At 39.5% G+C, this 57,671-nt stretch carries 39 protein-coding genes (2 of these 39 running past the window's edge); 11 read left to right on the top strand and 28 right to left on the bottom strand.

The window, feature by feature from the left end; translation table 11 throughout:
- Nucleotides 1–1,671, bottom strand: partial view of a beta-ketoacyl synthase gene (locus AAEY68_RS03160; protein ID WP_350585446.1) — the 5' portion only. The gene continues 237 nt to the left of window position 1, outside the view; 1,671 of the gene's 1,908 nt are visible here — the first part of the coding sequence; the start codon lies at nt 1,669–1,671; its stop codon lies off the left edge, out of view.
- Between the two features lie 125 nt (nt 1,672–1,796).
- Between AAEY68_RS03160 and AAEY68_RS03165 the strand changes: the two genes are divergently transcribed.
- Nucleotides 1,797–2,807, top strand: a complete 1,011-nt coding sequence (locus AAEY68_RS03165; RefSeq protein WP_350585447.1) for a GlxA family transcriptional regulator — start codon at nt 1,797–1,799, stop codon at nt 2,805–2,807.
- Nucleotides 2,808–2,895: 88 nt separating this feature from the next.
- A complete protein-coding gene (locus AAEY68_RS03170; protein WP_350585448.1) occupies nt 2,896–4,122 on the top strand; it encodes a sensor domain-containing phosphodiesterase in 1,227 nt (408 codons plus the stop codon).
- Nucleotides 4,123–4,138: 16 nt separating this feature from the next.
- On the opposite strand, the gene AAEY68_RS03175 is transcribed toward AAEY68_RS03170, so the two are convergent.
- From AAEY68_RS03175 to AAEY68_RS03185, 3 genes are read right to left on the bottom strand one after another with little or no spacing between them, the layout of a single operon-like run.
- Nucleotides 4,139–4,651 (bottom strand): MgtC/SapB family protein, encoded by a 513-nt coding sequence (locus AAEY68_RS03175; RefSeq protein WP_007582656.1) that lies wholly within the window; start codon nt 4,649–4,651, stop codon nt 4,139–4,141.
- Nucleotides 4,652–4,659: 8 nt separating this feature from the next.
- On the bottom strand, nt 4,660–5,772 hold the full coding sequence (locus AAEY68_RS03180) for a peptidase C39 family protein (RefSeq protein ID WP_350585449.1): 1,113 nt from the start codon (nt 5,770–5,772) through the stop codon (nt 4,660–4,662).
- A gap of 4 nt (nt 5,773–5,776) precedes the next feature.
- Nucleotides 5,777–7,171, bottom strand: a complete 1,395-nt coding sequence (locus AAEY68_RS03185; protein WP_350585450.1) for a RimK family ATP-grasp domain-containing protein — start codon at nt 7,169–7,171, stop codon at nt 5,777–5,779.
- 293 nt (nt 7,172–7,464) lie between these two features.
- Between AAEY68_RS03185 and AAEY68_RS03190 the strand changes: the two genes are divergently transcribed.
- Nucleotides 7,465–7,803 (top strand): zinc ribbon domain-containing protein YjdM, encoded by a 339-nt coding sequence (locus AAEY68_RS03190; protein WP_350585451.1) that lies wholly within the window; start codon nt 7,465–7,467, stop codon nt 7,801–7,803.
- Between the two features lie 273 nt (nt 7,804–8,076).
- Here AAEY68_RS03190 and AAEY68_RS03195 read toward each other — a convergent pair whose 3' ends face one another.
- From AAEY68_RS03195 to AAEY68_RS03225, 7 genes are all read right to left on the bottom strand, one after another.
- Entirely contained in the window at nt 8,077–8,286 is a 210-nt protein-coding gene (locus AAEY68_RS03195; protein WP_007582647.1) for a zinc ribbon domain-containing protein, read from the bottom strand.
- Between the two features lie 198 nt (nt 8,287–8,484).
- Nucleotides 8,485–8,802, bottom strand: coding sequence for a type II toxin-antitoxin system RelE/ParE family toxin (locus AAEY68_RS03200; protein WP_024592928.1), 318 nt, complete (start codon nt 8,800–8,802; stop codon nt 8,485–8,487).
- A complete protein-coding gene (locus tag AAEY68_RS03205) occupies nt 8,790–9,047 on the bottom strand; it encodes a type II toxin-antitoxin system Phd/YefM family antitoxin (protein ID WP_010555056.1) in 258 nt (85 codons plus the stop codon). The genes AAEY68_RS03200 and AAEY68_RS03205 overlap by 13 nt, the downstream gene beginning before the upstream one ends.
- A 323-nt stretch (nt 9,048–9,370) precedes the next feature.
- Nucleotides 9,371–9,847 (bottom strand): GreA/GreB family elongation factor, encoded by a 477-nt coding sequence (locus tag AAEY68_RS03210; RefSeq protein WP_024592927.1) that lies wholly within the window; start codon nt 9,845–9,847, stop codon nt 9,371–9,373.
- Between the two features lie 184 nt (nt 9,848–10,031).
- Entirely contained in the window at nt 10,032–10,976 is a 945-nt protein-coding gene (gene secF / locus AAEY68_RS03215) for a protein translocase subunit SecF (RefSeq protein ID WP_024592926.1), read from the bottom strand.
- Nucleotides 10,969–12,807 (bottom strand): protein translocase subunit SecD, encoded by a 1,839-nt coding sequence (secD, locus tag AAEY68_RS03220; RefSeq protein ID WP_350585452.1) that lies wholly within the window; start codon nt 12,805–12,807, stop codon nt 10,969–10,971. Before secD ends, secF begins: the two co-directional genes overlap by 8 nt.
- 108 nt (nt 12,808–12,915) lie before the next feature.
- Complete coding sequence (locus AAEY68_RS03225) at nt 12,916–13,377, bottom strand: hypothetical protein (protein WP_024592925.1); 462 nt, start codon at nt 13,375–13,377, stop codon at nt 12,916–12,918.
- Between the two features lie 108 nt (nt 13,378–13,485).
- Here AAEY68_RS03225 and AAEY68_RS03230 point away from each other — a divergent pair, with 108 nt between their 5' ends.
- The 4 genes from AAEY68_RS03230 to AAEY68_RS03245 all read left to right on the top strand — a co-directional run bounded on the left by AAEY68_RS03230 (nt 13,486) and on the right by AAEY68_RS03245 (nt 20,363).
- Nucleotides 13,486–15,264, top strand: a complete 1,779-nt coding sequence (locus tag AAEY68_RS03230) for an ABCB family ABC transporter ATP-binding protein/permease (protein WP_350585453.1) — start codon at nt 13,486–13,488, stop codon at nt 15,262–15,264.
- 671 nt (nt 15,265–15,935) lie between these two features.
- Nucleotides 15,936–18,014 carry a M13 family metallopeptidase gene (locus AAEY68_RS03235; RefSeq protein WP_350585454.1) on the top strand — a complete coding sequence of 693 codons (2,079 nt, stop codon included), beginning with the start codon at nt 15,936–15,938 and terminating at the stop codon, nt 18,012–18,014.
- Between the two features lie 266 nt (nt 18,015–18,280).
- The gene (locus AAEY68_RS03240) at nt 18,281–18,994 is read left to right on the top strand and encodes a YebC/PmpR family DNA-binding transcriptional regulator (RefSeq protein ID WP_024592923.1); all 714 of its coding nucleotides are present in this window, start codon (nt 18,281–18,283) and stop codon (nt 18,992–18,994) included.
- A gap of 79 nt (nt 18,995–19,073) precedes the next feature.
- A complete protein-coding gene (locus AAEY68_RS03245) occupies nt 19,074–20,363 on the top strand; it encodes a leucine-rich repeat-containing protein kinase family protein (RefSeq protein WP_350585455.1) in 1,290 nt (429 codons plus the stop codon).
- Nucleotides 20,364–20,441: 78 nt separating this feature from the next.
- Here the strand turns inward: AAEY68_RS03245 and AAEY68_RS03250 are convergent, their stop codons facing one another.
- The 6 genes from AAEY68_RS03250 to glk all read right to left on the bottom strand — a co-directional run bounded on the left by AAEY68_RS03250 (nt 20,442) and on the right by glk (nt 27,676).
- A complete protein-coding gene (locus AAEY68_RS03250) occupies nt 20,442–21,566 on the bottom strand; it encodes a sterol desaturase family protein (protein WP_024592921.1) in 1,125 nt (374 codons plus the stop codon).
- A 212-nt stretch (nt 21,567–21,778) separates the two neighbouring features.
- Nucleotides 21,779–22,783 (bottom strand): type I glyceraldehyde-3-phosphate dehydrogenase, encoded by a 1,005-nt coding sequence (gene gap, locus AAEY68_RS03255; RefSeq protein ID WP_007582622.1) that lies wholly within the window; start codon nt 22,781–22,783, stop codon nt 21,779–21,781.
- A gap of 9 nt (nt 22,784–22,792) precedes the next feature.
- Nucleotides 22,793–23,413, bottom strand: a complete 621-nt coding sequence (gene eda, locus AAEY68_RS03260; protein ID WP_002959756.1) for a bifunctional 4-hydroxy-2-oxoglutarate aldolase/2-dehydro-3-deoxy-phosphogluconate aldolase — start codon at nt 23,411–23,413, stop codon at nt 22,793–22,795.
- Between the two features lie 33 nt (nt 23,414–23,446).
- On the bottom strand, nt 23,447–25,297 hold the full coding sequence (edd, locus tag AAEY68_RS03265) for a phosphogluconate dehydratase (protein WP_007582619.1): 1,851 nt from the start codon (nt 25,295–25,297) through the stop codon (nt 23,447–23,449).
- Nucleotides 25,298–25,633: 336 nt separating this feature from the next.
- The gene (locus tag AAEY68_RS03270) at nt 25,634–26,647 is read right to left on the bottom strand and encodes a LacI family DNA-binding transcriptional regulator (protein WP_350585456.1); all 1,014 of its coding nucleotides are present in this window, start codon (nt 26,645–26,647) and stop codon (nt 25,634–25,636) included.
- A gap of 36 nt (nt 26,648–26,683) precedes the next feature.
- Nucleotides 26,684–27,676 carry a glucokinase gene (gene glk / locus AAEY68_RS03275; RefSeq protein WP_350585457.1) on the bottom strand — a complete coding sequence of 331 codons (993 nt, stop codon included), beginning with the start codon at nt 27,674–27,676 and terminating at the stop codon, nt 26,684–26,686.
- Nucleotides 27,677–27,967: 291 nt separating this feature from the next.
- Here glk and AAEY68_RS03280 point away from each other — a divergent pair, with 291 nt between their 5' ends.
- Nucleotides 27,968–28,987, top strand: a complete 1,020-nt coding sequence (locus AAEY68_RS03280; RefSeq protein WP_165735095.1) for a LacI family DNA-binding transcriptional regulator — start codon at nt 27,968–27,970, stop codon at nt 28,985–28,987.
- A 91-nt stretch (nt 28,988–29,078) separates the two neighbouring features.
- Here the strand turns inward: AAEY68_RS03280 and AAEY68_RS03285 are convergent, their stop codons facing one another.
- The 6 genes from AAEY68_RS03285 to AAEY68_RS03310 all read right to left on the bottom strand — a co-directional run bounded on the left by AAEY68_RS03285 (nt 29,079) and on the right by AAEY68_RS03310 (nt 41,205).
- Complete coding sequence (locus AAEY68_RS03285) at nt 29,079–31,487, bottom strand: glucan 1,4-alpha-glucosidase (RefSeq protein ID WP_350585458.1); 2,409 nt, start codon at nt 31,485–31,487, stop codon at nt 29,079–29,081.
- 10 nt (nt 31,488–31,497) lie between these two features.
- Nucleotides 31,498–33,003, bottom strand: coding sequence for an MFS transporter (locus tag AAEY68_RS03290; RefSeq protein WP_010555040.1), 1,506 nt, complete (start codon nt 33,001–33,003; stop codon nt 31,498–31,500).
- Nucleotides 32,996–34,855 (bottom strand): alpha-amylase family glycosyl hydrolase, encoded by a 1,860-nt coding sequence (locus AAEY68_RS03295; RefSeq protein ID WP_350585459.1) that lies wholly within the window; start codon nt 34,853–34,855, stop codon nt 32,996–32,998. The genes AAEY68_RS03290 and AAEY68_RS03295 overlap by 8 nt, the downstream gene beginning before the upstream one ends.
- Before the next feature lie 90 nt (nt 34,856–34,945).
- On the bottom strand, nt 34,946–36,796 hold the full coding sequence (locus AAEY68_RS03300; RefSeq protein WP_350585460.1) for a glycoside hydrolase family 13 protein: 1,851 nt from the start codon (nt 36,794–36,796) through the stop codon (nt 34,946–34,948).
- Nucleotides 36,797–36,798: 2 nt separating this feature from the next.
- Nucleotides 36,799–38,289 carry a tryptophan halogenase family protein gene (locus AAEY68_RS03305; protein WP_350585461.1) on the bottom strand — a complete coding sequence of 497 codons (1,491 nt, stop codon included), beginning with the start codon at nt 38,287–38,289 and terminating at the stop codon, nt 36,799–36,801.
- A 132-nt stretch (nt 38,290–38,421) separates the two neighbouring features.
- Nucleotides 38,422–41,205, bottom strand: a complete 2,784-nt coding sequence (locus AAEY68_RS03310) for a TonB-dependent receptor (protein WP_350585462.1) — start codon at nt 41,203–41,205, stop codon at nt 38,422–38,424.
- A 662-nt stretch (nt 41,206–41,867) separates the two neighbouring features.
- Here AAEY68_RS03310 and AAEY68_RS03315 point away from each other — a divergent pair.
- Nucleotides 41,868–43,490 (top strand): alpha-glucosidase family protein, encoded by a 1,623-nt coding sequence (locus AAEY68_RS03315; RefSeq protein WP_350585463.1) that lies wholly within the window; start codon nt 41,868–41,870, stop codon nt 43,488–43,490.
- Nucleotides 43,491–43,582: 92 nt separating this feature from the next.
- Here the strand turns inward: AAEY68_RS03315 and AAEY68_RS03320 are convergent, their stop codons facing one another.
- Nucleotides 43,583–44,128: a TIGR00645 family protein gene (locus AAEY68_RS03320; RefSeq protein WP_007582598.1), complete on the bottom strand. Its 546-nt coding sequence runs from the start codon at nt 44,126–44,128 to the stop codon at nt 43,583–43,585.
- A 240-nt stretch (nt 44,129–44,368) separates the two neighbouring features.
- Between AAEY68_RS03320 and AAEY68_RS03325 the strand changes: the two genes are divergently transcribed.
- On the top strand, nt 44,369–44,611 hold the full coding sequence (locus AAEY68_RS03325) for a hypothetical protein (RefSeq protein WP_007582596.1): 243 nt from the start codon (nt 44,369–44,371) through the stop codon (nt 44,609–44,611).
- A gap of 316 nt (nt 44,612–44,927) precedes the next feature.
- On the opposite strand, the gene topA is transcribed toward AAEY68_RS03325, so the two are convergent.
- Nucleotides 44,928–47,636 (bottom strand): type I DNA topoisomerase, encoded by a 2,709-nt coding sequence (gene topA / locus AAEY68_RS03330; protein WP_350585464.1) that lies wholly within the window; start codon nt 47,634–47,636, stop codon nt 44,928–44,930.
- 249 nt (nt 47,637–47,885) lie between these two features.
- Nucleotides 47,886–52,532, bottom strand: a complete 4,647-nt coding sequence (locus tag AAEY68_RS03335) for a beta strand repeat-containing protein (protein ID WP_350585465.1) — start codon at nt 52,530–52,532, stop codon at nt 47,886–47,888.
- Between the two features lie 193 nt (nt 52,533–52,725).
- Here AAEY68_RS03335 and AAEY68_RS03340 point away from each other — a divergent pair, with 193 nt between their 5' ends.
- Entirely contained in the window at nt 52,726–54,060 is a 1,335-nt protein-coding gene (locus AAEY68_RS03340) for a dicarboxylate/amino acid:cation symporter (RefSeq protein WP_007582590.1), read from the top strand.
- 96 nt (nt 54,061–54,156) lie between these two features.
- On the opposite strand, the gene sohB is transcribed toward AAEY68_RS03340, so the two are convergent.
- Both sohB and AAEY68_RS03350 read right to left on the bottom strand, forming a co-directional pair.
- The gene (gene sohB, locus AAEY68_RS03345; protein WP_121955497.1) at nt 54,157–55,173 is read right to left on the bottom strand and encodes a protease SohB; all 1,017 of its coding nucleotides are present in this window, start codon (nt 55,171–55,173) and stop codon (nt 54,157–54,159) included.
- Nucleotides 55,174–55,273: 100 nt separating this feature from the next.
- Nucleotides 55,274–57,671, bottom strand: the 3' portion of a protein-coding gene (locus AAEY68_RS03350) for a VolA/Pla-1 family phospholipase (RefSeq protein ID WP_350585466.1). Its footprint extends 59 nt past the window's final position; 2,398 of the gene's 2,457 nt are visible here — the last part of the coding sequence; its start codon lies beyond the right edge, outside the window — the gene reads right to left on this strand; its stop codon occupies nt 55,274–55,276.

Below are 57,671 nucleotides of genomic sequence, written 5' to 3' on the forward strand. Positions count from 1 at the left end.
AGCGAGCATTTGCATTGTTACTTTTGGTGAAAGTACGGTAGCTGTTGCATTATTACCGCCAAAGCCTTTTGAATTTATAAAAGCAATATCCATATCGGCGCATTCGTAATGGCTATTACGAATATCAAGATGATCGGTGTAAACATCATCAGCCACTTTATCAATTGTGGTAATACCCGGCATAATATTATGGCTAAATACACCTAAAGCTATCGCTAATTGGTCGCCACTTGCAGGAGCTATAGTATGACCAACATAGGCTTTTGGCGCTGTCACTTTCCAATTATCAATAGCGAACGTTTGTGCCACTTTGTGATATATCAGCGACTCTGTTACGCGGTTTAGTGGTGTACTTGAGCCATGCGCTAAAATAAAGCTACGTTCTTGCAAAGCTTCTTTGCCTAAAAGGCTCGTTGCTAAAGCAGCCGATTTAGCCATGGTAATATAGTTACCAGGACCAGGTGACGTGATTGATTTTTTTATGCCATCTGCATTTACAAATACATCCGGTACGCAGCCCATAATGTCAGCGCCTAGTTCAAGGGCTAAGGCATCGTCCATTAAAATAGCAACTTGTGCGCCTTCACCTAATGTAAAGCCGCAGTTGTCGCCAAATGGGCGGCTACTTTTGCGATAATCTGGTTCTTCATCACTTGATAAGTTATCTAAACGGCGCAAACCTTCAACATTTGCAAGTGCGCTCATGTTACCAAAGCCTTCAATCACTTCTGGTGTAATAGCACATTCAACACTTGCGACAACCGCAACACGTGTACGCCCTGCCTGTATGTCGTTAACCGCTGCACGTAAGTTGTATAAAAACGTAGCACAGGCGCCCGAAGTCGAAAACGTAGTCCCTACATTGCCCGTAACATACGCGTTAATAAAGTCGGTCGACATTGTATTTAAACCCAGTGCTAACTGCTTAGTGCTAACACGGTCGCCTTGTTGGCGCGCCTTTACTAAACCGCCTAAGCCTTTGTCGTCCATTTGGCCAATTACTGATGCTGAATAGGTACCAATTTTATCTGGCTCTACGCTATTCATAATATGCTGCCAATCAAGCCCTGTTGATTTAATAGCATCGGTAGCTGCAAAAATAGTAGCTTGCAAACCACGAGGCTGATAGCGGCTGTTATACATAACAGATGGATCAAACCCAGTCGGGAATTGCCCTGCAGATTTAATTGGATTATCACGTGTTGAGTCATGCTTAACATCTAAGTCGGCTGCAATAGTTACTTTTACTTTTTTGCCTTCAAGTTCTTCAACTTGCCAGCTAGCTGGAACAGGTGTAGGTAAGTCGCGAGCACGCGTTTCAAACACAATTGCGTTATCGCTTGATGCGTTTAGTGTCATTTTTTGCTGCCACGGTGTGGCATCTGCATCAAAGTGTTCTTTTTCAATTTTACGAATAAGCGTACCAGCAATAATTTGCTCACCAAAGCGTGCTTCTATGTCGCTTTGCTCAACATTATTACCTTGTGTATCTTGTAATTGGCCGTTTACAAAGCTTACTAGATTCATCAGTGTGGCGAGGCCTAAGAATGTTTCACTGCGATCTTGAGCATTTAAACTATCTAACACGATACGGCGATAACCTTGATGAAAAGAAGTACGGCCAGCGGCGTTAATGCCACCCATGCCTACTATAACGGGTAATGCTGTCATAATTTACCTTTAAAAACGTGTTATTAGAAGAACAGGCAGTTTAAATGGATTATGCACTATGCATTGTGCTTTAATAGCCAAATATTCAGCACAAAAGGCCAAAATATACTGGTCGGAGCATTTATATGACTGAAAAAAACACTAATCCACCACTAAACATTGCTATAGCGGTATATCCGCATTTATTAGTTACCAGTTTAACGCTGCCTATTGAGATGTTAAGAGCCGGCGAGGCCTTTGCTAAAGGCCATCTTGATAAGCAAAGCTTTAGACCGCTTGCTATAAATTTAGTGGCTAAAAATGCTGAATTTATACCCACTCGCGCAGGCCTTGCGATAATTCCTGATTGCATAACAACTAACGCCCCCTACAGTGATTTAATTATAGTGCCCGGAATTTGGCGAAACCCGCGCCCTGTAGTGCGTACAAATCAAGGCGTAGTTGATTGGCTAAGCGAGAGCTTTAGCGCAGGCAGCCATATAATTGGTGTAGGCACTGGCAACTGCTTAGTAGCTGAGGCTGGCTTACTTGATGGGCACCCTGCTACAACCCATTGGCACTACGCCAATCAATTTAGCCACGACTACCCGTTAGTGCGTTTAAAACCCGACTTTTTTATAACCCAGTCAGAACGCATGTACACCGTAGCAAGCCTTAATGCCCTTGCAGATGTGATCGTACATATTATTAGTCAGTACTATGGAAAAGCCGCCGCTCAACATGTAGAGCGAAACTTTTCGCACGAAATACGTAAACCCTACGAAGATCAACGCTACTTAGAAGGTGCAGTTGACCGTCATCCCGACGAGCTAATTGCGCAAATTCAGTTTTGGCTAAAAACAAATTTAGCCACCGAGTTAAACCTGCAAGAAGTCGCTTCTCAATTTAGCTTGAGCTACCGTACTTTTACCCGCCGTTTTAGAGCCGCCACTAATCAAAGCCCTATTGAGTATTGGCAACAATTACGCGTAGAGGATGCGAAGGAGTTATTAGCATCATCAAATTTATCAATTCAAGAAGTGGCTTTAGAAGTGGGATATAACGACCAAGGTCATTTAACACGCGTGTTTAAAAAAGTATTAAGCCAAACGCCTAGTGGTTATAGAAAAGTAGTTAGACGAAAGTTATTTGGATAACCAGGGACGACACTCTAAATTGGCATTTTTTTATACATAAATTATACTCTTATCAATAATATAATTTACGCTATACCAAGGTAACTGCATGAGAGATAAACTTAGTAAGCACCTTTTTGATCCACAAAGCGATGCTTCTATTGAATCAAAGTTATTAAAGTTACTTTCACTTGTACGAAAACATTTGAGTATGGAAGTCGCGTTTATTTCAGAATTCACCAATACTGATCGCGTTTTTAAAGTGGTAGATAACCAAACTACAAACACCTGCGTATCAGAAGGTAATTCAGATCCAATTTGCGAAACTTACTGTAAAAAAATATCCGATAACGAGCTAGAACAAATAATCCCTAATACTCTTGAGCATCCAATAACCCGCAACATGCCAGTCACAGAAAAGCTAAATATTGGCTCTTATATTGGTGTACCCATTATCTTATCCACCGGGAAAATTTATGGAACTTTTTGCTGTTATAAAACCGTATTAGACAATACCTTGAACGACAGAGATTTGTCATTTCTTAGGCTGATTTCTGAAATAGCTACTGAGTTAATCGAAAAAAAGGTTCAATCTGACATTTTAAATAATGAGTCAAAGTCGCTTATTGAAAATATTATAAAAACAAACGATATTACGATTTATTTTCAGCCCATATTTAATTTATCAACCAATCAACTTTCGGGTTATGAGTCTCTGTCACGCTTTTTTATTGAACCCTATAAAACACCTGATATTTGGTTTAAAGATGCTGAAAAACTGGGTTTAGGAGAAGCATTAGAAATACTTGCTATACAAAATACATTACGTTACTTAGATCAATTTGATGAAAAAGCTTATATCACTATAAATACTTCACCTCAGCATATTTTATCAGGCTCAATAGACAAAGTATTACAAAGCATCGATTGTAATAGAATAATTTTAGAAGTGACTGAACATTCACCTATTTTAGACTACCAAGCTATGAGAACCGCACTTCGACCATTAAGAAACCGGGGTGTAAAGCTAGCTATCGATGATGTAGGTGATGGATTTTCATCTTTTCAGCATATTTTAGAATTAGAGGCAGATATCATTAAGTTAGACATAAGCCTCACTCAAAATATAAACACAGACCGTAGAAAGTTTTTATTAGCTAAAGCACTATGCGGATTTGTTAAAGCTATTAATTGCTCAATTGTAGCTGAGGGTATAGAAAATCAAGATGAATTAAACACACTCAGAAAACTAGGCGTTGATAACGTACAAGGCTATTTTATTGGGCGCCCAGCTCCTATTGAAGATGCCATCCAATATCAAACAATTACGCTCTAATTAAAAAACGCCACTTTTAGTGGCGTTCTGTGTCGTTAAATTCTTTTCGATAATAGCGTTTTTGATAGTTTTTTACTTTAGTGTGTACGCCTTTGCTTAAGCTTTTAAATTTAGCCTCAAGTACGTCAACACCGTATAAAATACCGACCACCAGCACCGAGAGTTTTATTGCAGCGCCAAGGTTTTCGGTCGCTATCATAACGCCTATTGATGCAAGCACCCAAATAGTCGCGGCTGATGTAACGCCAACTACCGCACCATCTTTTGCGAGCATAACGCCAGCCCCTAAAAAGCCGATACCTGTAATTATTTGACCAACTACACGAGAGTGATCTATTACATCCCCTTGTAAATTAAACGCAGTGGATAAAAACAAATACGTACCCAAGGTTATTAACGCAGAGGTACGAATGCCTACAGGTTTGCCGCGCAACTGGCGCTCTATACCAATAATGGCACCGCAAAAAGCCGCAGTACCAATAGCTGCCCACGAATACGGGGCTACATCAATTAAATCTAAAAAAGTCACTGTTAACCTTATATTTTATTAGCTATAGCCACCGCCGTTCTTAAACGTTGACTACCAAACGCTGACATTTTACTAAAATCACTTCGTGCAATAGGTACATACTGGCAATCTATTGCGAGCTGTTTATCGTTACCGGGCCCACAAAACGGATCGTGAACATACACGCAGTGCTCATCAAGGTGCGTTACACACACCCAATGTGGCGATTTTTTACCATCAAAACTATATGTGCTAATTAATAACAGCACACTAAAGCCTTTACTTAACCACTGCTCAATATGCTCAAGCTCTACATCTTTATGTGTAAGCGGTATATTTGCTTGTGCAATACCATCTACAAATTGTTGATGCACTGTGGCAAGTACCACTTTTTTATTTTCGTTGCGTACGCCATCTAAAAACAAAGGCTCGGTGGTATTAACCATTACCTCGCTTTTAAAACCACGCTTATTAGCGGCAAGTGCCAAACCAAACGGGTGGCAACCACCATGACCCGATGTCATAAAAATGGTGGTACCTTCACGCCAAAGTGCCAGCTCATGTGATTGGCTAAGCTCAGTAGTAGGCTCAAGTGCGCCCATTGCCATTAATAGTGCAGCAGGTCCGCACGTAAACTCGGTTGTTTGCTGATACCACGGCGTTAAACGCGCCACTTTTAACTCACTCGTTTGTCGAATGTTTTTTTGCATTCGTAGTGCGTCACTGTGGTCGTCGTAATAATCGCTATATTGACCAAATACTCTGTAGCCTAAGCTTTTATAAAGCCCAATCGCACCTTCGTTATTTACAGCCACTTCTAAACGAAGGTAAATACGAGCCCGCTCACACGTTTCTTTTTCTAGGCTAGTAAGCAGTGCTTTTGCAATCCCTTTACCTTGCATTGTGGGTTTTACAGCAAGCGAATACAAACGAGCTAAACGCGTGCCTTTATGGCACCACACTAACCCATAGCCGCATATTTTCTCGCCATTTTCTGCAACGAGCAAAATACCATGTTTTGCACTAAGCCAGCGCTTTAAACTACGCGGGCTTAATTTATCGTTATTAAAGCAAGCGTTTTCAACGTCAATCAATGTGTTTAAATCGCTGCCAAGCGCCTTTCGAATAACAAGGTTGCTCATGTTATTACCCACGACCTCGTGCTTCTAGGCGTTGTTTAAACTCATCCATAATGATCATGTATAGCTCGTCGCCTAAATAGCCGTCTTCTACCTTGTGATCAATACTTGGGTTATCGTTTACTTCAAGCACGTATGCTTTGCCTTGATGCTCTTTAACATCAACGCCATATAAACCCCTACCTACCGTTTTACACGCTTTTAATGCTGCATCTAACACGGCTTTTGGTAACTCAAAGGTTGGCAATGTTTCAAAGCCACCAGAGAAAAACCGTTTAGCGTCGTGGTTATAAATTTGCCAATGGTTACGCGCCATTAAATAACGACATGCATAAATTGCACGGCCATTTAACACACCCACTCGCCAATCGTATTCGGTATACATGTACTCTTGTGCAAGCACTAATGCGCTAAATTCAAACAGCTCTGTAAGCTTAGCTTCAAGCTCATCACGGTTTGATACTTTATAAACACCTTTTGAGAAAGACCCTTCAGGCATTTTTAAAACAAGCGGATACGTAAACGCTTCTTCTAATTGCGCAAGTGTTTCACTTGACAGATCAGCCACTACAACCGTTTTTAAACTTGGCACTTTTTGATAATTAAATGCATCGTGTAAATACACTTTATTACAACAACGTAAAATAGACTCAGCATCGTCAATAACCACTAAACCAAGGCTTTGCGCCTTGCTCGCAAGGCGATATGTTGGATGGTCAATCGCTGTAGTTTGGCGAATAAATAACGCATCAAACTGGGCAATGTTATCAATTTCGTCAAAGCTTAATGCTTGTGCATTAATACCATGTTTAGCCGCTGCTTTAATAAAACGTGCAATGGCGTCTTTATCACTCGGTGGTACTTTTTCGTTATGATCAACAAGTATTGCCATGTCCCATCTAAAACGACGTTGTACCGAACTAATACGCCACTGCGTTTTAGTAAAGTTATCTAGCTTGGCTACAAATTCGCTGTACTGTTGCTCGCTTAAAGACGACATCGAGCCTTGTTGTAATAAGCCTTGCTCATCAACAAATAAAATAGGCGCTGGGTATTGTTTAAATACCGACTTTGCTGCTTTTGATTGTAAATCATTTTGGGCATTGCCAAAGTAAAGTGTGCCATCTATTTGGCCCACATTTAACATAGGTGCTTGGCCACTACGAAGAGCATTAATGGTTTTTACACTGGGTAAAACTTGGTGCTTGCGCGCCTCTGCAAGTAACGAGCAATAGTAACCTTTGCTCAAGTATTGGCTTGAGTCGCACAGATTAATAATGCGTGTTTTTGGTTCGTTATGTTTTGGGTAATCACGTAAGTAGGTATTAAACGTAATTACATTTTCGAACGATTGAGCAAGCGTTTGCTCGTTGTTATCAACCACAATTAAGGTTTTAAACACGACTTTTCCTAGTTAAGTCAAAATATAAAAAGCATGCTTAGTAAAATACTAAGCATTATAAATAGAAACACCCATCGTACTAAGTGGGCATTGCGCGAATCACTTAATATGATGGGTGCTTTAACAGGTACCTACTGTACGAGTTAGCGCTTAAATTGCTTAAGCGACATGTGCTTTATATGCCCTTTTTTAAAAACGCACAAACGAGATATTTTTAGCGTGAAGATAAAAAATATTGATTAACTAATAACGCAGATTAAAATACGCAAAACAATACCTTATGAGAGTTAAAAATGTCGCTGCCTGCTTGCCCAAAATGCCAATGTGAATATGTTTACGAGGACCAACAACTGCTTGTTTGCCCCGAGTGCGCCCATGAGTGGAACCCTAATAATACAAACGATGAAGACGCAATTTTAGTTAAAGATGCCAATGGCACTTTGCTAAATGATGGTGACAAAGTGACAGTAGCCAAAGATTTAAAAATTAAAGGCAGCTCGCAAGTAATTAAAATTGGCACCAAAGCGGTAGTTAGAAGAGTACTTGATAAAAAAGATCACGAACTTGATTGTAAAGTAGAAGGCATTGGCGAAATGATGGTAACAGCAAAGTTTGTGAAAAAAGCTACCTAAAATTGGATATTTAAAATATAAGGATGTTAGATGAAAAATCATAAAAATAAATTCATCCAAGCCTTATGGTCTGTTATTGAAGCTTATTATTAGTGCGTGTAATAGATTTTGTTTGACTGCTATTAGTTGGTGTATATCTAAAGGTCCACCTACATTTAATAAGGTGAATTATCGCTTAGGTGTGTTTAAGCATTTAACCTCCTCACCTTAATGAGGAGGTATCTCTTGAACTGATCAGTTTACATTTCAGTTAAAGTGCTTTTTAAGCTTCGATTACCCAGTAAAGAAATCAAATACGTTACCAAGTGTTGATGATGAACCTTTATAAAATTCAGTAAAACTACATCGACTGCATGTCACAGCGGTGTACTTTTTATTTTGAACATCAAAAATTCTTGACCAAAAGCCACCCGAAACTCTTATTTCACCGGTATCAAATTCGTTATTATTACACTTAGAGCAAGACCAATTGTTATGTCTCATATTTCAACCTCCATATTATTTATGTACGGTATATTAAACACTTAAGGAACGTGTGTAGCAATTTTTTTAATAAACAAACCATAATTTAGTTTTTATATTGGTTAAGTTGGAATTTTGATAGATGTTTGGATGGCTTTTTAATAATTGCTTTTTATAATAATTAGTATGGGGGTCATACTAATTTCACTCAGGGATTACCTACTTGTTAGCTGTATATTGCGTTAACAACAAAAATTTTCGTAAGTCTCGCTCTTGTCTCATTACGTGCAAAATATATACTTTATCGTTATCTTTTTTGTAAAATATACGACAAGGATTCACGACCAGTTCAAGATAATTTAGGTTAGCTAACTCAATTGGTTTTTTACCTGATTCAGGAAAGAGTTCGAGACGTTCAACTTTTTCAAATATTTTGGAAACCAATTTTTTCGCTGACTGCAAATTGCTTAATGCGATATATTCAGCGATATCGTTAAGATCATCCAAAGCTGGATTAGTCCAAATTATTTCAGCCATTTATTCATTTTATCTTTAGCTTCAACATTCGACATGGTTTCACCACGACTTATTGCCTGCTCTCCTTTTGCAAGAGACTCAAGAATTTGCATACGCTTTTGCATAAATTCATAATCATCAACATCTACTAAGTATGCAGATGGTTGTCCATGTTCAGTTATCAACACAGGTTCTTTAGAGGAATGAAGTTCAGATAATATCTTCGTTGCTTGACGCTTCAATGTTGTTACTAGTTCTACTCTCATAATAATCCCCAAACAAATGTATCACTATAGTAGCACCGAGTAGCCAACTTGGGAAATACAACTAACGAGGCTGTATAACCACTAAAATCAATTAAAAAGGGAGCACCTAACGTCAACCCTGCTCATTTTTAAACTATTAGGTACTTCTCATAATATGCCTTTGTAGAAATTGAAATAAACACCACATTACGCTATAAAAACATAGCTGTAGGTTGGATAAATGGCGGAGCCATGCCATCCGACAATTAATTTATGAATATAAATAAGCGATTATTACGTTGGCATGGCTTTGTCAGATGGTGTTCTCTTAAAAAACCAAAACCTTATAAGATCTCTACCACCACGTATTCGTGGGCTTTACCTGCAATTGTTAACGTAATTTCATCATCAATCTGTTTATTTAATAACTGCTTACCCATTGGTGCGCCGGGTGTTACAACAGCAATGGAATGTTGCTTAACATTTACGGTTAAACCACCAGCGGCTGGGCCTAAATAAAACCATTTTTGGGCTGCGTTATCATCTTCTAAACATACCAGCGAACCGATAGCTATTTTGTCGGTTGGTTTTTCGTTAAAGGCAGGCTCAAACAATTCTATGCTTTTATAGCAATCGTTTACGCGCTGGGCTTGGCCTTGTGCTAAATAAGCGGCTTCGAGCCCGAGGGTATCGTATTTATTTTCGGCTATGTTTTCTTCATGTGTGGCGGTGTCGTGCGCGGTTTTTGCCGCTACTTTTGCTGTTGTAAGCTGCGCTTCTAGTGCAAAACGAAGATGTTCGATTACGTGGGCTTTATTCATGGGGATTAATACAATACAGGCTGTAAAAAATAAGGCAGTTAGTTTAACATTTTTGCGGGGCTTAAAACCATTGTTTTAACCCCGCAAGGTTGGTTGGAATACTCGCGGGGTTTAAACAAGCATTAAACAAGCAAAGAGCCATTAATTGGTTGGTACGGCTCTTTGCTTGTGTTTTATTTAAACCTTATGGCATATCTAATAATGTTTGCGTGTGGGCATCTACTTTAACTTCGTAGTTTTTAGCGCTTAAACCCATTAGCTCCGGTAAAGTCGCTGCAATACAAATAGACGAGAACGTACCCACTACAATGCCGGTAAATAATGCAATAGCAAAGCCTTGCAGTGGTGCGCCTGCAAGTAACCAAACACTTGCAACCGTTGCAAGTGTAGTACCCGACGTTATTAAGGTACGTGTTAGTGTACTTTTAATCGCATTATTAATAATAGTCGCTGGGCTAAGTACATTATTTGATTGAACACGTAAAAGCTCGCGTACTCTATCTCCCACTATTATTGAGTCGTTAAGTGAGTAACCAATAATAGCCAGTAAACTTGCCAGTACGGTTAGGTTAAACTCAATTTGTAATAGTGAAAATAACCCAAGTACAAGTATTAAGTCGTGCACTAGCGCAACCACAGAGCCAACAGCTAAGCGCCATTCAAAGCGAACTGCAAGGTAAAGCATTACCGCAATCATTGCAGTAAACATGGCTAAACAGCCTTGATCAAATAACTCATCGCCTACTTGTGATCCAATATAAGCTGACGATAATACCTGTGCGTTTATATCATCGTTTTGTGTAACAGCGCTTTGCCAATCAAGGCTATTAGCTGTTGTTGATGTAGTTGATGCACTTGGCGCTTCTCTTAATTGAAAATGGCTATTACCTTGCGCGGTTAGCTCAAACTCACCGTTGTGATTTTGAGCAATAAATGATTGAAGCTCTTTTAGTTCAACACTTTGGCTGGTTGTAAACTCAGTTAAATAACCGCCGGTAAAATCTAGGCCGAAATTTAAACCTTTTTGCGCAAGCGTAAATACTGATAGCAGCACTAAAATGGCACTTAAAAGCATGCCCATAAAACGTAAACGTGTGCCCTTTTCACCTTTCAAAAAAGTGTTAAGCATGTGCTTTTACTCCTGCTTTTTTACTCATTTTTAAATACAACGTTTGGCTTAATATTTTTGATACATACACACCTGTAAATACAGACGTTAAAAGCCCCAGTGCGAGTGTAATGGCAAAACCTTTAACGGGCCCATAACCTATGCCGTATAAAATAAGTGCGGTGATCATGGTGGTTATATTGGCATCAAATATTGTATTTGCGGCTTGTTTATACCCCTCTTGAATAGCCTGATACGGTGCACGGCCTTGGCGACGCTCTTCTTTAATGCGTTCAAATATTATTACGTTAGTGTCTACCGCCATACCTATAGTTAGCACTAGGCCTGCAATACCCGGAAGCGTTAACACAACCCCTGGTAATAATGACATTAAACCCACAAGCGACGTTAAATTTAATATAAGTGCCACGTTTGCAATAAGGCCTAAACGGCGATACCAAAGCGCCATAAATGCAAGGGTAATACCCATACCTAACATAAGCGCAGCTAAGCCATTACTAATGTTTTCGCTGCCGAGGCTTGGCCCTATTGTTTGTTCATGCACAATAGTAACGGGTGCTGTAAGCGAGCCTGCACGTAGTAACAATGCAAGATCGGCTGCTGCTTGTTGGCTTTTCATATTGGTAATACTAAAACGCGAACTTAAATGCTGAGCAATATTGGCAACATTAATAACTTCGCTTTTTTTAACTACTTCGCCTTTAGCGTTTTGAGAATACTCAGAGTAAACCGTCGCCATTGGCTTACCAATATTGGCTTTTGAAAACGCCGACATTGCATCGCCGCCTTGGCCGTCTAGGCTAAGTTGAACAAGTGGTTTACCCCAATCGTCGCGGCCTATGTTTGCATTATTAATATGGTCCCCTGTAAAAATTGGCACAGGGTCAAGCTCAATCGTACCGCCCGATTGCATATTAAATGTTTGCCCGCCAATTTCTTTTAATTGATAAAAACCAAGCGATGCAGTTGCACCAATAATACGTTTTGCTTCGGTTGGATCTTGCACACCTGGTAGCTCTATACGAATGCGATGTTTGCCTTGTTGCTGTGTTACCGCTTCGGTAATACCTAACTCTTCAATACGTGAACGAAGAGTTGTAAGGGTTTGCCCCATTACTTCTTTATCAAATGCACTGCGGCCTTGCTCTGAATAACTAAATTTGGCAGTTTTAACGCTGCCGTTATTGCTTGTTACAACGGCTAAATTAGCAAAGCGGCTTTGTAGCTCTTCAATAACAGGGGTTAACTTGTCGGTTGCATTAGGCAATGCGTTTATTTCAAACCCGTGCTGAGTTTGCTGCGCTTTTACACCATGTGCTTTTTGCTTAATAATAATTGATTTAGCTTGTTGATACGCACTAACTAATTGCTCATCAACGGCTTTATCTAAATCTACGTCAAGCACAAATAGCACACCGCCATTTAAATCAAGGCCCAGCTTTATTGGTGATAAACCAAAATCTTGTAACCATGTAGGGCTGGTTGCATGCTCAACAATTTTAACTTGCGTGTTTGGGTATTGCGCTTTTATAGCCGCTTGCGCCTGAGCGCTTTTAGTTGGCTCGTTTAAAAGTACATTAATAGTTGATTGCTTATCTAAGCCCTGCTCAACCTCAAGCCCTTGGTTATTTAAAAAGGTAACTAGGGTTTTAGTGCTAGGTAAAGATTGTGTTTCGCTGTGCGGAGCAGTACTGATGTGCAACCACGATTTATTTGGATATAGGTTTGGTAATGCGCTAATAGCTAATAATACCAATACTATTAGCATGGCTATATAGCTTAATTTGAACTTAGCCGTAGACGGCTTTTTATCTTTTTTAAAACTTAACATGTTGAATCCTTATTGCCAGCAGAGCTAGCAACGTACTTTTTAAAAGCACAATTAATCTGCAGGCTAAAACTTTAAAAGTTAAAACCTAATAAAATTAAATAAGGAAAATTAAGCGTGGTAGGTAGTGACAGCAGTGTAGAGTAAGTTAACGTCTTTCCAGCCACTTAAACGCGACTTTTTACTATTAGTAACAAGCGTATACCAAGGTTGTATAGGGTTAACAGCGCGTGGTTTTAAAAATATATGCCTAACAAGGTTTTGAGCAAAAAATTCAAAAACCACATCGTATTCAGACTCACTTTGAACAGTGTGCAAAAACAATGATGAATTATTGGCAGTTAACCTTGGTTGGTGCGCGTCAAAATCGGTTTGATGCGTTTTTTTATGCTGCGTAGTATCTACAGACTTAGTAATAGGCTGTATTTTAGTTAAATCGCCAATATCAGTAAGCGAAACCTGCGTACTAACAGTAATATTTAAATTTTTTGAGGCGCCCATAGCATTGCTCTGCACACTAAAAAGTGCAGCAAGTAGCAAAAAGGCAGTTAAAAACACTCTAAATTTAAACATTCACGTTTTAAAACTAAAATAAAGGATGCGTAGTATATAAGGGCTAGTATTTGAAATACAATAGCCTTTAATTATTTACAATCTATTTTAATTTTACTGAGACTTTTAATGCGCCCCAGACAAAGCAGTGAAAAACGACCAGACGCCATGAATTTACGCCAAAGTGTAAAAACACTGTGGCCCTACCTTACAAAATTTAAAGGCCGTGTTTTTATTGCACTTATGGCACTTATAGGCGCAAAAGGTGCCACGCTTTTAATGCCTTGGGCACTTAAAGAAATTATAGACTCGGTTGATAAGTCAATTAACCCACTGTTAGTTATTCCTGCTTTATTGTTATTGATGTACGGCGCGCTGCGCTTTGCTAGCGTATTTTTAGGTGAAATAAGAGATGCTGTATTTTCGCGCGTAACCGAGCACGCAATGCGTGATATTGGTTTAAAAGTATTTAAGCATTTGCACTCACTTGAACTGGCCTTTCATTTAGATAGGCAAACCGGTGGCATTAGCCGCGATATAGAGCGCGGTACGAGCGGCTTAAGCTTTCTAATGCGTTTTTTAATGTTTAACATTGTGCCTACTTTGTTCGAAATACTGACCGTAGCAATTATTTTTGGCACGTTATTTTCTGTTTGGTTTGCGCTTATTACATTATTGGCAGTTGCTATTTATATTACCTTTACTGTGGTGGTTACTCAGTGGCGAAACCGTTTTATTAGAGAAGCAAACGCTGCCGACAATCAAAGTAACACCCGCGCCATAGACAGCCTACTTAATTATGAAACTGTAAAATATTTTAATAATGAGCAGTTTGAAGCAAAAACGTACGACACCTTTTTAGCAAACTGGGAAAAAGCCCGTTTAAAAAATAGAATGTCGCTGCTCGCCCTCAACTCAGGCCAAGCGCTTATTATTGCTTGTGCTATTACCGCGTTAATGTGGTTGGGCTCAACCGAAGTAGTTGCAGGTACGCTCTCTATTGGTGAACTGGTAATGATTAACGCGTATATGATTCAGCTATTTTTACCGCTTAACTTTTTAGGTTTTGTGTACCGCGAAATAAGACGCGCGCTAACCGATCTTGAAAATATGCTTGGGCTACTTAACAAAAAACCACAAATAACCGATGCACTTAATGCAAAAGAGCTCAATATTAGCCAAGGTGAAATAACATTTAATAATGTAAGTTTTAGTTACGATGCGCATCGCCCTATTCTTAATAACCTTAGCTTTAGTGTTAAAGCAGGCAGCAAAGTAGCCATTGTTGGAGCCAGTGGGGCTGGTAAAAGCTCATTAGCCCGACTACTTTATCGTTTTTATGACGTAAGCGGTGGCGAAATTAGTATTGATAATCAAGCTATAAATTCAGTAACACTTAATAGTTTACGAAAAGCCATTGCAATAGTCCCGCAAGATACTGTGCTGTTTAACACCACGATTCGTGAAAATATTGCTTACGGTAGACCATCAGCAAGCGATGCAGAAATTGATGAAGCCATTGCTATGGCGCATTTAAAAGACTTTATAGCCACACTTGATAAAGGCGATAAAACACTGGTTGGCGAACGTGGTTTAAAGGTATCGGGCGGCGAAAAACAGCGTATTGCTATTGCGCGCGCTATTTTGAAAAAGTCCCCTATTTTAATTTTTGATGAAGCGACTTCTGCTCTCGACTCTCATTCTGAGCAAGCAATACTCGCGGCAATGCGTGAAGTTGCCAGTAACCATACGAGCATTGTTATTGCTCATCGCCTTTCTACTATTACCGATGCAGACACCATTATTGTGCTCAAAGCCGGACAAATTATTGAGCAAGGTAAGCACGATGAGTTACTTACACTCGCCGGAGAATACGCCCGTATGTGGGAGCTTCAGCATAAAAAATAAGGGATAGTAGGCGTGAGTTTACCTCGCGCTTTTTGAGCTAACTTAAACAAGCGCGGCATAAAGCCACGCCTACAGATAAATTAAAGCCCCAGCCCACGAATACATCTAAACATTGCTGTTAAAGCGTAGGCGTGAGTTTACCTCGCGCTTTTAAGCTAATTTAAACAATCGCGGCATAAAGCCCCGTCTACACATAAATTTAAGCCCCAGCCCACGAATACATCTAAGCATCGCTATTAACCGTGGGCGTGAGTTTACCTCGCGCTTTTAAGCTAATTTAAACAAGCGCGGCATAAAGCCCCGTCTACACATAAATTTAAGCCCCAGCCCACGAATACATCTAAGCATCGCTATTAACTGTAGGCGTGAGTTTACCTCGCGCTTTTAAGCTAATTTAAACAAGCGCGGCATAAAGCCCGCCTACACATAAATTTAAGCCCTGCCCCATGAATAAACCTAAACATTGCTGTTAAAGCGTAGGCGTGAGTTTACCTCTCGCTTTGGGCTTGGCCTCTTCTCACTTAATCTAAGTTTTATCGAGCGCTGTGGTGATTCACCTCAAAAGGTTTGTTTGTCTGATTAATATCAATAACAATCGATAAGTTAAATATTCGTAACAATAAAATGATTCTCACCTATTTGAATCCAAAAAAGCTCCTCAGGGGAACATAATGAAAAAGAGTTTAATTGCCGCAGCATTAGCTGCCACATTTATTACCGGTTGTTCAGAGCCGCAAACAACAAAAACAGACGAGCAACAACCTAAAGTAGCTACAGCAACAGTGGCAGAAAAAGCAGAATTAGGTAGTTTTGGTGTTGATTTAACAGCCCGTAACGAAGCCGTTAAACCAGGCGATGACTTTTTTATGTATGCCAGTGGCACATGGTATGACAACTACGAAATGCCTGCAGATAAAACCCGCTACGGTGCATTTTCAGGGTTAGCTGAGCGAAGCGAAGGCGATGTTAAAGCTATTATTGAAGAAATAGCCGCACGTAAAGATTTAAACGCAGAAGAAAAACTCGTTGCTGATTTTTACAATGCGTATATGGATACCGAAACGCTTAATAAGCTAGGTGTAGCGCCTATCAAGTCATTGTTAAGTGAAATTAGTGATATATCGTCAACTGACGATTTAGCTGAAATGTTTGGAAAGTCTTGGTTAACCGGTAATAAAGCCCCTTTTGGTGGCGGCATGTGGTTTAACCGCTTAGACCCTAATAAATATGAAATGTCACTAGGTGCTGGTGGTTTAGGCTTACCAGATCGCTCTTACTACCTTGAAGACGCTGAGCGCTTTGTTAAAACGCGTGCAGCCTATGTTGCACACATTGCCGATATGCTTGAATTTACAGGCACTGAAAATACCGCTGAGCGTGCTCAAGCAATTGTTGATCTTGAAACTAAAATTGCACAAGGTCATTGGCCACGTGAAAAGCGCCGTAATCGCGACTTAACCCTAAACCAAGTTGAACGTGCCGATTTAAGCACTGCTTATCCTGGCTTTAACTGGGATTTATACTTTGCACAAACAGGCTATAAAGTACCTCAGTTAAATGTGTCTCAGCCTGAGCCAATAAAAGCGATGATTGAACTAATCAATCAAGAAGATATTGCAGTATGGAAAGACTACCTAACGTATCACGCTATTAGCGGTAACGCAGGTTTACTATCAGAGGACGTATTTAATACTAATTTTGCTTTTTTTGGTAAAGAACTAAACGGGCAGCAAGAGCCTCGCCCTCGTTGGAAGCGTGCAATCAGTGAAATGTCGGGCACAAGTTCGCTTGGTTTTGCTATTGGTAAAATATACGTAGCGCGTTACTTCCCTGAGTCATCAAAACAGCAAATGTCTGAGCTGGTTGAAAACCTTCGTACAGCTCTTGGCGAACGTATTGATAACCTAGAATGGATGGGCGATGACACTAAAGTAAATGCGCGCGCTAAGCTTGCTGCATTTGTACCAAAAATTGGTTATCCCGATGTTTGGCAGTCTTATGACGGTTTAAGCATTACCAAAAACGATTTAATCGGTAATGTGAAAAACATGCGTGAGTTTTTCCACGCAGAAAGTGTTGAAAAAGAGCTACAAAAAACAGATCGTAACCGCTGGGGCATGACGCCACAACGCGTAAACGCTTACTACAACAGCTCATTTAATGAGATTGTATTTCCGGCTGCGATTCTACAACCTCCGTTCTTTGATCCAAATGCCGATCCAGCTGTAAACTATGGCGGTATTGGCGCTGTAATTGGTCACGAAATGGGTCATGGGTTTGACGATCAAGGTTCAAAATCAGACGAAAACGGTGTGCAACGTAACTGGTGGACTGATGCTGACCGCGCTGCATTTGACGAAAAAGCCGATCAACTGGCTGCCCAGTATAGTAAATACGAGCCAATCGAAGGTAACTTTGTTAATGGTCGAAATAGCCTTGGCGAAAACATTGGTGATGTAGGTGGTTTATCAATGGCTTATCATGCTTACAAGCTAAGTTTAAATGGTAAAGAAGCGCCTGTTATTGACGGTGTTACTGGCGATCAACGTTTCTTCCTTGCGTGGGCACAAGTATGGAAAGAAAAACGTACTGAACAAAGCATGCTTAACCAACTTCGTGGTGGCACACATGCACCAGGTCGCTTTAGAGCACAAGCGCCACGTAACCACGATGCATGGTACAAAGCGTTTGATGTAAAACCAGGCGATGCGTTATACCTTCCTGAAGATGAACGTGTACGTATTTGGTAAGTAAAATGGGGCTTTAGTTAGTCTCGTTTAATTTTATTACCCTTTAGGCAACTCATTAAATGAGTTGCCTTTTTATTGGGTTAAATTTGCTCTGAAAACCACCTTTAAGCCCTCCCTAAAATCCCTTAATAAAATGCACTTTAGCTGGTTTTTAAACGCGACAGTTTTAATCAGCTTTAATACTTACTAGCCCTTGAATGCATTTACCTTTAGAATACGCACTATAATTTTATTCTATTATTTACATATATTAAGGCGAAACGCAGATGGGAAGAGCTTACCAAAACAAAAAAGATTCAATGGCTAAGACTGCGGGTGCTAAAACTAAAGTTTATTCTAAGTACGGCAAAGAAATTTATATTTGTGCTAAAAACGGCGGTGTAGATCCAGATGGTAACTTATCATTACGTCGTTTAATTGAACGCGCTAAAAAAGACCAAGTGCCAGCACACGTTATTGACCGCGCAATCGACAAAGCAAAAGGCGGCGGCGGTGAAGACTACTCAGCAACTCGTTACGAAGGTTACGGCCCAGGTAACTGCATGATTATTGTTGACTGTTTAACAGACAACAACAAACGTACCTTTGCTGATGTACGTGTTTGTTTTACCAAAGCAAATGCTAAAATTGGCGCTCAAAACTCTGTTTCACATTTATTTGATCACCTTGCTATTTTTGTATTTGACGGTGATGACGACGAAACGGTACTTGAAGCTCTTATGATGGCTGATGTTGATGTAACTGACGTAGAAGTTGATGACGGTAAAGTCACTGTTTTTGCTCCTCACACAGAGTACAACAACACACGTACAGCGCTTGAAGAAATGGGCGTGACTGAATTTGACGAAGATCTAATTAGCTTTGTGCCACAAATTGAAACGCCGATTGAAGGCGAGGACGTTGAAGTTATGGAGCGCTTTTTAGCCATGCTAGAAGATTGCGACGACGTACAAAACGTTTACCATAACGCGCAATTCTAAAGAGCGATTTAGTAAGTTAGAACGACTTTAAGCCAACAGCTATGTTGGCTTTTTCATTTTTAGAACGTGGTATAAATATATGAACTCCCTTAAAGAGCTTAAAAGTGGCAAGCTTGTTGGTGCTACTCACCTGCAATTAGTAGAAGAGCTAACCACATTTCCTGAAGAAATTTTTAGCTTAGCTGACACGCTTGAAGTGCTCGATTTATCAAATAATAACTTATCAACACTACCTGATGAATTTGCCTGTTTAACACGCCTTAAGCGAGTATTTTTGTCGTTTAATCAGTTTAAGCATATTCCTGAGATTTTAGCTAAGTGCCCTGCTCTGATAATGGTTGCATTTAAAGGTAACCAAATTTCTGAATTTGCTTTAAACAGCCTGCCAAAAAATATTGAGTGGCTAATACTCACCGATAATACGTTAAGCGAATTGCCTGAAGACTTTGGTAATTACACCCAGCTTAAAAAGCTCGCGCTTGCGGGCAATCAACTTAAGCAACTGCCAAGTAGCATGGCGCAGTGTAAAAACCTCGAGCTTGTTAGGCTCTCCGCTAATAACTTAATACACGTAGACGACTGGCTGTTTGAACTGCCTAAACTTGCTTGGCTTGCGTTTGCCGGTAACGATTTTAATAAAGCCCAGTGCCTTACAAAGTGCAGCTTAGAAAATAAGCCTCTTGACGATTACACGCTTAGTCATGTTATTGGCCAAGGTGCATCGGGCGTTATTCATATAGCGCAAGCTGCTAATAGCGCTGTAGCGATTAAATTATTTAAAGGTGCAATTACCAGCGACGGCTACCCGCTTGATGAAGTAAATTGCTGCTTACAAGCAGGCGATCACGCTAATTTAATTAAAGTACTTGCCTACATTGAACAAAGTGATCAGTTGGGTTTAGTGATGGAGCTAATAGATAAAAGCTTTGCTAATTTAGGTCTGCCTCCAAGCCTTGAAACCTGTACGCGTGATACCTTTAACAATGATTGCCATTACTCAACTCAAGCTATTTTAAAAATTGCACAGCAAATGGTAAATACCTTACATCACTTGCATGTTCGTAAAGTAAGCCATGGCGACGTGTATGCGCATAACACCATGATAAACAAAGATGCTGATGTTTTATTTGGTGATTTTGGTGCTGCAACTAATTTAACGATGCTAAGTGAGTATCAACAAAAGCAACTAGAGTGGATAGAAGTAAGAGCTTTGGGCTGTTTAATTGAAGACTTATTAGGCACGGTAACCGGCGATGATAGGCAAAGTGAGCTATTTGGTGAAATGTCCGATATGGCAAAGTGTGCTATGCAACCTTCATTAAATCAAAGACCTACATTTACTGAGTTATTAGAAGAGCTGAACATATAATTGAGTAGAGTCATAAAAAAAGAGCAACGTTTAACACGTTGCTCTTTTTTTAGTTTATGTTTATTGAATTAATCGAGCTCATTTAGTGCGCTTAAACGGGTAAACCTGTTGTTTAAGCATACCTACCGGCATGTAATCCCCGACTACGCCATATGCTTCTGGCCACTCTTTTTGGCCTTTAACAGCAGTACCAAACACGTAGTCTAAAAACGAAAAATGCGCAGCGTAATTGCGGTCAATCGCGGCTTTATCTGACGCATGATGCCAATGGTGAAACTGCGGTGTAACCATAAAGTATTTTAGCCAACCAAATTTCACACGTACATTTGCATGGTTAAACACAGCCTGTAAACCCACAATTATTACGTATAAACTAATTATTTGCTGTGAAAATCCAAGTACAAATATGGGTGTGAGCACTAAGCTGCGAGTTACGAGTATTTCAAGAATATGTTGGCGAGAGCCCGCTAACCAATCCATTTCTTTAGCACTGTGATGTACGCCATGAAAGCGCCATAATAAAGGGACTTCGTGATAAGCACGATGCACCCAATACTGCATTAAATCAGCCACGAGTATTATTAAAAACAACTGCACTACAAATGGTGTTTGCTCTATATAACCTTGTACTGTAGATGATACAGCCCAGCCAAAACCATAATGCACAAAGTGGTTAGTAACGAGTAACACAAAACCAATAATTAAATGATTTACGAAAAAGTGGTTTAAATCGCCTCGCCATTCGCTACGTAATATTTTTTGCTCTTTTCGATGGGGTAGCAGCTTTTCAATAACAATAAATATGAGTGTTGAGCCGAGTAAATCTAAAATAAACCAATCGAGCCCTATGTAAGGTGTGTCGGTGGCAAACTCATTTACCTCAACGTTTGGTCCGCCAAACATAATTGCCAGAATAATAAAAAACCACGCTGTAGCCCCTAAACGCTTATTGGTATTACGTACAAAGTTAAGTAGCCCTAAACTGCCCGAGACCAATAATGATGCAAACATAAGCTGACGTAAAAAGTCGACACTGTAGCTTTTTCTCAGTTCTGGTGTGGTTAAGTATTCAGGAAAGTGAAACGCTAATACGCCTAAGCAACTCAGTATTGCTAAAAAGCAGGCTATGTAGCCACTTATGTTGCCCTCACCTATCTGAAGATGATTTGTGCGAAATACCTTTCGTGATAAAGCTCTGATCATTTTTATTATTCCTTGCTTCGTTGAGTTGATTAAATACAACGAAATTCCATTGATTTACACACCCACATATTAACAAAATTTAGGGTATAAAAAATACAAATAGTTCCCTCCATAGTCTGAGTTGCAAATATACAGATAAACCAAACGCAAAAAAGCCACGCAATGCGTGGCTTGGTTGGATAAAGCTAAAACTTTACATCATTAGGGCTGTATTATAAAAACGCACCTAATGCTTTAACTTGGTCTAACATGCGGTTTGAGAAACCCCATTCGTTGTCGTACCAAGCCATTACTTTAACTAGATTGCCATCGGCTTTAGTTTGCGTTGCATCAAAGATAGATGACGCTGGGTTATGGTTAAAGTCGATAGAAACAAGCGGAAGCTCATTATATTGTAAAATATCTTTCATTGAACCCGTTGATGCTTCTTTCATGATTGCATTGATTTCTTCTGCAGTCGTATCGCGCTTAGTAATAAACGTAAAATCAACTAAAGATACGTTGATTGTTGGCACACGTACCGACATACCGTCTAATTTACCTGCAAGTTCTGGTAATACTAAACCAACAGCTGCCGCAGCACCTGTTTTAGTTGGGATCATAGATTGAGTCGCACTACGAGCACGGTATAGATCTGGGTGGTATACGTCAGATAAGTTTTGATCATTCGTATAAGAATGAATCGTTGTCATACTCCCCTTTTCAATACCTACGGTGTCGTTAATTGCTTTTGCAAGTGGTGCTAAACAGTTAGTAGTACACGATGCATTTGAGATGATTTGGCTATCAGCGTTAATTACATCGCTGTTTACACCATGAACCACTGTTGCATCCATATCTTTACCTGGAGCAGAAACGATTACTTTTTTAGCACCCGCTGTAATGTGCTTAGCAGCGTCATCACGTTTAGTGAAAAAACCAGTACATTCTAAAACGATATCTACGTTTAATGCTTTCCACGGTAAATTTGCAGGGTCGCGTTCTTGCGTTAACGTAATTACGTCATCGTCAATTAACATGGTGTTATTTTCAAGTGTTACTTTTTTAGAAAATTGACCATGAACTGAGTCATACTGCGTTAAATGTGCATTAACGTTAGCAGGTGCTAAATCGTTAATTGCTACAATTTTAATTTCGCTGTTTTGAGCTGACTCATAAAGTGCACGTAAAACATTTCTACCGATACGGCCGTAACCGTTAATTGCTACATTAATCATTTTAGACTCCTATTTAAGTTCACTTGCTTGGCGAGCAAGCGCTTCAATTGCTTGCCAGTCTTTATTTTCAATTAGTTGTTTATCTAGCATCCACGTACCACCAACACAAATAACGTTGTTAAGCGCTAAATAGTTCGGTGCAGTTGCTAGGCTAATGCCGCCAGTTGGGCAAAAAGTAATATGTGGTAATGGGCCACCAATTGATTTAAGCATTGCTGTTCCGCCTGCAGCTTCTGCAGGAAAGAATTTTAAATACTTAAAACCATGCGACGCAAGTTGCATAACTTCACTTGCAGTTGCAGCGCCCGGTAAAAATGGTATATCTGATGTTTTAGCCAAAGCAATAAGCTCATCGCTCACACCTGGACTCACCATAAAATCTGCACCTGCGGCAACCGAAAGATCAAAACTTGCTTTATCTACTACCGTACCAGTACCTACATAGGCTTCAGGTACTTCTGCTTTCATCAGCTTTACAGCTTCTGCAGCAATAGGTGTACGAAGTGTGATCTCTAAGGCTTTTAAGCCACCGTTATATAACGCTCTTGCAAGTGGTGCTGCATCTTCTAATTTTTCGATTACAACCACTGGCACCACTGGTGCCGATGCTAAGATTTTTTCAATACTCATTACTTGTTCCTCATTACCCAGTATGGCTAATATTTATTCAAGTCCAAAAGCACTCGCGCCTAAATCGGCACTGCTTACGATATTTCTAAATCCAGTAAATAATTCGCGACCTGTACCAAATGTTGCACTTGGCAGGCTAAGTTCTGCTTCACGTTTAGCAAGTTCTTCGTCGCTAACGTGTACTTTTAATATTCCGTTTGGCGCATCAAGTGTCACTAAATCACCTTCTCGGATTTTAGCAATAATGCCGCCTTCTACTGCCTCTGGTGCTAAGTGAATAGCAGCTGGTACTTTACCTGATGCACCCGACATACGACCGTCAGTAACAATGGCTACTTTAAAACCTTCATCTTGAAGCGTTGCCATTACTGGCGTTAATTTATGTAGCTCTGGCATACCTTTCGCTTTAGGGCCTTGCTCTTTTAGCACGGCAATAAAGTCTTGGTTTAATTCGCCACGCGTGTATGCATCTTGCAGAGCACTTTGTGAGCTAAATACTTTTGCAGGAGCAGTAACAACCTGATGTTCGATAGCAACAGCTGACACTTTAATAACAGCTTTACCTAAGTTACCCGTTAGAAGTTGCAGACCACCTTGCTTACTAAAAGGGTTACTCACTGGGCGAAGTACTTCTTCATCATGTGAGTTTGCTGGGCAATCTACCCATTTAACTTTAGTTGGGCCGGTTGAGTTGCTCATGATCAGGCTATCGTCTTTATCCAAACGAGGTTCTGTCATGTAAGGTGCTAAACCATCGCCTAGCATTGTTTTAACATCTGTGTGTAAGTAACCAGCGCTTGCTAGCTCTCGCATTAAGAAACCCATACCGCCGGCTGCTTGGAAGTGGTTTACATCTGCAGAGCCGTTAGGGTAAATACGTGTAAGTAGTGGTACAACTTCTGATAAATCAGACATATCTTTCCACGTAACCTGAATGCCCGCCGCTTTTGCTATCGCAACAATATGAATTGCATGGTTAGTAGAACCACCTGTAGAAAGCAGGCCTACTAAACCGTTTATAATCGTTTTTTCGCTGATCACATCGGCTAAACACGGGCTTTCTTTATCATCTGTAAGCTGCTTAAGCATAGTTTCTACAGCATTACCTGTAAGACCATCGCGAAGCTCAGTGTAAGGATTAATAAACGAACTACCTGGAAGGTGTAAGCCCATTATTTCCATTAACATTTGGTTTGAGTTTGCAGTACCGTAAAACGTACAAGTACCTGCGCTGTGGTAAGACGCGCTTTCAGCCTCTAATAAGTCTTCGCGACTTACTAGACCTTGTGCAAATTTTTGACGAATACGTGCTTTTTCTTTATTAGGAATACCTGATTGCATTGGACCTGCTGGTAAAAAGAACACAGGTAAATGACCAAACGACAATGCACCAATTAATAAACCCGGGACGATTTTGTCGCAAACGCCTAAACAAAAAACGCCATCAAACACATCGTGTGAAAGCGATATTGCCGTAGACATAGCAATTACATCACGAGAAAAAAGCGAAAGTTCCATGCCGTCACGCCCTTGCGTAACACCATCACACATTGCAGGAACGCCACCAGCAACTTGTGCTGTAGCATCGTATTTGGTAGCAATGTCTTTAATTAAATCTGGGTAGTCTTTGTATGGCACATGAGCCGATAGCATATCGTTATATGAGTTGATAATAGCAAGATTTGGCTGCTCATCAGCCTTTAAGCGCGCTTTGTCATCACTGCTACATGCAGCCATAACATGGGCTATATTTCCGCAACCTAAACCGGCACGAACTCTTGTTTGTTTTTTTGCGTGCGAAATACGTTCTAAATAATCTTGACGGGTATTTTTACTGCGTTCGATAACGCGCTGGGTAACTTCTTGAATACGAGGATGTAACATAATTTAACTCATCTCTATTAGTTAGAGGATAAAGGCTCAGTAGCAACTACAGACTCCACGTAAATAACTGTACTGAGCATCTTTGATTTACCCGTTCAAAGGTACGCTACCAGGGAGCCTCTCACAACAGCCCTGACACCGGTGTCACTGTATTAACGCATAGCAATGACACCGGTGTCAACCCCGGGTAACAAAAATAGTTTAATATTTTAACATGACCGAATAATGACCTAATTGATTTTTAGGCACAAAGTATATTTTAGCAAGTTCAGAGCAAAAAAAAGCCCGAATAAGCGTCACTCATATTCGGGCTACTGTGAAAGTGTTTTTAACTCACTATTTTATCGCAGAGGTAGACTCGCGTGTAATCAAGCGTGACTCAAGCGTTACCTGATACGGCTGTTCTTGCGGTTGAGCTATGTGTGAAATAAGTTGAGTTACGGCTTGTTTAGTCATCTCTTCAACGGGCTGTGCAATAGTCGTTAAACCAGGCCAAATATGACGTGCAATGGGTGCATTATCAAAGCCGGCTATTGAAATGTCATCAGGCACTTTTAATTGGCGCTGGGTAGCTAATTTTAATACCGCTGCCGCCATGTAATCGTTTGATGCAAATACAGCTGTTGGCCTAGGAGACAAATCTAAAATACTGCGTGCACTATCTACACCTGAGTGATAACTAAAGTTACCCTCCTCAACTAAGCGCCCATCAAACTCTATTCCATGGCTTGCAAGTGAACGCCTGTAGCCTTTAAAGCGTTGTTGCGTGGCACTGTGATCTGGGTGCCCTTTAATAAACGCTATAGATTTATGCCCAAGGCTAATTAGATGCTCAGTAATTTCAAATGCGCCTTGTTCATCATTACTACGAACTGAAATAGAATCATCTTGAAGTAAAGCTGACGCAACTCTTGCGTAAGGAATTTTTTTAGATTTTAAAAAAGCAACAAGCTCAGCAAAATCACCAAAAGGAGGTGTTAGCACAATGCCATCTAATCGAGAAGTCTGTAGTAATTGCTCAATATTATTTATAAGGGCTTCACCACGAAACTCACAAGGGTGTATCAATAAATTATAGTTATTTTCTTTGCATGCTTCTAAAGCACCCGTTTGCACGCGAGTAATGTAGCTTTTACTTGGGTTATCGTAAAGACACCCAATAATAAAGCTACGATTTTGTGCAAGGCCTCGTGCAATTGGATTTGGGGTGTAATCGAGTTCTTTAAATACCGCAAGCACCTTTTCTCGGGTTGCAGCACTAACATTAGGCTCGTTATTTAAAACGCGTGATACGGTTTTTTTAGAAACACCAGCATGACTTGCCACACTGTTTATTGTTACTTTTTTCATCACTCTATTTTTCCAAATGCGAACAAGGAAAGCTCCTTATTTGCTGTTGTGCAAACACGCTGCGGCACCAATTAGTGGAATATTATCTTGTGTTACAAGTGTTACAGGAATTTGCCCTGCGTATTGCGACATAATACCCTTTTGCGAAAATCGTTCAACAAAACGACTCTCAAGAAGTCTTGCTTGCATACGAGGCAGTATTCCACCGCCAATAAATAGTCCGCCTAAAGCGCCGTAAACAACGGCTAAATCGCCAGCTACACTGCCGATCCAATCACAAAATTGATTAAGCGTTGCATCGCACACAGCACATTCACCGCTATTTGCTAGACTACTTATTTGCGCAGCATCTAAATTTTTAGCTGTTACACCCTTAACCGCAGACATCGCTTTGTATAAATGCGTTATGCCAGGGCCTGAAAATACAGTTTCGATAGAAACATGGGGATGATCTTTACGTAATTCATTTAATAGTAAAGTATCGAGTTCATTAACAGGTGCAAGCGACATATGCCCCCCTTCTGAACTTAAAACAGCGGTAGATTGCGACGTTCTAACTAAGCACGCGGCACCAAAACCAGTACCTGGACCTATAACACCAATATTAGCATTATCATCAGCTTGACCTGATTTAACAATGACATTTTGTTTAGGATCTAAGTAAGGAGCCGCATATGCAAAGGCAGCAAAATCGTTAATGACCTCTAGTTGCTGTAAATCAAAATGAGTTTTAAATTCACTAACACTAAAATGCCAACCTAAATTGGTTAGATGTACCTGCCCAGCTTTTATTGGACCTGCAACGGCTAAACATGCGCGTTTAGGTGTAATATGCGAGACTGTTTGTAAATATTGCTCAAGCGCACTTTCAAGTGAACCAAAATTAGCACTAGGAAAAATATTAATGTGCTCTATTACAAATTGGTTAGTATGTTCATTAAAAGCAGTTATTAAAGCAAAGCGGGCATTGGTGCCGCCAACATCAGCAACTAGGATGGGATCAAATTGGGCAGAAGAGTTTAGGCTCATAGTATTATCTCTTTTGTTAAGCGACTCGTGCTTATTATTTTACAATGGTATACCATTGTTATTTATACTTTGAGCTATCACCTCAAAGTAGCTATCACAGTAAAAAATGCTGCCTATAAAATATATAAACAGCGAATACGTTTTGACAACAAAATGATAAAACATTTATATTATGACACCGGTGTCAGCCGTTTATCAATAAAAATATACGTTAATTCACAAAAAGCTTGAAATTATTCATTAATAACCGAAAATGACACAATTATTTATCAAATTAATTAAGTTGTAACAATGAAAGGTAAAGCCACCTCATTTGATATTGCCCACTATGCAGGGGTATCTCAATCAACTGTATCTCGCGCTTTACGTAACAGCCATCTTGTTAATGAAGAAACACGTAAGCGTGTTTTCGATATAGCTAAAAAGCTTAATTATAAAGTTGATAAAAATGCCAGCAACTTGCGTACACAACAAAGCAGCACACTTGCATTACTTCTTTTCGAAGACCCTACTTCTGATGAGTCACAAATTAATCCTTTCTTTTTAGCCATGCTTGGCAGCATTACCCGTGCTTGCGCTAAAGAAGGTTACGATTTATTAGTATCATTTCAATCGGCCAGTGCTGATTGGCAAGCAGACTATGAAGACAGTCACAGAGCCGATGGTATTATTTTACTCGGTTATGGCGATTACATTGATTACCAACCAAAATTTAATACCTTACTTGAACAAAACACTAAGTTTGTTTGTTGGGGGGCAACGGTAGATAATCGCCCAGATTTAACTGTTTGTTGTGATAACTACGGTGGCGGTAAGCTCGCCGCTGAGCACTTTATTGCTCACAGCAGAACTGATTGCGCTTTTATTGGTGATGCATCTGATCATAGCCCTGAATTCTTTAGTCGCTTTCAGGGTTTTAAAGATGAGCTATTAGCTAACAACGTAAAAATAAACGAACGTAAGATGGCTAATGCTATATCTACTGAAGAATCGGGGTATCACGCCACTCGTTCTCTTATCGCTAATAATATTAAATTTAACGCATTATTTGCTGCAAGTGACTTAATTGCTATTGGGGCTATACGTGCACTTAAAGAAGCAAATATTAACGTGCCAAAAGATGTTGCGGTAGTCGGCTTTGATAATATAGCCATTGCTAGTTATGTAAATCCACCGCTGACGACGATAGAGCAAAACACCACTGTTGCTGGGCAAATGCTTGTAGAGAACTTATTAAAACTGATACGTGGTGAAGAAGTGCAAAGTACCTTACTTCCACCTGTATTAATTTCTCGAAAAAGTAGCAGTTAAAAATCAAATATCCTAATAAGACTTCAACATAATAAAAAGGCTTCTAAATTTATTTAGAAGCCTTTTTTTAATAACTGCTGCATGCTTTATATTAATCTTTAAGCGATTCGGCAACCACCGGGTAATAATCCCAAACTTGTTTATCACTGAGTGAGCGTACAAGCTTAATGTATTCTGCATGTGTCCAAGCTAGAGGTGTTGCTGAGTTTGTACCCTCGCCTAACGCATAACCTGCTTTATTTACACCCACGCCATCCCATACTTGCTCAGGTAGCATCATTCCGCTATTAGCAAATTGCTCTAGCCCTTTTACGTAACTATTTTTAATGTCCGCTTGTTTTGCATCATCTAGCGTATTATTTGCGTTTGCGGCCGCTATTTCATAGTGTCCGCGTTCGCCTGTAAAAAATGGCCATACACGACCACGTTGGCCTGGCGTGTTGCTCCCGCTTTCGGCGTAATTAGTACCTGTGGTTACATCTTCGCCGTAACCGTCGTTGCCATAACGGCGATAGCCTACAAATGTGCCGCTACCATCGGTAAAGTTAAAGCTGTATTTAACTTGTAAGTTATCTTCAAGCGTTTCGTCGTCATACTCAGGCAGGGTTTTAACTATACTTGAATCGTTGGCACTTCTTACTCCATAGCGGACTAATTCTAAAAAACCACCGTCTAAAATCTGCTTTTTGTTAAAACCTTCACGGCCATTGTTGGCGTTAATTTTAGTATTAGAGTTAGCGTCGGTGTCTTGACCTATACGAATAAAATACTCGCCATCGGTGCTATCACCTTTTAAATTACCTTCGGTGGTAAACATTTGCGATTCTATATCACTGTTGTACTTTTTAGCCGTTGCTAAATAACGATCTGCATTTTGAGTATCACCACTGAGTGTTGCTATGTCACTGGCTGTTATAAGGCCAGCAACAACGGCAGCCGTTGTAGAGGGAGAATAACCACTTTGCTCTTCCCAGCGCTCTTGCTGTGTTGCGGGTGGAGTGATTTGCATGTCGTTCCATAAAATTTTAGCTCTTCCGCCATCAACTAAAAAGTCAGCTGCCGGTTTTAGCATGCGTGCGTACCAATCTTTAAGTTCGTTATCACTTAGTACGTTTGCTTGATGTAACTTCCACGCAAGCATAATCGGCATAGCCGTTTGATCTAGCTGTACCCCTACCCATTCAAGTTCACCATCAACATGTGTTTTTTGTAAAAACCATCCAGTATCACCATTGTTACCGGGAGTTTTGTTAGTAACTTGTACTTTTTCAAGGTATTCGAAGGCCGTTTTTGCAGTCGCTGTATCGCCTAAGGCCATAAATGCCATCGCTACTTGATAAAAGTCACGAACCCATACCGCTTTGTAACCAGTAGAACCCTCTTTGGCTGAAACAGTTTCACCCCAAGGATTAGAAAGTGAGGCAATGAGCGCACCTGCATTAGTTTTGTCTTCTTGCGCTTTTAGTACCATTGCACTGGTATAAAGTAGTTTACCTTCATCGGCTGTTTGCTTAACCATTGTATTTAATGGCTCAAGGCTTTGTAAATAATCTTCCCAGCCTAGCGATTCACCTTTACCGTTGTAGGCATCAAGCACATTTTGATAACCTTTATATAAGCTCTGTGCACCTTGTTGCTGGCTTTGTTGCTGCGTTTTACCAAAGCTTAGTGCTAAATCAAATGTGGTATTACTATCGATATTACCAAGCTCTGCCAGCAGAGTGACGTTACCGGCCTTATCGCCTGTGTTTGAATATTTTTTGCTTAGTGTGTGTTGTTTTTTAAGTGAGGTGATGCCATCGCTCACACCTGTAAAGCCTACACTTTGCATTTTGAATGGCGTAGATGATTGCAACGTTAAAAAATTATCATCTTCCCATGCTACTAAGCCTTGCTCAGAGGTTTTTGCAAAATCACCTAAGCCGTTGTTGTTTATATAAGGGTTAACAGCAACATACGCTTTCACGCCTTTAAGTGATGTATTAAAAATACTGCGTACAAACAATGTTTGTCCGTCAGGGTCGGTGAATATGTGTTTTTCGAGGGTAAAACGCCCTTTCTTATCTGTACTTGTTACTTTGTAAGCAAGCGATAGTGGTCTGCCTTTATCGTCTTTATGTAAGTAATCAATTGTAACGTCTAAGTCGTCAGCTTCAGTGACTGTAAAATCTTTACCGGTTACTACAAACTGCATATCTTTAATTTGAGCTTGGTGAATGAGTCCAAACATAGTTTCGGTGATCATACCTTTGGCAATTGAAAACCATACTTTTGATACTTCACCTGTCGCAGCGTTGTTATTATATTGGCCGTTTTGGTATTGCTCAAAAGAAGTACCAATTCCGGTTTTACCCGCGTAAGCCCAAAATGGTTCAGCACCTGGTGCGCCAGGAGCGGCTGAAACTGTAGCGTCAATATTTTCGTTATTCGTATTTTGTGCACCACAGGCTGTTAAGCCCAAAGTTAAAAGAGCGGTAGTAATAAGGTTATATTTTTTCATTGTGTGACCCTTAGTTTGAATTTTTAACGCGCATTACAGCAATCGCAGCAACAACGAATGATGCAGCACCAATTAATAATGCGTAAATAGGCTGGTTAGAAAATACGTGGCGTAAAATAAGTCCTAAAATACTAGCGGCAAGCAATTGCGGTATAACAATAAAGAAGTTAAAAATACCCATATACACGCCCATTTTATTACTCGGTAATGCATTGCTTAACATTGCATAAGGAAGCGATAAAATAGAAGCCCATGCAAAGCCAACGCCTATCATTGGAATAAGGAGCATTTTTGGATCTGTTATAAACATAAAGCTCGCAAGGCCCAATGCGCCTAGTAATAAGTTAAAGCAATGTGCGCCTTTTAAGCCCATTTTTTTAACTAAAAATGGAATACACATAGCGGCAATAGCCGCAAAGCCATTGTAAGCTGCAAATAAAATACCAACCCAATCAGCCCCATCGTTAAAGGCTTTACTTGTTGCATCACTGCTGCCGTAATGAAAGCTTGTTACTGCGGCTGTGGTGTATATCCACATAGCAAATAACGTAAACCAGCTAAAAAACTGCACCCAAGCAAGCTGCTTCATTGCCTCTGGCATGGTAAATACATCTTGTACTACTTGGTAAAAACCGCCTTGTATTTTGTTAGCAGCCTTTAATGCGCTTGCTATCCACTGCACAATACCAAACGCTAGTAAGCCACCAGCAAGTAGGTATAACTCTTTTTCAAGCGATAAACCCATTACTAATGCAAGGGTTGCTAAACCTAGCACCACAAAAATAATGGCACCTTTATTGAAGTTGATATCTACTAATGCGGTGTTAGTCGGTTTGGCAGTGTGGTTTTCAAAAGCAGCTAATTGCTCAGGGCTATATTCTTTAGTTCGCATAACTGTCCAGAGAACTGCAACAAGTAACACCACCCCACCCCAATAAAATGAATATTTAACAGATTCAGGGATTTGCCCTGGCGCAGCGGTATTACTTACGTCAAACCAATTGGTCATCATCCATGGTAGCGCTGAGGCTAATACCGCACCAATACCAATAAAAAAGCTTTGCAAGCCATAGCCCGTAGCACGTTGTTTTTCTGGCAGGTTATCGCCTACAAGTGCTCTAAAAGGTTCCATAGTGACGTTGATTGATGCATCCATAATCCACAACATACCTGCAGCAATCCAAAGGGTTGGTGAATGCGGCATGATAAAGAGTGAGATAGTAGTAAGTACCGCCCCTATGAAAAAAAATGGACGACGACGACCAAAACGCCCCCATGTTTTATCACTCCAATAACCAATTATTGGTTGCACTATTAAGCCCGTTAGCGGTGCTGCAACCCATAAAATAGGAATATCATCAACTTGTGCGCCTAAGGTTTGAAAAATACGGCTCACATTGCCGTTTTGTAGTGCAAAACCAAATTGAATACCTAAAAAGCCAAAGCACATATTCCATATTTGCCAAAAACTTAGATTTGGTTTGTTGCTGTCATAATTATTATTTTGATTATTCATGATTAGCCTTATTAGTTAAAACTGCGCTACTAAATGCATCTAGCGAAAGCATAAGCTTTGTAACTTCTTTGTCAGTGATGATCTTTACCGTGTTTTGTTCAAGTAAGTCGTGTAGCGGTTTATTTCGCTCAAAGGTATTTGCTTGCTCTGGTGTTAAATTAATTAATACCGTTTGTGGCTCCTCACTAAAATTACTAAAAACATAAACAGATTGCTGTCCCAGCGAGCGTACAAAACCAACAACGCGTTCGCTATTGCTAAGTGAAAGCTCTGACATGGTTCCACCTACAACAGCGGGTAAACGATTAAGAGCCATTATTGATTTATAATAATCACGAAGTGATGCTTGCTCGCTCGATAAGTTAGCGCCGTCGAATTTTCCGTTGTTCATCCATGCTTGATGCGCTGGTACACCAATATAGTCAAAAATGCTGGTGCGAGTAGATGTGCCAAAACCTGCGTTTTCTGATCCGTCCTCCCCCACATCTTGGGCAAAATATAATAAAGTAGGTGCGCGACTCATTAAGCTAGAAACTACCATTGCTGGTTTCCCCCAGCGTGCATCACCTGCAAAATCAGGGCTCGCAATGCGTTGTTCGTCGTGATTTTCTAAAAAGTGCAGCATGTGCGCTTCAATATCAACCACTTGGCTTTGGGCATCAAAAATAGTGTTTGCAGGCTGCTTACTTTGCATAATTGCTTTTAACGTATCGTAAAAACCAACCTTATCGTATAAATAGTCCATTTTACCTTGATGGATATAAGCACGGTACATTTGTGGGTTGTAAACTTCAGCCAATAAAAACGCATCGGGCTTTTGCATTTTTATTGATGAATTTAAAAAGCTCCAAAATTCAACCGGCACCATTTCGGCCATATCGTACCTAAAGCCATCTACGCCTTTATCAAGCCAGTACAAAGTGATGTCTCTAAATTTATACCAACTATTAGGAAGCTCTTTATTTTGCCAAAACGCATAATGAGCGCGATAATCTTGGTTTTCTAGCTCTTTAGGTAATACAGGAAAGTCATAGCTGCCATCAGGCTTAACGCCGTAATTCACTCTTACGGTTTCGTACCAATCGTTAATATCTGGCTTGGGTGCACGCGCACCATTCCCCGTCCATTTTGCTGGCGTTTCATCAAAAAAACCGTCAGCTAAAGGGTGAGTATTACCTCCTAAAATTGTATAGCTTTGTGATGTTGGAACCTGAAAAGACTGACCTGGTACATAATAAAAGTTATTATTTTTATCGTACTCTTTGCTGGTGTCGTCTTGTTCACCAAAGTCTTTTATTCCTTTGGGTTTTGCTACTGATTTATAATTACGAGCCACATGGTTAGGTACAATATCTATAACCACTTTCATGCCATGCTTATGAGTGCGTTCAATCAGATCACTAAACTCACCCATTCTATTGGTCACATTTATGGCTAAATCTGGGTTTACGTCGTAGTAATCTTTTATTGCATAAGGTGAACCTGCACGGCCTTTAACTACATCAGGGTCGTCTTGCGTAATCCCATACTCGGTATAATCGCCCACTAGCGCATGATGTAAAACACCGGTATACCAAATATGGGTCGTACCCAATTCTTTAATACCTTTAAGTGCAGCATCGTTAAAGTCGGCAAATTTACCTACGCCATTTTGCTCTTTTGTACCCCAGGGCACATTCGCGGTCTGTGTGTTACCAAATAAGCGTGTAAATACTTGGTATACAACAGGCTTTGTTAACTCATTTTGCGCCTGTTTAGGGGCTTGCTGTTGTTCGGTTTCATTATTGTCTGAGCATGCACTTGTTATAAGTGCGCTACACAGTAATGCGGGTACATAAACTGATTTTTTCATTGTGTGTCTTTTTGTCAGTAGTGTTATAGCTTTATACTAAAGATATCTGCAGCAAGCATACAGTTGCTGCATACGTATTCACTTAAACATTCACGGCGTATTAATCACTAATACCGTAGCAGCCATTGGCTCTAAGTTAATACTGTTAGTTAGTTTAAAAGTGTGTTGTGTGAATAATGCCTGCGCTTTGGCATTTTTTGGTATAACTTCTTGCATGTAATCAAGATTATGCTTTTGTGTTACTTTGTTTTTATTCATAAAAACTAATACTGTTTGCGTATCACTAACGCGAGCATAACTATAAACACCATTGTTCGGACTGAAATGAACGAGCTTACCCTTTGCAAGCGCCGGGCTTTGATTTCTAAAGTTAAGTAGCGTGCTTATAGTTTCGTGCATATCGCGCTGATCTTTACTTAACCCGACTCCAGTAAACGCATTAGCGTTTTGATTTTTGAACCCACCAGGAAAATCAATGCGTATATCACCATGATCTTTACTCGGCGTATTATCCAATAATATTTCGGTTCCATAATATATTTGAGCAATGCCGCGCGTTGTTAAAAACAAAGTCATCGCCATTTTAGTTTTAGCTAAGTCTTGCCCAAGCTCCGTATATACACGGCTCATATCGTGGTTATCAGCAAACACCATAATGTTATTGGTGTCTGGGTATAAAAAATCGTTAGCTAATGACTGATATACTTTAACCCAGCCTGTGCTCCAACCCTCGTCTTCATTTAAAGCTCGAATTACCGCCTCTTGCAACGAAAAGTCCATCACACTGGGTAAGCTTGACACATACCCATCTTGATTTACTTTACCGCGCTGCCAATACGACGCTATTGCAGGGTTTGAAGTCCACTCTTCGCCAACAATATTAAAGTGTGGGTATTCATCCATAATGGCCTTGGTCCAATCACTTAAAAATACTTTGTCTGAATAAGAATAGGTATCTACACGAATACCGCTTAAATCTGCGTATTCAATCCACCAAATTGCATTTTGAATTAAATACTCATTTAATAATGGTTGGCGCTGGTTTAAATCGGGCATGCTAGCGACAAACCAACCATCGCTAAACTGGCGTTTATCGTAGTTACTTGCGTGTGGATCTTGAATTGTTTGGCGCGCATGGCTTGTGGCATTTTTGCCATTTTCAAACTGCCCATTAAAGTTAATCCAATCTTGAGTTGGTTTATCCTTCATCCACGGGTGCTCAGCACCAAAGTGATTAAGCACCATATCCATAACAAGCCCAATGCCCTGCTCTTTAGCCTTTATTGATAACGTTTTGTATAGGTTATTCGATCCCATTCGCGGATCAACGTTGTAAAAGTCTGTAATCGCGTAACCATGATAAGAGTAATCAGGCATGTTGTTTTCAAGCACTGGAGTAAGCCAAAGCTGTGTTACACCTAAATTATTTAAATACGGTAATGCGTTAATAACACCTTGAATATCCCCTCCATGTCGCCCGCCTTTAAAGCCTGGATTTGCAGCTTCTAGCATGCTTTTAACGGTGTCATTTGTGGAGTCGCCATTTACAAAGCGATCTGGGTTAATTAAATATAAAGCATCTGCACTTGTGAAACCTTGGCGTTGCGCGCTATTTTTATCTCGAGTAAATAAAGGAAACTCAAAGCTATGCGCTGTATTAGTGCTGTTAAACTTGAGCGTTCCTGCTTTGGCGTTATCGCTAATATTTAAATGAAGGAAAGCATAATTAGGGTTGTCGGTACGTGTTACGTTATTAAGTTCAACCCCTTTATACTTATCTAATTTAAATTCTTCGTTAGCTATATTTTGCTCATGCACGAGTACTGTAATGTTATTTTTATTCATGCCTACCCACCAATTGGCAGGCTCTACATTAAGTGCATAACTAAAGCTTGGTAAGCTACATGCGCTTACTAGTAAAAGTGTGTTTAAAAATCGCATTGTTATACCTTTTTAATGCTGGCTAAAAAATTCTGGTGAGTTGGTAACTGCGTTACAGTTGAGCTGATCAACGTTTTTAAAGTAGAGAATAAATCGCTCAGTTGATCATCACTTAGTGAATCAACAATACTGTTATAGTCATCAGGGATAAACCCTTGCCCTATCATGACTTGCTGCCAAGCAACTTCGGCGAATAGTTCATCATCTTCACGTATTACTTTGCCTGTGTGTTTAAATAAATTCAGTTTATGGGTAAGGGAATTTGGTATATCCATTTGCATGCATTGACGCCAAAACGGGGAGTCTTCTCGCTCGGTGAGTTTATAATGCAAAATAATAAAATCACGTATGTGTTCTAATTCAATAACGCTTTGTTTATTAAACTCCGTTACTAACGCATCGCTAATACCGTTGTGTGGAAATAGCTTAATTAAACGCGTAACCGCAGTTTGAATTAAATGAATACTGGTTGACTCTAGCGGCTCTAAAAAACCACTTGAGAGGCCAACCGACACCACATTTTTATGCCATTGCTTTAAACGCCGACCTGTTTTGAATTTTATAATACGGGGCTCTGTAATTGGCTCAGCGGATACGCTTTTTAGCAGTAACTGCTTAGCATCATCATCTGACAAGTATCTACTGCAATAAACAAGGCCATTACCAATACGATTTTGCAGTGGTATCTGCCATTGCCAACCAGCACTATGTGCAATAGATCGCGTATAGGGCTTAAGCTCATGAGTACTTTTTGTTTGTACGGCTACTGCACTATCGCATGGTAAGTAATGAGACCAATCAATAAACCCTGTATTTAGTGTTTGTTCAATTAATAGTGCACGCAGCCCGGTGCAATCTATAAATAAATCCCCACTAATTTGACTGTCGTTATCCAGTGCTAGGCTTTTAACATTGCCTGTATCGCATTGTTCAACATGGCTTATTTTTGCATCTATGTGTTTAACACCGCGCGATATAGCCAACTTTTTTAAGTATTCAGCGTAAAGCGTCGCATCAAAATGATATGCGTAACTCAGCCCAGGTAGTTGGGTATTAGGAATTGTATTGAGGGGCGCAAATTTATGCTGTTTAGCCGCTTGGTAATTGAGTGAAAAATCCCATAAGTCGTCTTCGTAGCCCGTAATTTGGCCTTTTAACCAAAAGTTATAAAAATCACAAAAAGGAAAGTCTTTACCAAACGAGCCAAACGCATGCATGTAGCTATGCCCTGGCGTTTTCCAGTTTTCGAACTCTATACCTAATTTTATTGAAGCATTAGTGGCATTAATAAAATCTTGCTCGTTTATACCCAGCGCTTTATTAAGTTGCATAATGGGCGGTATCGTTGCTTCACCCACTCCTACCGTACCAATAGCTGATGATTCTATTAGTGTGATATTAATTACTTTATCTAACACTTTATTAAGCAGTGCTGCTGTTATCCACCCTGCGGTACCACCGCCTGCAATTACGACATGTTTTATTGGTTTCATATTATTGCCCACGCTTTAATACAGCGCTCAATAAACTTAATTAAGCGAATTGGTATTAATCAGAGTTTGATAAACTAGCTATAAAAAAGCCCTTGTAAAACAAATCACAAGGGCTTCTACACACAACTTTTATTATAGCTTGTAACTAAAGCCTAACAAGTAAGTACGACCGTAATCTTGGTAGTCACGTACTTGTAGAGCATTATCGCCAGAAAGTGACGTAAACGGTTCTTCAGTTAAGTTTTGTACTTGAAACTGAACAGATAAACCTTCAAGGCTTTCAATACCGGCCTCAGAGAAGTCATAACCTGCTTGAACATCCCAAATAGTTTCACCTAAAATATCAACTTGTTCAGTGTTAAAACCTAAACCATATACATCACCTTTAAAGGCACTGCGTTTGCGCATACTGGTACGTAATTGCATACCATGCATTTCGTAGTAAACCGTTAAGCTTTGAATTTTATCCGAAAGACCTGGTAGATCGTAATCGTTACCGTTTTGATCTTCAATATCAGACTCAATACCAGTATGGCTGGCAATTAAACCAAAACCTTCAAGAGATGGGTGGAATATCTTAAATGGTAACGCCAGTGAAAGCTCGTAACCATATAAATCGCCACCGCCGCCATTTATTTTACCGCTGCCTGTACCTGATGATGTTGCAGGAACTTCACCTGTTGAAGGATCTGCTACGCCCGACATATCAATTGCGTACGTGCCGTCAAAAATCCACTGAGTTAAATCTTTATAGAAAAACGCAGCAGAGAAGTAACCTTCATCGCTAAAGTAATTCTCGTAAGTAAAATCGTAGCCGGTTGCTTCTTTAGGTTCTAAATTTGGGTTACCACCCGATACAGACCAATAGTTACCATTTTCATCAGGTGTTTGATTATATGAAGCATTAACTGATGAATTCATTTCATCTAAGCGTGCACGAGAAATTGTTTTAGCAGCACCAAAACGTATCGTTTGTTGCTCATCAATCGCAAGTGACAAGTTTAAGCTAGGTAATACGTGCGAGTAATCATGACTTATGTTTGTAGGTGATGTAACAACCACACCATCAACAGTACTAAATGCATTACCTTGTGATGATTGATCAGTTTGTACATAACGCACGCCCACGTTACCCGTTAATGCAAGGCCGCTTACTTCAGCATTAATATTAGCTTGAACAAATGCAGAAGTAATTTCTTCTTTTACAGTCCACGATTTAGTCGCATGACTTGTATTTGTTAAGCTCTCTGCCAGTAAGTCGTAATAACCGTCGTTAACTAAGCCATTTACGTCATAAGCGATCATATCGCCCATGCCTATAAAACCTAAATCAACACTTCCGTTACGGTACTGTTCTGGCACATTAAGCATGCCTGGGTTATCAAGCGAAAAGCTAGATAACGTCATAAAGTAACCTTCTGAATCTTTTGTTTTCTCACGTTCTTTGTAGGACATACCAAATTCAATAGAACTTATGTACTCGTTTTCTAATACCTTTGAAGCCGCTATTTTTAATGTTGATAGCTCATCTTCAATGGTCGGTGCATTAATAAAACCATCTTGCGCTTGGTTTTCATACTCAGTACCAGTCAAACCATATTTATCGTTAAGTGCAGAGCTTGCACCCCACGATAGCGGGCCACCTAACTGTATTAAACCATAATCACTATAATCTAAATCATGTGAAAAAGTAGCTCCAGTGTTACCACCATTAAATGTGTAACCCAAGTTATCTGCCACACCGCGAGCATCACCACGGCCAGTGCCTGAATAGCTTTCAACACTCCATATTTTACGGTCTACTTGTGAATAACTTGCATCAAACTCTACTGACCACGAATCGTCAATATCGTATTTAGTATTAAAACCAAAAGCTGTAAGTTCCGCTTCGCGTTCTTCATAATCGTTTCGAACTACTACACGTTGGCCTTGTGTTACTGCACTAGTTATAAAGCCAGATGCTTCATCAACTACAACACTATTTGCATCAATACTACCTTGTCCCCATGCAAATGGAACTTCAATACCGCGTAGAATTTTTTCATCTGTAAAATCTACATATAGCGCATCAAACGTCATGTTTAATTTATCTGTAGGTGCTGCTTCAAGTACTAGCATTGCCGAATCACGCTCAAGCGTTGATGAACGTACAAATGGTTTAGCGCCGCCTAAAATTGAATAATCGTTACCATTTTCGGTGAATTCTGGGTAGCCCCATGAGTTCCAACGTTTTTCTTGATTTGGTGAACTCATTGTATTTAAAGCAAATGCAACACCAATTGTATCGTCAGCAAACTGATCGATGTATGAGATAGTGCCTCGATAGCCGTCATCATTACCGTCTGGATTTAATTTACCAAAGCTGGTTTGCTCATACTGCCCATTTACTTGCACAACACGCTCGCCTTTACTTAAAGGGCGCACGGTTTGCATATTAATAACACCGGCAATACCTTCAGCATCAATACTTGCATTTGGCGTTTTATAAACAGTTACACCGCTCATTATTTCTGACGGGTAAAGGTCAAACTCTACACCACGGTTATCACCAATCGATACTTGTTCACGACCATTAAACGTAGTACCACTTTCATTCTCGCCAAAACCACGGATAGAGACACGACTTGCTCGGCCATCTAAGCGCTGGGCTGTTAAGCCTGGTAAACGTGCAATTGATTCAGCAATTGAAGAGTCTGGCAGCTTACCTATATCTTCTGCAGAAATAGATTCTACAACCTGTGTAGAAAAACGTTTTGTGTTGATTGATTCTACAACACTGCCACGAAAGCCTTTAACTTCGATAACTTCTACATCATCTTTTTTTATTGTATCTTCTTGAGCAGCCTGTGTAGCAAAGCTTGATAAGCCTGCAGCTGTTAATGCCAAAGTTAATATACTTGGTTTGAACATAGACATAATGTTTTCCCGTTACCCATATTGTGATACCCGCGTTCAATGTTTAAGTGATAGTTAAACAAGGCGAGCTAATTTTGTTGTCAGGATGAATATTAACGCCAGATTTATTTTATTAACAACTTTATGCATACGTATTCAACAATTTCAATGTAGCCTAATATTAACATACATTACACACATATAATTTTAACCATATGATTTTATTAAAAATAAATAAAACAAAAAACATTGAAAGAGCATGAAAGATTAAATCTATTTTGTAGAAAACTAATAGCCTTCCTACTTGAATGTAAACAAGATGAAATTAATTAGCACTGTTATATAACGTTTAAATAATTGCACATTTACTAAGTGTTAAATTGGTCAGACCATTTTTAGTAAAACCAAGGGTATATTTCCTTTATAGTACAATCTGTTAGGTTAAATTTAACTAAAAAATGAATGAATAACATAATTGGTAAACATTAAACACACAAAACAAACACCGCCAAAGAGGCGCTAAGCGCTTATTTTAAATAATTTTATTGCATTATTTTTAGTGCATACGTATGCAGACTTTTTACAGAGTTAAAGGCTTCACGTATGCTTTTTGAAAATAACGTGATTAATCGTAATCACAATAAAGAATAGTCTAAATACTGTGTGGAATGACGGAGAAAAGCATGACCAAAAAGCAGTGGTATAAAGGTGCGGTTATTTATCAAGTTTATCCGCGTAGCTTTCAAGATAGCAACAACGATGGTATTGGTGACTTAAAAGGGATTATTAATCGTATTGATTACATTAAAAGCTTAGGCGTTGATGCAATTTGGATTTCACCTTTTTTCAAATCGCCGATGAAAGACTTTGGCTACGATATTAGTGACTACCGTGACATTGACCCGCTTTTTGGTGATTTAAACGATTTTGATGAACTTATTAGCCAAGCCCATGATCGCAACATTAAAATTATAATTGACCAAGTACTAAGCCATACATCAGATCAACACCAATGGTTTACAGATAGCCGCGAAAATAAAAATAACGATAAAGCGGATTGGTATGTTTGGGCTGAAGCTAAAGATGACGGCACAGCACCTAATAATTGGCTGTCTATTTTTGGTGGTGGCGCGTGGCAGTGGGAACCTCGCCGTGGGCAATATTATTTGCATAACTTTTTAACCGAACAACCCGATTTAAACTTTCATAATCCTGACGTAAGACAAGCTGTACTTGATAACGTAGAGTTTTGGCTTAAAAAAGGCGTTGATGGCTTTAGATTAGATGCTATTAACTTTTGTTATCACGATGCACAACTTCGCGATAACCCAGCTAAACCGAAAGATAAGCGCCAGGGTCGTGGTTTTAGTGAAGATAACCCATACGCATTTCAGTATCATTACTACAACAACACTCAGCCAGAAAATATTGAGTTTATGCAAGACATTCGCACATTACTTAATAAATACCCAGGTACTGTATCGCTTGGCGAAATCTCATCAGAGGATTCATTGGCGACAATGGCGCAGTACACCCAAGGTGGCGATAAGCTGCACATGGGATATAGCTTTGAGCTCTTAACAAATGATTATTCAAGTGAATATATTAGAACTACGGTTCAAACTCTTGAACAACGTATGACTGAGGGTTGGCCGTGTTGGGCATTTAGCAACCATGATGTAGAGCGCGTAGCAAGTCGCTGGAGCGAAAATGGCGAAATAAACCCTCAGCAATGTAAAATGCTAACCGCCCTACTTGCCTCCCTTCGTGGCAGTGTGTGTATGTACCAAGGTGAAGAGCTTGGTTTAGGTGAAGCATCTGTTGCCTTTGAAGACTTACAAGACCCATATGGCATAACATTTTGGCCTAATTTTAAAGGGCGTGATGGCTGTAGAACGCCAATGCCTTGGGAGCAAGCTGATTCACCTCATGCGGGTTTTAGTGACGTAAAACCTTGGCTACCTGTTGATGAAGCACACAAACAGCAATCAGTCGCTGTGCAAACTAATGATAGCAACTCAATTTTAAACGCCTATCGTGAGTTTATGGCGTGGCGCAAAAGCCAAACTGTTTTACTAGAGGGTGATATTGAGTTTATTGAAACGCCTGAGCCTGTGCTTGCTTTTTATAGAACGCTTGGACCGCAAAAAATGCTGTGCATATTTAATCTAAGCTCTCAACAAACAAGTATTGATATGCCAACATCAATCGTTAAAGAATATGACGAGCTTAGCCACCACAGCGCAAAATTAAGCCAAGAGACACTAACGCTTGAGCCTTTCGCTTGCTTTTATGCAAAGTGTTAATGACATCAATAATTACACTTAATGTTACAGCTAAGCTCTAAACATAAAAAGCCCAAGTAAATTACTTGGGCTTTTTTGTGCATTTAATTTTTCTAATGACTTTGGGTTTTACTGTTTAAGTAGTCAGTTAAAGCAAATAAAACGCCTGACATTACAAACGTAACATGAATAGTCACTTTCCAAAGTAGCTCATCACTTGGATATGCGCCTGAGTTTATAAATACTTTTAATAACTCAACAGCAGAAATAGCGACTATCGCACTTATTAATTTCATCTTTAGACCTGAAAAACCAACTTTTCCCATCCAAGATGGTCTGTCTTCATGATTATCAATATTAAGCTTAGAAACAAAGTTCTCGTAACCGCTAAATGTAATGATCAGCAATAACCCCGCTAATAATGCCGTATCAACTAAAGTTAGAATACCGACAAGTAACTCTTGATTGGTTGCTGTAAATGTCGCAATACCCATTAAATAAAGCTGCTTAAAAAACTTTATTAACAACAGTACAACTGCAAATAGTAAACCCACAAAAAATGGGGCTAGTAGCCAACGCCCTTTAAAAATAAAAGATTCTAATGCATGCTCTACTTTATTAGCTTGGCGTGGTTTTTTATTAGGGGTGTGTGATGACATTGATTTGTCTTTTAATTAAAAAAAGCGACCTTAGCTTATAAACCACTGCAACACAATGCTGCGAAATCCTGACAAGTAAATTACTCATCCTCACGATAAAAAAATTTCGTTGTCTTTTATTTCGTTTTCGTTTAAAAATCAGTATACCAACAGAGTTGTTCTGGATTGGGCACTACTGGTTTAAACCTAATCTTAAACTGGGTAAATCAGTCATCACACCATTTTTTTAGGAATAAACGAATGAAAAAAGCATTGCTAGCATTAATCGTAGCTCCACTATTTGCAGTATCTGCGACTTACGCGGTAGCAGACGATGCGCCAACAGCTTCAGCCGAAATGGTAAAAGAATACACAGAAATGTGTGTTAACTGGGCTAAAGATGATGACGTAAGCAATGAAGAGCTAAATGCCTACGTATTAAAATGCGTAAATGATGAGCTTGAATCTGAAGGCTATAAAAAAGTATCTTCTGTTAAGATTTAATCATACCAATTGCATTAAATTAGTGATCTATTTTTGCGCTAAGAAAATAGCTCAATAGCAAGTGAAATAGCATGACATATAGTTGTTTTATATGAATGTTTTTTAACGCAGTGAGTGGGTTATTTAGGCAATATAATGACCATTTTTTTAATAAAACTGGTATCTCCAATACGCTTAGTTGAATGTACTGCTAATAAAGCCGTTGCGAAAACATTTAACTAGGCACAAAAAAACCGGAATAGACACAAGCTGTGCATTCCGGTTTTTTTATGGTTTTTTTTAACCTATAAAAAGTTATGGATAAGCGATAACGTGCTTATTCATCTCCTTTTTTAGCTTTCGCTTTAGGCTTTGCTTTAGCTGGTGCCTTTTTTGCAGCAGCTTTCTTTTTAGGTGCTGCCTTTTTCTTCGCTTCTTCTGTCCATTTACCTGCTTCATAATGAGCAGTCCACCCAGTAGCTTTACCGTCAACTTCAGTCATAACATACTGAGCTTTATTTTTACGGCTGTAGCGTACAACAGCAAGATTACCATCAGGATCTTTAGCAGGTGCATCTGCTAAGTAATAAAACTTAGGCGAGATACGGTCTCTAAAGCGTTTTAACTCTTCTACCTTAGGTGCACGTGTTTCACGAGACTTAGGAAAAGTATTTGCAGCTAAGAATATACCAGCGGCGCCATCACGTAATACGAAATACGCATCTGACTTCTCACACTCTAATTCAGTAATGTGAACAGGGTCTTCTTTTGGTGGAGCAGCTTCGCCACTTTTAAGTAGTTTACGTGTGTTTTTACACTCGTCATTATTACAGCCAAAGTACTTACCAAAACGACCCGATTTAAGTTCCATGTCAGAGCCACATTTATCACATTCGATAATTGGTCCGTCATAGCCTTTAATTTTAAAGGTACCTTCTTCAACTATATGCCCTTTACATGCCGGGTTATTACCACACACATGTAATTTACGGGTTTCGTCGATTAGGTATGAATCCATTGCAGTTTCACAAATAGGACAACGTTTCATCTGCATTAACTTTTCAGTTTCTACATCTTCTACATCAGCTGCAACTGCTTCATCACCCGACACCAAGTTCATTGTTGTAGTACAACGCTCTTTTGGCGGAAGGCTGTAACCAGTACACCCTAAGAAAACACCTGTTGATGCCGTTCGTATACCCATTTTTCGGCTACACGTAGGACATTCAATATCGGTTTCAACCATCTCGTTAAGACGCATGCCACCGTTCTCTGGCTCGTCTTTAGCAACAGTTAATTGCGTTGAAAAATCAGCATAAAACTTATCTAGAACTTGAGTCCATACACGCTCGCCTTCAGCGATATCATCTAAACGGCCTTCCATTTTAGCTGTAAAATCAAAGTTCATTAAATCAGTGAAATTTTCAACCAAGCGATCGGTAACTATTTCACCCATTTTTTCAGCGAAGAAACGGCGGTTTTCTACACGTACATAACCACGATCTTGAATCGTTGATATAATTGACGCATAAGTAGATGGACGACCAATACCGCGTTTTTCAAGCTCTTTTACTAAACTTGCTTCACTAAAGCGCGCTGGCGGTTTAGTAAAATGTTGCTTAGGATCGAGTTCGATTAAAGTAAGGACTTCACCTTCTTTAACAGCCGGTAGTGATTGATCTTCTTCGTTTTTCTTACGTATCGCAGGTTGTACTTTTGTCCAACCATCAAAGCGTAGCACACGGCCTTTCGCTTTAAGCTGGAAGTCGTTAGCTGCAACAGTTAGTGTTGTTAAATCGTATTCAGCAGGTACCATTTGGCACGCTACAAACTGACGCCAAATTAGCTCATACAGCTTTTTAGCATCGGCGTCTACACCTTCAACATGACCAGATAACACGGTAACGCTTGAAGGACGTATTGCCTCATGCGCTTCTTGTGCATTGCCTTTAGAGCTGTAGCTAATTGGATCTTTTGGTAAGTATTTAGCACCAAACTCGTTTGTTACATACTCACGACACATTTCAACGGCATCTTTTGAAAGATTAGTTGAATCGGTACGCATATACGTAATATAACCGCCTTCATACAAACGCTGAGCAAGCATCATGGTCTTTTTAACACCATAACCTAAACGTGTGCTTGCTGCTTGCTGCATGGTTGAAGTAATTAATGGCGCACTTGGGCGACTTTTACTTGGTTTTTCTTCAACGCTAATTACTTTGTATTCTGCATTCTCAAGGCTTTTAACCGCTGCGCTAGCCTGAGCTTCATTTACAGGCTTAAAAGGCTTTCCTGCTTGTTTGGCTACTTCTAAACGTAACTCAGACTCAGTATTTTTAACGTCAGCGTGAATATCCCAAAATTCTTCAGGGATAAACGCCTTAATTTCACGCTCACGCTCTACTAATAAACGTACCGCAACAGACTGAACTCGTCCTGCAGAAAGTCCACGGGCCACTTTAGCCCACAACAAAGGTGATACCATAAAGCCAACAACACGGTCTAAAAAGCGACGTGTTTGCTGAGCATAAACCATATCAGTATTAAGCTCGCCAGGTGTTTCAAACGCTTGCTGTATTGCGTTTTTAGTAATTTCGTTAAAAACTACGCGCTTATATTTAGCAGGATCACCACCAATGATTTCTTGAAGGTGCCAAGCAATTGCTTCCCCTTCTCTATCCAAATCCGTTGCGAGATATATTTGGTCTGCATTTTCTGCCAGCTTTTGTAATTCTTGAACAACTTTTTCTTTACCAGGCAGTATTTCGTAATGCGGATCCCAGCCTTGATTTGGGTCTATACCCATACGCGCGACTAAGTTTGTATAATCTCGTTGCTTTTTATACGCTGCTTTCTCTTCAGGTTCCATTTTACGAACTTCTGCTGGCGTTTTAGTTGCCGGCACTTTAGCTTTGCTCGAACCTGAAGTAGGTAAATCTCGTACATGCCCAATACTGGACTTTACGATGAAGTCATTACCTAAATATTTATTAATTGTTTTAGCCTTAGCAGGAGACTCTACAATTACTAGCGATTTGCCCATAGTTGCCTATTTCTAACCAAATATTGAAAATGTGTTTTGCCGACATAAGCGGCGCGAATATTTATAGGTATATCTACAAACACTAGTTGTTACAAGCTTTTAATACAAACTTTTCAGTATTTACTGAATAAACGAACAATTTTTGTCGTTAAATTAAACAAACTAGTGTTTTTAGATTAATTGATGTGGAATATATAGAACAGAAACAAAAATGCCAACCTAAAGGTTGGCATTTTTTTAGTTTACAGGTTAAAGATCATCTTCTACCGGTATAGAAATAGAAGTTACAAGACCAGATGTTGCCTCTGTAGCAATAGTTAAACTACCAGAAGAACTCTCATTACCGCCCGTAAGTGGCTCTCTCTTAATCCCGAATGAAACTCCAATCGGTACAATACTGGTTGTGTTAGGAAATGTATAATTAGTAGTTCCTGTCAGCTCACCGTTATCTGTAGTTATTGTAACATCACTCCCTACAGGCATTGGGTTATTATATACATCTGCAATATATACAATTAAACTTAAGCTACTTGTTCCAGATGCAGTTTGAGTTAAATCTATAGCACTCACTTGACACATCAGTGCACTAGTTGGATCATTTTGCACTCGACGAACTAAAGGGCTAGTTAAGTCACTATTTACTCGCACTTCAGTCGCAGTAGCTCCAGCTATTGCAGCACAATCATCAGCAAATGTAACTAACCTGTAAAAAGCAGAATCTCCTGACATAACAATTTCTTGGTTTTGAAATACATTAACCATTTTACGGCTACAAATACCGGCAGTTTCATCTGACTCCAAACACAATAAACCGTTGTACAAACCATTTCCTGTTGTCCAAGTACCACTTCCATCAAAGTCTATAAAGTCCTCAAATTCATCACCGATAGAGGCATCTTTAGTACATGGTAAGGCTGTACCATCTGCACAATCTTTACCACCGTAAATACCATCTTCATTATGATCCACAAAGGCTTCAGGAATGTCGAATAAATCTTCAAAAAAATCTTCACTATCAAAATAGCCATTACCATTGAGATCTGAGAATGTTTCTTCACCAATAGCATAAGCAAGCACTGTTGCTCTTCCACCTAATGGTAAATCTACGCTGTAATCATTGTTTAAGATACCAAGCGGACAAGGTAACCCACTATCACACTTCTCTGAAATAGAATTTTCATATAAAGAATCAGTAAATGGGCGAGGATTGCTGCTCGTCCATTTAACACTACAAGCGCCATTGCTAGTTGTACAACTCGGTTCGATAACACCACCTTCAGTAATAAAGCTTATGGCCGTACCATCAGGGACTGGATTATTAAAGTGATCAGCTAAACGCGCATTTACTGATACCTCGGTACCATCAACATTCAAACCATGTGGGTTAAATTCAGAGCGTGACAAAGAAAAACTATTTTGATCAGCAATACCTGTGCTAATAACCAAAATATCAGATGGTGCTGTTACAACAACAACTTCGCCATTTATATCTTCTTGGCTTGATGCGATAACACGAACTGGCGTAGCAACTGCTCCCGACTGAACTGTTGTTTGTATTTCACCAGCGCTATTAGTGATAGCTGAAGTTGGAGTAATAGTGATACCACCAACTGAAGTTGATAAGCCAAAGTTAACAGTTTTAGAGGCTAATGCATTTCCGTTAGAATCAATAAGCTTAAACTTAACATTTGAAATTTCACTTCTATTTGCACCACCAGTGCCTTTCAATGAAATAACTGGTTCTGTAACTTCAATAAATTGTATAAAGCCAATATCTGCTGGAGACACATCTATTGTTGTAGTACCTGATACAGTATCACCACCGGTAATAACCGTTGCAGTAATTATATCACCACCTACACATGTTAAAGGACGGTATGTTGAGCGCGCAAAACCACCTATACTGGTTACTGACTCATCCATTACAGCTAAACCACTCGCTACACAACCTGAGGTAAATTCAACATTTAGTGGTGTTGTATATAGTTGACCGTCTTTAGTAATTTCGATAGAGATTAATGCAGTAGCTCCAGCCGATAATAACTCATTCGCTGCTAATGAACTTGTAAGAGTAATATCAATGTCAACAGCCGCAATTTGAAATGCTTTCGTTAAATTACTGTCTAGCACTGATACTGTAACTTCACCTGCTCCTACATCACGTCCAGGTACGATATCTAATATAGCAATACCACTAGAATCTGTAATTGCAGTACCTGTAGTAGGTGAAATTGTACCAATAGTTGTAGTTGCAGTAACTAGTGTTTGAGTAAGTGGTGTTGTTGAATTTTCATTAGTCACTTCAATAAATAAAATAGCTGAAGAATCACCTGAGATACTTGTTATCTCTTCACATAAATTTGCATCTCTGATTGTTTTAAAATCAACCGGACAATTTTGCAAAATTTTAAAATTGATATCCGCAGTGCTTTGATTAGGGTCAATAGCATCACCACGAGTATAAAACCCTACCGTTTCTGTAATAGCTTCGTACTGTGCTGTAACATTACCAGCTCCTTCAATTGTACCTGGTGTCAAATTTAGAGTGGCAATACCATTAGTATTTGTTAGTGCCGTACCCGAACTCGGTAAAAGACTACCTAAAGTAGAGCTAAAAGAAACCACTTCTCCCACTACTGGGTCACCATTTGAATCTAGGACTAGAGCTTGCACTAGGCCATTATCGTTAGCACTAATTTCACTTGTTTGTATTAGTGTTGTTGACGATATTAAACTTAGATCAATTGTGAAATTATCGGCATCACCTTGATCAGGAGAATCACCTGCAGTTGTATATGTAAAAGCTTCAGCTGTAAAACTTGTGTTATCGCTATCAATATATTCGGCCGTAATTGAACCGGCCCCGGCTTCTGTCCCTGCTAATAAATCAACCTTCGCAATCCCCAGTTCATTGGTCAGTGCAGTACCATTAGAAGGATTAATAGTGCCTAAGCCTGATAAATTAAATGCTACTAACTTATAGGCACCTGGCTCACCATTTAATAATAGTTGTGCCTGAGCAACAGCAGGGCTTAAAAAATCTACATTACGAGTGGTCGAACCATCACTTGCTAATAAGCTCACCGTAATTTCAGCCTTTTCAACAATGATAGATTCAAAGTCAAAGGCTTCCGATGAGTACGTAACACCATTATTTATGTAAGTTACAGATAATTCTGAAGCACCTTCAATATTTCCAGCTAGAAGCTCAATAGTAGCTATACCATTACTATTGGTTAAAACACTACCAGAACTAGGGTTTAAAATACCTATATTACTAGCTAACGAAAAGTTAACACTTTGTGAGCTAACTGGAGTACCGTCATTAAGTAGCGTTGCTCTTAGTTCAAGTGGCACTAATGAAGTAACCGTATTTGATTGAACTTCCGTTCCGTTTGAATACCCTTGCAAAGTTAAACTATAAGCTGGTTGGCTTCCTTCTTTGCCATCTGATTGAAACGAAAATGTAGCACTATAAGTAATACTATTTTGAGTGAAATTTGCTGTAACTTGACCAGCTCCTTCAATTGTTCCTGATGTTAATTCTACTTTCGCTTGTCCATTAGTTTGTGTAAGTGCCGAACTTGCATTTAAAGAACCCACATTACCCGATAGAGAAAATGTTATTACCTCACCAGATACTTGACTACCATTATTAGTAAGAGTAGCGATTAAATCGATTGGAGTATCCCCTGAAACTGAATTAGTTTCAGACCCATCCCCTTGAGAGAAGCCTTGTAATTGGATCACGTATTCATTATTTGGATTTATAGCTGCATCACCAGCTGAACTAAACGAAAAGCTTTCTGCATAAGACTCACCACTGACAGTATAAGTGGCTGTAATTATACCAGCACCTTCTATAGTGCCAGCTGTTAATATGACTGATGCTTGACCCATTTCGTTTGTTAAATCTGATGTTTTATCTAAAACACCAATATTATCTGAAAGTGCAAACGTGATACGCTCTGCTACAACAACTGAGCCTTCATCATCAAACAGTGTTGCTTGAATATTTAAAGGGTTAGCGGCCGTTACCGCTGTTGCTTCTGTACCATCAGATTGAGATAAACCTTTTAGCTCTATAGTGAAGTCGCTTTCAATATTTTGTTCTGAATCACCAGCAGAGCTGAACGAAAAAGTACTCGAATAGGACTCTCCGTTTATAGAATAAGTAGCGGTTACTTCACCTGCTCCCTCTGTAGTGCCTGCGGTTAACTCAATTGTAGCTAGACCATCAGCTTGAGTTAGTGCCGAAGATTGAGCAAGAGAGCCAATGTTGTCTGCTAGTGCGAATGTTATACGTCCACCTGAAATAATATTTTCATCTGCATCAGAAAGTCTAGCTCGTATATTTAATGGGAAATCGGCTGTAACAGCATTTGACTCACTACCGTCGACTTGAGAATAGCCTTGCACACTAATTGTGTATGCGTTTTCAACATCACTTGCTGCATCACCTGTTGAGCTAAACGAAAAACTATCTGTGTAGGTTGTGCCATCAACTGTATATGTGGCAGTTACTTCTCCAGCACCTTCTACAGTACCAGCCATTAGTTCAACTTCGGCTTCTCCATCTGCATTTGTAAGTGCAGATGTTTGGCTTAAAGCCCCAACCGTATCAGTTAAAGAAAATGTAATTCGCTGACTACCAACAAAATCACCATCGTTATCAGTGAGTATTGCTCGCAGGTTTAAAGGAGAATCTGCCGCAACAGAATTTAACTCTGTTGCGTCTGTTTGAGAATATCCCTTTAATGAAACCGAGTATTTAGCAGGCTCTGTAGTGGAATCACCATCACTAATAGAGCCGTCTTTTTCAAGTGACCCACCGCCACCACAGGCTGTGAGTAAAAAACTTAGCAATGAAATGCCGAGCAGTCGCATTAAAGGCATGAACCTCTCCCTAGCGTTGTTATTATAATTAAAATTAATTTACACTTAATATTAACCTATAACTTAGTCTAAAATCACAGTTTTTTATTACTTTTTTGTGCAAAATATTTTTAAATAAATACTAACTTTTTCTGTAGTAAATATTTCCTTGCTGGTAGTCTATGGCAAATTTATAAAATGTAGATCAGGAAATATGTCAAAAATCCGTTCAATGAGTTTAACCACTCGCATCATGATTGGTATGGCGCTTGGGGTTACAGTAGGTTTTATATTTCAGGCTATATTAGCTGGTGAAGACGATTATCTAATACCACTTGGGTTATTCTCTTTGCCAATTAAAGCCTTTTTTGTTGATGGTATTTTCCATGTTGGTGGTCAAATATTCATTGCCAGCTTGAAAATGTTAGTTGTGCCTCTTGTTTTTGTATCGCTTGTTTGTGGTACCTGTAGCTTAAGCGACCCTAAAAAACTAGGCCGCCTAGGTGGTAAATCTATTGGTTTATATTTATTAACTACAGCTATTGCTATAACAGTGGCGATTACACTTGCCTTATTATTTAGCCCTGGTGAAGGTATAAGCTTGCCATCTAATGCAACCTACGATGCTAAAGAAGCACCTACCCTTGCACGTGTAATTATAGATATGTTTCCTACAAATCCTTTTGAAGCAATGGCCAAAGGCAATATGCTTCAAGTTATTGTGTTTGCACTTTTATTTGGTGTAGCAATGGCATTAAGTGGTAAAGCAGGAAAACGTGTTGCTACAGTATTTGAAGATTTAAACACTGTGATTTTAAAACTAGTTACGCTTTTAATGAATATTGCCCCTTATGGCGTGTTCTTTTTAATGGCAAAACTGTTTACAACAATTGAGCTTAACTTAATTGTGAGCTTAGCGAAGTACTTTGGCGTTGTAGTGCTTGCACTGTTATTACATGCTTTTGTAAACTACACATTGCTTTTAAAAATATTAACGGGCTTAAACCCGCTTATTTTCTTAGCAAAAATGAAGCACACATGCTTATTTGCATTTAGTACCTCGAGCTCAAGCGCAACTATGCCTATTACACTTGAAACTGCTACTAAAAAGTTAGGTGCTAATAACTCGGTTGCCTCATTTACTATCCCACTGGGTGCTACCATTAACATGGATGGCACTGCCATCATGCAAGGTGTGGCTACCGTGTTCATTGCACAAGTGTTTAGTGTCGATTTGACAATATCTGATTATTTAATGGTTATATTAACAGCAACACTTGCCTCTGTAGGTACAGCAGGCGTACCTGGTGTTGGTTTAATAATGCTGGCAATGGTACTTAACCAAGTTGGCTTACCTGTAGAAGGGATTGCAATTATTATCGGTGTAGATAGATTACTTGATATGACACGTACAGCAGTTAATGTAACCGGCGATTGTATGGTTACCTGTGTTGTTGCCAAGTCTGAAGGTGAGCTAGATGAGAGCATCTTTAACGACCCTAATGCAGCTAAAGACTTAGAAGATTATCATAAATCTATTGATTCATAAGCTACATTTATATAGCTATAAAAAACCTTGATGCAATCCATCAAGGTTTTTTTTCGAGTAAAAATAATTAAACTGAATCCTGAAAAAGATTCTAATCTAAGGATTTAACGACTTAAACTTAGAAAGTAAGTTTATTCCCACTTTATTTACACCACTACTCAAGCCAAGAGCTAGCTTATCGCTCAACCCTTTTTTAACTTTGTATTTAATCTTATAAATTTGGCGCTCATGTTGCTGCTCTAGCAATGCATCATCACTTGTTTTTATAACATCTACCAAGCCTTTATCAATCGCTTGAGTTGCAAACCAATGCTCACCTGTCGCAACTAAGCTTATATCTAAGCTTGGACGTTGAGTGCTTACAAACGTTTTAAATAAATCATGTGTTTGTTCAATTTCTTCACGAAATTTTTCACGGGCCTTATCTGTGTTTTCACCAAATAAAGTAAGTGTGCGTTTAAATTCACCTGCTGTTATTTGCTCAAATTCAACATCATTTTTCTTTAATATTTTATTAAAGTTAGGTATTTGAGCTATCACACCAATAGATCCAACTATTGCAAAAGGCGCTGCAAGTATCTCGTCCGCGACACACGCCATCATGTAACCACCACTTGCTGCCACTTTATCAATTGCAACACTTAGAGGGATACCCGCACTTTTAATACGCTGTAACTGAGATGCAGCAAGTCCGTAGCCATGTACAACACCGCCACCACTTTCTAAACGAATAAGTACTTTGTCTTTACTTGGATCGGCAATAGAGATAATAGCCGTTATTTCTTCTCGTAAGCTTTCTACTTCGTGAGCGTCCATACTACCCACAAAGTCAATTACATATAAACGAGGTTTAGGCTCATCTTTATCTGCTTTTTTACTCTTTGATTTAAGTTGTTTTTGATGCGCTTTAAGCTCTTTTTTACCCAACGTATTTTGTAAAAAACTTTCTTTAAGTTCAACTAGCTGCTCTGATATATCATCAATTTGTATTTCACCTTTTTTGGCCTTTGGCTTAACTGCAGCGCCAACTATTAGCATTAAAACAACTGCTATAGCGATAACAAAAGTAACTGTTTTAGCAAAAAACAAACCGTATTCGTATAAAAATTCCAACTGGTTTCTCCATTTATAAATTTCAGCTAATTTAGCATGCTTTAAAGCAAAAAAAAGCCACTTTTCAGTGGCTTTTAAAGGTTAATTATTTTACTGGTTATTAATCAGTCACAACCTCAGGGTTGAAAACTAATAACATCCGTCCACGAGAAGCTAAATAAACAGCTACTTGCAACTGCATTTCTGCATTAGCGGCAGCACTGCCTTCAACAGTTGCAGCCTGTGCAGCATCTTGAGCTGGTGTTAATATAGAACCATGATGCCCTTTAGTGAATTTAACTAAATAGCTTGCCGGTGCTTCACTCAAGGCTTGCGAAGAGCTTACTGTTTCAAGACCCATCAAGTTAGCTAATGGAATTGTGCCAGAAATAGGATTGTTAGCTGCCATTGGTGGTATCACTTGGTCAGGCTTGTTATCAACACCATCACCCACAACAACATTTGTATAAACAGGAGTACCTAATGCTTTCACAGTGGCTGCGTAGTTCGTTGGGTCGCCACTATCTAGCGCTGTTTGCGCCGCAAAAGCAAACTGTGTAAATACACCTTGAATGTTAGTAAGTTTAGTCGTTTCACCCGCAGTGGTAAGTGATGCAATATATTCGTTGTAACCACATGTCAAGTAAGCTTCCATGTCTGGTATTAATGAGCCACAGTTAGAAACTGCATCTCCTTGTAAGTATGCAGTAAATTCATCAGCTTCTGTCGTACCCGCTTGTGAAAGTACTGAACCTTGAATAAATGGACCAAACGCAGCAGATTCAAGTAAGAAGCTTGCTATACCGCCACCACCACTTGCAAGAGCTACCGTGTTTACATTAAATAGCGGATCAAGCGTTTCTGCCATTGGCGTATTAGCTTGAGCAATAAATGCTGGAGCAACAATAGAACCTAGCGAATGCCCAATGTAGGTAACGTCTTTACTATTAATAGTTGTATCGTTAATAAAGTTTAAGCCTAAACGAAGGCCTAATAAATCAGCAGCCGATTGACGTAAGCTATCACGTGCAACAAGTAATGAACTTAAGTTCATGTAACTAAGCACAGAGCCCGTTGTAGCATTAAAATCGTCTGTTCCATCATCATCAGCATCTATTCCACGCTCACCATGGCGAGGATGGTCTATTGCAACTGTAGCAAAGCCCTGAATTGAAAGCTGCGCCGTTAAAGCGAGCATACTTTCTTTTTGTGTTGTAATGCCGTGTTGCATAATAACAACAGGCCAACCACCTTCTGGGATACTTTCAAGCTCAGGTAAACCATAAACTGAACGATAAATATTTATATCAGCTAAAATTGGCTTTGTGATTTGTACAGGTATAGTCTCATTGCTTTGAGCTAGTGGAACTGGGTTATATTTAGTTAAATGCCGAGTAATATCTATTTTTGGATAGTCATGTAGACGGGTATTTATTTGCTGACAAACGTCTTCATAAGGCCCTTCGTCAAACATAGTTGCATCAATATCTTCTTCTTTACCCTCATCTCGTAACTTTTGATCCGCGGCTAACTGATTTAATACCGCAACAGGGCTTGAACACATTGCTTTCCAGTATGTGTCATTCAAAGCACTTATATCTGTACCTGTTGGTGTGCCTAGATACATTGGTAAAGTAATTTCACCTTTAATGTATTCAACAGCATCAAATGGTGCAAAAGTAGCTATATCTGGAAAATCTAAAAAATCTTTAACCGTTTCTTCAGACTCTGTGATAGTTATTTTTGGTATGGTTGCAGGGTTTCTCAAACTACCAGCTAATAATTGTTTAATGGTACCAAGCACTAGCCCTGCAGACTGAATAGTCATTGCGCTAGAAAAAATAATATCGTCTTTTGAAATGTCACCTGAACTAACCACTACATTTTCGTAGCTATTTACAGCTCCTTGCAAACCAAGTTGAGCATCTGTAATTAATGGCGCTTCTTCACTCACGGAGGCATAAGTAGATGAAGGCTCAATAGAACGACCTAAAGAATCTTTAAGCCCTGTAGTTAATACATTGATGTATGAGCTACCGGCCGTAAATGGTTTTAAAGGAATAATGGCAACGCCATCACCTGAAGCTTGAGTAACAAAGTCAACACCAAAAGTAAGCTCGCCAACCAGTTTACAAGCTGTTCCAGCAGCGACTACAGAACATTCTGCGTCGGTTAAACTCGCACCCATTACAACTTCAAAAATCCTTACTGTACCAGGGGTCCCCGCAGACGCTTCATCTAAACTAACATTTGGTGGAAATGTTAAATCAATTTTATAAGGAACCTGCGAAGACCAACCGTCAAGCGCACCTAGTGCAAGTTGAGGGTTTGCATAAGCCGCGCGAGAAACAAAAATATTATTATCATCTGTTTCATCTGGCAGATTTAGAGTCCCGTCTAAAGTACCACTGAGTAGTAAATCGTTAGGTACCGATAAGATACCTGCTGCAGGATCAAATGTGACTGTTGCTGTTGGGACAACTGGTGCTGTGTCATTTTTGACATCTGTTAACGTTTCT

The sequence above is a fragment of the Pseudoalteromonas sp. RB2-MNA-CIBAN-0110 genome, assembly GCF_040309305.1.
In the GTDB taxonomy this organism is placed as follows: Bacteria; Pseudomonadota; Gammaproteobacteria; order Enterobacterales; family Alteromonadaceae; genus Pseudoalteromonas; species Pseudoalteromonas arctica.

What these genes read in the sequence shown, in the direction of transcription:
- secD (WP_350585452.1), bottom strand. Translation starts at nt 12,807, where the DNA reads ATGTTAAGTTTTAAAAAAGATAAAAAGCCGTCTACGGCTAAGTTCAAA.
- edd (WP_007582619.1), bottom strand. Translation starts at nt 25,297, where the DNA reads ATGTTACATCCTCGTATTCAAGAAGTTACCCAGCGCGTTATCGAACGC.
- AAEY68_RS03195 (WP_007582647.1), bottom strand. Translation starts at nt 8,286, where the DNA reads ATGAGACATAACAATTGGTCTTGCTCTAAGTGTAATAATAACGAATTT.
- AAEY68_RS03165 (WP_350585447.1), top strand. Translation starts at nt 1,797, where the DNA reads ATGACTGAAAAAAACACTAATCCACCACTAAACATTGCTATAGCGGTA.
- AAEY68_RS03320 (WP_007582598.1), bottom strand. Translation starts at nt 44,128, where the DNA reads ATGTCATCACACACCCCTAATAAAAAACCACGCCAAGCTAATAAAGTA.
- glk (WP_350585457.1), bottom strand. Translation starts at nt 27,676, where the DNA reads ATGAGCCTAAACTCTTCTGCCCAATTTGATCCCATCCTAGTTGCTGAT.
- AAEY68_RS03250 (WP_024592921.1), bottom strand. Translation starts at nt 21,566, where the DNA reads ATGATCAGAGCTTTATCACGAAAGGTATTTCGCACAAATCATCTTCAG.
- topA (WP_350585464.1), bottom strand. Translation starts at nt 47,636, where the DNA reads ATGGGCAAATCGCTAGTAATTGTAGAGTCTCCTGCTAAGGCTAAAACA.
- AAEY68_RS03305 (WP_350585461.1), bottom strand. Translation starts at nt 38,289, where the DNA reads ATGAAACCAATAAAACATGTCGTAATTGCAGGCGGTGGTACCGCAGGG.
- AAEY68_RS03180 (WP_350585449.1), bottom strand. Translation starts at nt 5,772, where the DNA reads ATGAGCAACCTTGTTATTCGAAAGGCGCTTGGCAGCGATTTAAACACA.
- AAEY68_RS03245 (WP_350585455.1), top strand. Translation starts at nt 19,074, where the DNA reads ATGAACTCCCTTAAAGAGCTTAAAAGTGGCAAGCTTGTTGGTGCTACT.
- AAEY68_RS03280 (WP_165735095.1), top strand. Translation starts at nt 27,968, where the DNA reads ATGAAAGGTAAAGCCACCTCATTTGATATTGCCCACTATGCAGGGGTA.
- AAEY68_RS03235 (WP_350585454.1), top strand. Translation starts at nt 15,936, where the DNA reads ATGAAAAAGAGTTTAATTGCCGCAGCATTAGCTGCCACATTTATTACC.
- AAEY68_RS03200 (WP_024592928.1), bottom strand. Translation starts at nt 8,802, where the DNA reads ATGGCTGAAATAATTTGGACTAATCCAGCTTTGGATGATCTTAACGAT.
- AAEY68_RS03190 (WP_350585451.1), top strand. Translation starts at nt 7,465, where the DNA reads ATGTCGCTGCCTGCTTGCCCAAAATGCCAATGTGAATATGTTTACGAG.
- AAEY68_RS03170 (WP_350585448.1), top strand. Translation starts at nt 2,896, where the DNA reads ATGAGAGATAAACTTAGTAAGCACCTTTTTGATCCACAAAGCGATGCT.
- AAEY68_RS03340 (WP_007582590.1), top strand. Translation starts at nt 52,726, where the DNA reads ATGTCAAAAATCCGTTCAATGAGTTTAACCACTCGCATCATGATTGGT.
- AAEY68_RS03285 (WP_350585458.1), bottom strand. Translation starts at nt 31,487, where the DNA reads ATGAAAAAATATAACCTTATTACTACCGCTCTTTTAACTTTGGGCTTA.
- gap (WP_007582622.1), bottom strand. Translation starts at nt 22,783, where the DNA reads ATGATTAATGTAGCAATTAACGGTTACGGCCGTATCGGTAGAAATGTT.
- eda (WP_002959756.1), bottom strand. Translation starts at nt 23,413, where the DNA reads ATGAGTATTGAAAAAATCTTAGCATCGGCACCAGTGGTGCCAGTGGTT.
- AAEY68_RS03290 (WP_010555040.1), bottom strand. Translation starts at nt 33,003, where the DNA reads ATGAATAATCAAAATAATAATTATGACAGCAACAAACCAAATCTAAGT.
- secF (WP_024592926.1), bottom strand. Translation starts at nt 10,976, where the DNA reads ATGCTTAACACTTTTTTGAAAGGTGAAAAGGGCACACGTTTACGTTTT.
- AAEY68_RS03300 (WP_350585460.1), bottom strand. Translation starts at nt 36,796, where the DNA reads ATGCGATTTTTAAACACACTTTTACTAGTAAGCGCATGTAGCTTACCA.
- AAEY68_RS03240 (WP_024592923.1), top strand. Translation starts at nt 18,281, where the DNA reads ATGGGAAGAGCTTACCAAAACAAAAAAGATTCAATGGCTAAGACTGCG.
- AAEY68_RS03295 (WP_350585459.1), bottom strand. Translation starts at nt 34,855, where the DNA reads ATGAAAAAATCAGTTTATGTACCCGCATTACTGTGTAGCGCACTTATA.
- AAEY68_RS03325 (WP_007582596.1), top strand. Translation starts at nt 44,369, where the DNA reads ATGAAAAAAGCATTGCTAGCATTAATCGTAGCTCCACTATTTGCAGTA.
- AAEY68_RS03210 (WP_024592927.1), bottom strand. Translation starts at nt 9,847, where the DNA reads ATGAATAAAGCCCACGTAATCGAACATCTTCGTTTTGCACTAGAAGCG.
- AAEY68_RS03225 (WP_024592925.1), bottom strand. Translation starts at nt 13,377, where the DNA reads ATGTTTAAATTTAGAGTGTTTTTAACTGCCTTTTTGCTACTTGCTGCA.
- AAEY68_RS03310 (WP_350585462.1), bottom strand. Translation starts at nt 41,205, where the DNA reads ATGTCTATGTTCAAACCAAGTATATTAACTTTGGCATTAACAGCTGCA.
- AAEY68_RS03270 (WP_350585456.1), bottom strand. Translation starts at nt 26,647, where the DNA reads ATGAAAAAAGTAACAATAAACAGTGTGGCAAGTCATGCTGGTGTTTCT.
- AAEY68_RS03315 (WP_350585463.1), top strand. Translation starts at nt 41,868, where the DNA reads ATGACCAAAAAGCAGTGGTATAAAGGTGCGGTTATTTATCAAGTTTAT.
- AAEY68_RS03230 (WP_350585453.1), top strand. Translation starts at nt 13,486, where the DNA reads ATGCGCCCCAGACAAAGCAGTGAAAAACGACCAGACGCCATGAATTTA.
- AAEY68_RS03335 (WP_350585465.1), bottom strand. Translation starts at nt 52,532, where the DNA reads ATGCCTTTAATGCGACTGCTCGGCATTTCATTGCTAAGTTTTTTACTC.
- AAEY68_RS03205 (WP_010555056.1), bottom strand. Translation starts at nt 9,047, where the DNA reads ATGAGAGTAGAACTAGTAACAACATTGAAGCGTCAAGCAACGAAGATA.